This is a genomic window from Agrobacterium sp. LY4, assembly GCF_001526585.1.
Taxonomy (GTDB): domain Bacteria; phylum Pseudomonadota; class Alphaproteobacteria; order Rhizobiales; family Rhizobiaceae; genus Agrobacterium; species Agrobacterium leguminum.
In genome coordinates this window covers 173,015-229,664 of sequence record NZ_ASYA01000052.1, presented here as the reverse complement: position 1 = coordinate 229,664, position 56,650 = coordinate 173,015, and the positions used below count along the sequence as shown (strand labels likewise).

52 protein-coding genes, 1 tRNA gene and 2 pseudogenes (2 of these 55 cut by a window edge) are annotated in these 56,650 nt (G+C 60.4%); 25 read left to right on the top strand and 30 right to left on the bottom strand.

Annotated elements, in window-relative coordinates:
- From L904_RS24535 to L904_RS24525, 3 genes and pseudogenes are all read right to left on the bottom strand, one after another.
- A pseudogene (locus tag L904_RS24535) lies at window positions 1–430 on the bottom strand (metallophosphoesterase family protein) (it extends 361 nt beyond the left edge of the window).
- Between the two features lie 195 nt (window positions 431–625).
- Window positions 626–1,231: a transglutaminase-like cysteine peptidase gene (locus tag L904_RS24530; RefSeq protein WP_031234180.1), complete on the bottom strand. Its 606-nt coding sequence runs from the start codon at window positions 1,229–1,231 to the stop codon at window positions 626–628.
- A gap of 146 nt (window positions 1,232–1,377) precedes the next feature.
- Window positions 1,378–1,677, bottom strand: a complete 300-nt coding sequence (locus L904_RS24525; RefSeq protein ID WP_035264363.1) for a hypothetical protein — start codon at window positions 1,675–1,677, stop codon at window positions 1,378–1,380.
- Between the two features lie 348 nt (window positions 1,678–2,025).
- Between L904_RS24525 and L904_RS24520 the strand changes: the two genes are divergently transcribed.
- The gene (locus L904_RS24520; protein WP_003585610.1) at window positions 2,026–2,583 is read left to right on the top strand and encodes an HNH endonuclease; all 558 of its coding nucleotides are present in this window, start codon (window positions 2,026–2,028) and stop codon (window positions 2,581–2,583) included.
- A 30-nt stretch (window positions 2,584–2,613) separates the two neighbouring features.
- Here the strand turns inward: L904_RS24520 and L904_RS24515 are convergent, their stop codons facing one another.
- Entirely contained in the window at window positions 2,614–3,129 is a 516-nt protein-coding gene (locus L904_RS24515; protein ID WP_035264342.1) for a disulfide bond formation protein B, read from the bottom strand.
- A 266-nt stretch (window positions 3,130–3,395) separates the two neighbouring features.
- Window positions 3,396–3,480: transfer RNA gene (locus L904_RS24510), tRNA-Leu, on the bottom strand.
- 295 nt (window positions 3,481–3,775) lie between these two features.
- Here L904_RS24510 and uppQ point away from each other — a divergent pair.
- Window positions 3,776–4,411 (top strand): polysaccharide biosynthesis GNAT family N-acetyltransferase UppQ, encoded by a 636-nt coding sequence (gene uppQ / locus L904_RS24505; protein WP_020812124.1) that lies wholly within the window; start codon window positions 3,776–3,778, stop codon window positions 4,409–4,411.
- 54 nt (window positions 4,412–4,465) lie between these two features.
- Here the strand turns inward: uppQ and L904_RS24500 are convergent, their stop codons facing one another.
- From L904_RS24500 to secA, 5 genes are all read right to left on the bottom strand, one after another.
- On the bottom strand, window positions 4,466–5,737 hold the full coding sequence (locus L904_RS24500) for a GNAT family N-acetyltransferase (protein ID WP_031234272.1): 1,272 nt from the start codon (window positions 5,735–5,737) through the stop codon (window positions 4,466–4,468).
- Between the two features lie 8 nt (window positions 5,738–5,745).
- Window positions 5,746–7,161 carry a Wzx-type polysaccharide biosynthesis protein UppV gene (gene uppV / locus L904_RS24495; RefSeq protein WP_059762683.1) on the bottom strand — a complete coding sequence of 472 codons (1,416 nt, stop codon included), beginning with the start codon at window positions 7,159–7,161 and terminating at the stop codon, window positions 5,746–5,748.
- A 57-nt stretch (window positions 7,162–7,218) separates the two neighbouring features.
- Entirely contained in the window at window positions 7,219–8,421 is a 1,203-nt protein-coding gene (mdoC, locus tag L904_RS24490) for a glucans biosynthesis protein MdoC (protein ID WP_080707368.1), read from the bottom strand.
- An 81-nt stretch (window positions 8,422–8,502) separates the two neighbouring features.
- A complete protein-coding gene (locus tag L904_RS24485; RefSeq protein ID WP_035264346.1) occupies window positions 8,503–9,396 on the bottom strand; it encodes a DMT family transporter in 894 nt (297 codons plus the stop codon).
- A 135-nt stretch (window positions 9,397–9,531) separates the two neighbouring features.
- Window positions 9,532–12,249, bottom strand: a complete 2,718-nt coding sequence (gene secA / locus L904_RS24480; RefSeq protein WP_035264348.1) for a preprotein translocase subunit SecA — start codon at window positions 12,247–12,249, stop codon at window positions 9,532–9,534.
- Window positions 12,250–12,491: 242 nt separating this feature from the next.
- Here secA and L904_RS24475 point away from each other — a divergent pair, with 242 nt between their 5' ends.
- From L904_RS24475 to L904_RS24450, 6 genes are all read left to right on the top strand, one after another.
- Window positions 12,492–13,355: a peptidylprolyl isomerase gene (locus L904_RS24475; protein ID WP_035237262.1), complete on the top strand. Its 864-nt coding sequence runs from the start codon at window positions 12,492–12,494 to the stop codon at window positions 13,353–13,355.
- An 85-nt stretch (window positions 13,356–13,440) separates the two neighbouring features.
- Entirely contained in the window at window positions 13,441–14,682 is a 1,242-nt protein-coding gene (argJ, locus tag L904_RS24470; protein ID WP_031233673.1) for a bifunctional glutamate N-acetyltransferase/amino-acid acetyltransferase ArgJ, read from the top strand.
- Window positions 14,683–14,700: 18 nt separating this feature from the next.
- Window positions 14,701–15,477 carry a GNAT family N-acetyltransferase gene (locus L904_RS24465; protein ID WP_020809604.1) on the top strand — a complete coding sequence of 259 codons (777 nt, stop codon included), beginning with the start codon at window positions 14,701–14,703 and terminating at the stop codon, window positions 15,475–15,477.
- Complete coding sequence (gene mutT / locus L904_RS24460) at window positions 15,474–15,887, top strand: 8-oxo-dGTP diphosphatase MutT (RefSeq protein ID WP_003522547.1); 414 nt, start codon at window positions 15,474–15,476, stop codon at window positions 15,885–15,887. Before L904_RS24465 ends, mutT begins: the two co-directional genes overlap by 4 nt.
- A gap of 172 nt (window positions 15,888–16,059) precedes the next feature.
- Entirely contained in the window at window positions 16,060–16,374 is a 315-nt protein-coding gene (locus L904_RS24455; RefSeq protein ID WP_003522548.1) for a hypothetical protein, read from the top strand.
- Window positions 16,375–16,444: 70 nt separating this feature from the next.
- Window positions 16,445–16,657, top strand: a complete 213-nt coding sequence (locus tag L904_RS24450; RefSeq protein ID WP_020809605.1) for a Flp family type IVb pilin — start codon at window positions 16,445–16,447, stop codon at window positions 16,655–16,657.
- Between the two features lie 18 nt (window positions 16,658–16,675).
- Here L904_RS24450 and L904_RS24445 read toward each other — a convergent pair whose 3' ends face one another.
- Window positions 16,676–17,557: a methyltransferase domain-containing protein gene (locus L904_RS24445; RefSeq protein WP_020809606.1), complete on the bottom strand. Its 882-nt coding sequence runs from the start codon at window positions 17,555–17,557 to the stop codon at window positions 16,676–16,678.
- Window positions 17,558–17,700: 143 nt separating this feature from the next.
- Between L904_RS24445 and L904_RS24440 the strand changes: the two genes are divergently transcribed.
- Genes L904_RS24440 through L904_RS24425 form a run of 4 tightly spaced genes read left to right on the top strand, consistent with a single transcriptional unit; the run spans window position 17,701 to window position 20,125 of the window.
- Complete coding sequence (locus tag L904_RS24440) at window positions 17,701–18,492, top strand: ComF family protein (protein ID WP_020809607.1); 792 nt, start codon at window positions 17,701–17,703, stop codon at window positions 18,490–18,492.
- Window positions 18,493–18,552: 60 nt separating this feature from the next.
- Window positions 18,553–18,807, top strand: coding sequence for a glutaredoxin 3 (gene grxC, locus L904_RS24435; protein WP_003522552.1), 255 nt, complete (start codon window positions 18,553–18,555; stop codon window positions 18,805–18,807).
- A 32-nt stretch (window positions 18,808–18,839) separates the two neighbouring features.
- Window positions 18,840–19,700, top strand: a complete 861-nt coding sequence (locus tag L904_RS24430; protein ID WP_003522553.1) for a carbon-nitrogen hydrolase family protein — start codon at window positions 18,840–18,842, stop codon at window positions 19,698–19,700.
- Window positions 19,697–20,125, top strand: a complete 429-nt coding sequence (locus L904_RS24425) for a DUF1178 family protein (RefSeq protein WP_003522554.1) — start codon at window positions 19,697–19,699, stop codon at window positions 20,123–20,125. Before L904_RS24430 ends, L904_RS24425 begins: the two co-directional genes overlap by 4 nt.
- 37 nt (window positions 20,126–20,162) lie before the next feature.
- Here L904_RS24425 and ubiG read toward each other — a convergent pair whose 3' ends face one another.
- Entirely contained in the window at window positions 20,163–20,915 is a 753-nt protein-coding gene (gene ubiG / locus L904_RS24420; RefSeq protein WP_003522555.1) for a bifunctional 2-polyprenyl-6-hydroxyphenol methylase/3-demethylubiquinol 3-O-methyltransferase UbiG, read from the bottom strand.
- Window positions 20,916–21,172: 257 nt separating this feature from the next.
- Here ubiG and L904_RS24415 point away from each other — a divergent pair, with 257 nt between their 5' ends.
- The gene (locus tag L904_RS24415; RefSeq protein WP_031233675.1) at window positions 21,173–21,937 is read left to right on the top strand and encodes an SH3 domain-containing protein; all 765 of its coding nucleotides are present in this window, start codon (window positions 21,173–21,175) and stop codon (window positions 21,935–21,937) included.
- Window positions 21,938–22,003: 66 nt separating this feature from the next.
- Here L904_RS24415 and L904_RS24410 read toward each other — a convergent pair whose 3' ends face one another.
- A complete protein-coding gene (locus L904_RS24410) occupies window positions 22,004–22,261 on the bottom strand; it encodes a DUF2934 domain-containing protein (protein WP_020809610.1) in 258 nt (85 codons plus the stop codon).
- 284 nt (window positions 22,262–22,545) lie between these two features.
- Between L904_RS24410 and L904_RS24405 the strand changes: the two genes are divergently transcribed.
- From L904_RS24405 to L904_RS24385, 5 genes are all read left to right on the top strand, one after another.
- A complete protein-coding gene (locus L904_RS24405) occupies window positions 22,546–23,616 on the top strand; it encodes an enoyl-CoA hydratase/isomerase family protein (protein ID WP_020809611.1) in 1,071 nt (356 codons plus the stop codon).
- Window positions 23,617–23,785: 169 nt separating this feature from the next.
- Window positions 23,786–24,772 carry a thiosulfate ABC transporter substrate-binding protein CysP gene (gene cysP / locus L904_RS24400; RefSeq protein WP_035264351.1) on the top strand — a complete coding sequence of 329 codons (987 nt, stop codon included), beginning with the start codon at window positions 23,786–23,788 and terminating at the stop codon, window positions 24,770–24,772.
- 73 nt (window positions 24,773–24,845) lie between these two features.
- Window positions 24,846–25,667: a sulfate ABC transporter permease subunit CysT gene (cysT, locus tag L904_RS24395; RefSeq protein ID WP_003522560.1), complete on the top strand. Its 822-nt coding sequence runs from the start codon at window positions 24,846–24,848 to the stop codon at window positions 25,665–25,667.
- 3 nt (window positions 25,668–25,670) lie between these two features.
- Window positions 25,671–26,558, top strand: coding sequence for a sulfate ABC transporter permease subunit CysW (cysW, locus tag L904_RS24390; protein WP_020809614.1), 888 nt, complete (start codon window positions 25,671–25,673; stop codon window positions 26,556–26,558).
- Between the two features lie 5 nt (window positions 26,559–26,563).
- Window positions 26,564–27,589, top strand: a complete 1,026-nt coding sequence (locus L904_RS24385; RefSeq protein ID WP_035264354.1) for a sulfate/molybdate ABC transporter ATP-binding protein — start codon at window positions 26,564–26,566, stop codon at window positions 27,587–27,589.
- Between the two features lie 7 nt (window positions 27,590–27,596).
- Here L904_RS24385 and L904_RS24380 read toward each other — a convergent pair whose 3' ends face one another.
- A complete protein-coding gene (locus tag L904_RS24380) occupies window positions 27,597–28,694 on the bottom strand; it encodes a DNA alkylation repair protein (protein WP_035264357.1) in 1,098 nt (365 codons plus the stop codon).
- Window positions 28,695–28,935: 241 nt separating this feature from the next.
- A complete protein-coding gene (locus tag L904_RS24375) occupies window positions 28,936–30,372 on the bottom strand; it encodes an NAD-dependent succinate-semialdehyde dehydrogenase (protein ID WP_035262510.1) in 1,437 nt (478 codons plus the stop codon).
- A gap of 617 nt (window positions 30,373–30,989) precedes the next feature.
- On the opposite strand from L904_RS24375, the gene L904_RS24365 reads away from it, so the two are divergent.
- The 4 genes and pseudogenes from L904_RS24365 (at window position 30,990) to L904_RS24350 (ending at window position 35,381) form a co-directional block, all read left to right on the top strand.
- Window positions 30,990–31,496, top strand: a complete 507-nt coding sequence (locus tag L904_RS24365) for a molybdopterin-dependent oxidoreductase (RefSeq protein ID WP_003522565.1) — start codon at window positions 30,990–30,992, stop codon at window positions 31,494–31,496.
- A gap of 9 nt (window positions 31,497–31,505) precedes the next feature.
- Window positions 31,506–33,439: pseudogene (locus L904_RS24360) on the top strand (putative bifunctional diguanylate cyclase/phosphodiesterase).
- Window positions 33,440–33,601: 162 nt separating this feature from the next.
- Window positions 33,602–34,297: an FkbM family methyltransferase gene (locus L904_RS24355; RefSeq protein ID WP_035262521.1), complete on the top strand. Its 696-nt coding sequence runs from the start codon at window positions 33,602–33,604 to the stop codon at window positions 34,295–34,297.
- A 247-nt stretch (window positions 34,298–34,544) separates the two neighbouring features.
- Entirely contained in the window at window positions 34,545–35,381 is an 837-nt protein-coding gene (locus tag L904_RS24350; protein ID WP_035262524.1) for an alpha/beta fold hydrolase, read from the top strand.
- Between the two features lie 55 nt (window positions 35,382–35,436).
- On the opposite strand, the gene L904_RS24345 is transcribed toward L904_RS24350, so the two are convergent.
- The 7 genes from L904_RS24345 to L904_RS24315 all read right to left on the bottom strand — a co-directional run bounded on the left by L904_RS24345 (window position 35,437) and on the right by L904_RS24315 (window position 42,812).
- The gene (locus L904_RS24345) at window positions 35,437–36,819 is read right to left on the bottom strand and encodes an FGGY-family carbohydrate kinase (RefSeq protein WP_035262526.1); all 1,383 of its coding nucleotides are present in this window, start codon (window positions 36,817–36,819) and stop codon (window positions 35,437–35,439) included.
- A complete protein-coding gene (gene rhaM, locus L904_RS24340) occupies window positions 36,816–37,139 on the bottom strand; it encodes an L-rhamnose mutarotase (protein ID WP_035262528.1) in 324 nt (107 codons plus the stop codon). The genes L904_RS24345 and rhaM overlap by 4 nt, the downstream gene beginning before the upstream one ends.
- Before the next feature lie 3 nt (window positions 37,140–37,142).
- A complete protein-coding gene (locus L904_RS24335) occupies window positions 37,143–38,153 on the bottom strand; it encodes an ABC transporter permease (RefSeq protein ID WP_035262531.1) in 1,011 nt (336 codons plus the stop codon).
- The gene (locus L904_RS24330) at window positions 38,150–39,151 is read right to left on the bottom strand and encodes an ABC transporter permease (RefSeq protein ID WP_035262544.1); all 1,002 of its coding nucleotides are present in this window, start codon (window positions 39,149–39,151) and stop codon (window positions 38,150–38,152) included. Before L904_RS24330 ends, L904_RS24335 begins: the two co-directional genes overlap by 4 nt.
- 13 nt (window positions 39,152–39,164) lie before the next feature.
- Window positions 39,165–40,700 (bottom strand): sugar ABC transporter ATP-binding protein, encoded by a 1,536-nt coding sequence (locus L904_RS24325; RefSeq protein WP_051671882.1) that lies wholly within the window; start codon window positions 40,698–40,700, stop codon window positions 39,165–39,167.
- A gap of 223 nt (window positions 40,701–40,923) precedes the next feature.
- Window positions 40,924–41,934 carry a rhamnose ABC transporter substrate-binding protein gene (gene rhaS / locus L904_RS24320; protein WP_035262533.1) on the bottom strand — a complete coding sequence of 337 codons (1,011 nt, stop codon included), beginning with the start codon at window positions 41,932–41,934 and terminating at the stop codon, window positions 40,924–40,926.
- Window positions 41,935–41,981: 47 nt separating this feature from the next.
- Window positions 41,982–42,812, bottom strand: a complete 831-nt coding sequence (locus L904_RS24315) for a DeoR/GlpR family DNA-binding transcription regulator (protein WP_035262536.1) — start codon at window positions 42,810–42,812, stop codon at window positions 41,982–41,984.
- Window positions 42,813–43,012: 200 nt separating this feature from the next.
- Between L904_RS24315 and L904_RS24310 the strand changes: the two genes are divergently transcribed.
- Together L904_RS24310 and rhaI are read left to right on the top strand one after the other, a co-directional pair.
- On the top strand, window positions 43,013–45,109 hold the full coding sequence (locus L904_RS24310) for a bifunctional rhamnulose-1-phosphate aldolase/short-chain dehydrogenase (RefSeq protein ID WP_035262538.1): 2,097 nt from the start codon (window positions 43,013–43,015) through the stop codon (window positions 45,107–45,109).
- A gap of 151 nt (window positions 45,110–45,260) precedes the next feature.
- On the top strand, window positions 45,261–46,553 hold the full coding sequence (gene rhaI, locus L904_RS24305; protein WP_035262549.1) for an L-rhamnose catabolism isomerase: 1,293 nt from the start codon (window positions 45,261–45,263) through the stop codon (window positions 46,551–46,553).
- A 188-nt stretch (window positions 46,554–46,741) separates the two neighbouring features.
- On the opposite strand, the gene panB is transcribed toward rhaI, so the two are convergent.
- The 8 genes from panB to L904_RS24265 form a co-directional block, all read right to left on the bottom strand.
- The gene (panB, locus tag L904_RS24300) at window positions 46,742–47,581 is read right to left on the bottom strand and encodes a 3-methyl-2-oxobutanoate hydroxymethyltransferase (protein ID WP_035262541.1); all 840 of its coding nucleotides are present in this window, start codon (window positions 47,579–47,581) and stop codon (window positions 46,742–46,744) included.
- A complete protein-coding gene (gene panC, locus L904_RS24295) occupies window positions 47,578–48,456 on the bottom strand; it encodes a pantoate--beta-alanine ligase (RefSeq protein ID WP_059762685.1) in 879 nt (292 codons plus the stop codon). Before panC ends, panB begins: the two co-directional genes overlap by 4 nt.
- A 150-nt stretch (window positions 48,457–48,606) precedes the next feature.
- Window positions 48,607–49,377 (bottom strand): enoyl-CoA hydratase-related protein, encoded by a 771-nt coding sequence (locus L904_RS24290; protein ID WP_035259772.1) that lies wholly within the window; start codon window positions 49,375–49,377, stop codon window positions 48,607–48,609.
- Window positions 49,367–50,293, bottom strand: a complete 927-nt coding sequence (locus tag L904_RS24285; protein ID WP_035259775.1) for a hydroxymethylglutaryl-CoA lyase — start codon at window positions 50,291–50,293, stop codon at window positions 49,367–49,369. The genes L904_RS24290 and L904_RS24285 overlap by 11 nt, the downstream gene beginning before the upstream one ends.
- Before the next feature lies 1 nt (window position 50,294).
- Window positions 50,295–52,286 carry an acetyl/propionyl/methylcrotonyl-CoA carboxylase subunit alpha gene (locus L904_RS24280; protein WP_059762687.1) on the bottom strand — a complete coding sequence of 664 codons (1,992 nt, stop codon included), beginning with the start codon at window positions 52,284–52,286 and terminating at the stop codon, window positions 50,295–50,297.
- Window positions 52,287–52,293: 7 nt separating this feature from the next.
- Window positions 52,294–53,895: a carboxyl transferase domain-containing protein gene (locus L904_RS24275; RefSeq protein ID WP_035259638.1), complete on the bottom strand. Its 1,602-nt coding sequence runs from the start codon at window positions 53,893–53,895 to the stop codon at window positions 52,294–52,296.
- 9 nt (window positions 53,896–53,904) lie between these two features.
- On the bottom strand, window positions 53,905–55,077 hold the full coding sequence (locus L904_RS24270) for an isovaleryl-CoA dehydrogenase (protein ID WP_059762688.1): 1,173 nt from the start codon (window positions 55,075–55,077) through the stop codon (window positions 53,905–53,907).
- An 80-nt stretch (window positions 55,078–55,157) separates the two neighbouring features.
- Window positions 55,158–55,631: an Lrp/AsnC family transcriptional regulator gene (locus tag L904_RS24265; RefSeq protein WP_035221263.1), complete on the bottom strand. Its 474-nt coding sequence runs from the start codon at window positions 55,629–55,631 to the stop codon at window positions 55,158–55,160.
- Between the two features lie 231 nt (window positions 55,632–55,862).
- On the opposite strand from L904_RS24265, the gene L904_RS24260 reads away from it, so the two are divergent.
- Window positions 55,863–56,650, top strand: the 5' portion of a protein-coding gene (locus L904_RS24260) for an acetyl-CoA C-acyltransferase (RefSeq protein WP_035260902.1). It continues 328 nt past the right edge of the window; 788 of the gene's 1,116 nt are visible here — the first part of the coding sequence; it begins with the start codon at window positions 55,863–55,865; its stop codon lies off the right edge, out of view.

Sequence of the window (56,650 nt, the reverse complement as noted above, 5' to 3'; positions counted from 1 at the left end):
TGCAGGAAATAGTCGATATCGACGCCGTAGGATAAAAGCGTCTGGCGGCCACCGAAGTCCAGCCAGTGCATATTCTGCTGCGGATTTTCGAGAAAGTCATGGAAGAGCTGCTCATGGTTGCCGCAAAGCGCAATACGGCGCAGCGGCGCGGGCGGCGGCTGCAGCAAATGTTCGAGAACGCCACGGGAATCGCGCCCGCGATCGACATAGTCGCCGAGGAGAACGACCAGCGCGGGAGAAGGGTCGGGCCCCAGATCGGCAAGGATTTTCCGCTCCGCCTGCAACAGCAGGTCGAGGCTGCCATGCACGTCGCCAATGGCATAGATCGGGAAGGAAGCCGGCTTGTCGCCAGGTCAATTCTGCGCCGCCTCCGGTCGTCGCGAGAGGCTGGTTGTTTACGACCGTGAATCCAGTTGAGCACCTTGGGCATAGCTGGCGATACTGTCTCTCCCGCACAAGGTCAAGAGCGTTGAAGGCGGCTGTCGCATCGCCCGCCAAAGCTGCGTTGACGCGCCGATTCTGTGGGGAAAGAATACCCGCTTTGAGGGTCGAAAGATACGTTGCCTTAAACCGGCAACCGAAATGCCTGCCCTCCAAAAGGGCGGCTTCAGCCTGAAACCGTGTTCTAGAGTTTCAGCCAGACACGCGGGTCCTCGTGTGACTGAATCTTGATCCATTTCAGATCCACCGCTTTCCACGGCTTGACGACATTGGTGCGGTTATCCAGCACCAGATCGCCCTGGCTGGTGCTGACGACCAGAACGGCATGTCCTATGCCATCCGCCGTGCGGGCTGTGGCGATGCGCAGGGCGCCCGAAGGCCAGCCGGCGCGCAGGAGGCGTTGCCGCTTGGTCACCGCAAAATCTTCGCAGTCGCCGCTTGCCGGGTTCAGTTTCCAGTCGTCTTCGCCGTCCTGTTCGCCGACATAGCTTATCGAGGTGTTGATCTCGGCGTTGATGCGCTGGAGTTCCGTGCGCTTCTGCTTGCTCAGTTCCACCGTATCGCGGTCGCCAATCCGGAGGCACTGGTCAGCGGCGCTTTCACAGAATTTCGCAAAGGCAATGGGTGCGATGGTGGGACGGCTCGTGGTCATGAACTGGCCGGGCCGCGAGGCACCGGGCTTCTGGGCAAGGCCACCGAGCTGGACGGCCGATGCCGTTGTCGCAACGCTTGCCGCCACGCCGGCAGCGACGGCAAAAATCTTTGCCAGACGGATTGTTCTCTTCGCCATGTCCTTGCCCCTGCACAATTGTCTTGTCTTGTGCCTGGCAACATAGCGACCCATTCTTGCGGGCCGTTTAAGTCGATAGATTGCATTTTAATGAAATCTAATTTTGTTGCAGCGCGCTGAAAACAGCCGGAAAACCGGGCTCGCGCTCACCTGCAGCGAGTTCGCCCCTCGGTGTCGACAATACAGGTCTGCTGCGGGACAGCCCGCCTGAGTTCACGCCGGGTCTCGGGGGAGGCGCGGTTTGCCGGCGGCCGGTCGTAATTCCGGTAAACCTCGAAATTCCGCCCGCCAATCGTTCCCTGCGCCCCGCCGCGGCCATCCGGCGTCACTTCGAAATTCTGATATTGCTGGGCATGGGCGCCCACGGAGAGGCAGATGAGGGCGGTCAGGACGCCGACCACCAGGCCGCCCCGCAATGCTGCCGCTTGCTGCCTGCCCAACCTCATGACCGTTCCTCCATTGACGGAAATGATGAATGCCGCCGCCGCACATTTGCCATGCCCGGCGCGCATTGATTTTCCAGTCGTCCGTCGGGGGTAATCATATCACCGATAGTGCATCCGGTGTGAGAAGGATTTGTGCCTGGCAAAGGCCCGAATCGCCTCCTGCCGCATCGGCCAGCGGTGTCACAACGCCAGGAGGTGTCACCGTGCCGTTCGATCGTCAGGAATGCGAAAAAGGCCACTTTACGGCTCAAAAATTAAGCTCTTCGCCGCTGCATTTATAGGCTTCACAATCCTGTAACAACGGACCTAATATACAAGTGCAGATGCCGAATCGCTCAGGAGAAGCCCTTGACGATTGCAGTTTCACCACAGGCCCTGCCGGCGCTCGTTCTGAACGCAGACTACAGGCCACTGAGTTATTATCCCTTGTCGTTATGGTCCTGGCAGGACGCGATCAAGGCCGTCTTTCTAGACCGTGTGAACATCATTGCAGAATATGATCACGCGGTGTCGTCCCCCAGCTTTTCCATGCGGCTGCCGAGTGTCGTCAGCCTCAAGACCTATGTGCAGCCCACCCGCAACCCCGCCTTCACCCGCTTCAACGTTTTCCTTCGGGACAAGTTCGAATGCCAGTATTGCGGCACGCGGGACGAATTGACCTTCGACCATGTGATTCCCCGCGCGCATGGCGGTGAAACCACCTGGCACAATGTCGTTGCGGCGTGCTCTCCCTGCAACCTTAAAAAAGGCAGCAAGCTTCCCAAGCAGGCAGGCATGTTCCCGGCTCAGAAGCCCTTCCAGCCGACGGTTCAGGATTTGCACAATAACGGGCGGCTGTTCCCGCCCAATTATCTGCACGAAAGCTGGATGGACTATCTTTACTGGGATACCGAACTGCAGCCCTGATCTTTCGAGGACTGCAACGCGGTTTTCCGCTTACCGGCTTTTACGGCTCGCGCCAAAAAAGGCGACTGCCGCAAGTGCAACGCTTGCGATGACATTCCAGCCCGCGAAGGAAAGGCCGAGCACCCGCAAAGCGGCGTCGTTGCAGGAAGGCGCCTTGATAGCGTTCAGATTGCCCAGCAGATCGCCGGCATTGGTGGTGATGGAAGGCGCCCCGGTGGCGCAGGTGATCGGCCCTTCCCAGAAACCCCATTCCACACCGGCATGATAAACGCCGAGCCCGGCGCCGATCAGCATCGCCACGCCGATAAGGGCAAGAAGCAGCCGGGTGATCTGAACCGGCAATTTGAAGATGCTGGTCGCAATGGCCAATATGCCCAGCGGAATGGCGTAATAGTAGGGATCGCGCTGCAGCAGGCACAGCGCGCAGGGCGTATAACCGCCAATATGCTGGAAACCGAGGGCGGAGCCGACGGTGAAGATCATTCCCGCCGTAACGCCGAGAGCGGCGAGCGTGCGGCTATTGTCGGCGGTGGTCGCATTGGCCATGTTGTTTTCCTCAAACTTCGCGAAGAAGCAGATATCCCGGACGGGCTTTCAAAAAGGCGGGCGTGATGGCGAAATTAAGTCGCCAGTCCTCACGGGGTGTAACGGGATTCGTCTAATCGAGTCCGCCGCATCTGGCAAATGAAAGCCCGGTAATACTCGGGAGCGCGCAAGCAAAGTTTCGTGAGCTTGTCGGCGGCTTGAAGCCATTGGAGAATTCACTGGCCCGTGCGGGGCAAAGCCTAGAGAAATCAATGCGCTTTTGGAAATGGTACCCCAAGCCGGGATCGAACCAGCACTCCTTTCGGAACCGCATTTTGAGTGCGGCGCGTCTACCAATTCCGCCATTGGGGCAACGGTGGTAATGCCACGGCGTCTATCATGGTCAAGGCCATACGTGCAACCCCAAAGCTGACTTATCCTTTTGAATTGCGCGTGTTTGCGCGCGCGGTTTGCCGTCTTTGCCGGGCCGCCGATCAAAATGTTGCGGAGGGTGGCTGTGCCGGATCGCGACACCTGCAGTTGCGGCATTAGGGTAATATTAGGGACCTCTAATAAATTAGAATATACGCAATTACTAATTGAATTATGATGTCAGCGTGGAGTTTCCACGCGGGGCGGGAATGGCCAAACTCATAGGGAGGAAATTATGAGGGCTTTTTCTCGCAATTTATTACTGTCCGCCTGCCTGATCCTGCCGATCAACGCCCATGCGCTGGATATCGGGATCGGTGGCGAGAATGGGGTTAACGCCAGTGTTGGCGACAATGGCAGCGGTGGGCTCGGGGTCGATGCCTCCGTTGGCGGCAGCAGTGGCGTTAACGCCAGTGCGGATGTCGGCGGCAGGAGCGGCGGCGGGCTGGGTGCGGATGTCAACGCATCGGTCGGCGGCAGCAATGGGGTCAATGCGGATGTCAATGCATCCGTCGGCGGTTCCAGCGGCGTCAATGCCGGTGTGAACGCTTCCGTTGGCGGCTCGGATGGCATCAATGCCAATGTCGGGGCCAATGTGGGCGGCTCGAGCGGTGTCGGTCTCGGCGTCGGCGTCGGTATCGGCGGCTCCGGTTCGACCGGCACACCCGGAAATCCCGGCGGCAGCACCACCGGTCCCGGCGGCTCGGGCACGGTGTCTCCCGGCGCGATGCGCAATGCCCTGCAAGCCTACAACGATATGTCGCGGACCGAGCAGATCAAGCTCGCCCGCCGTTGTGTCGATATTCTGGGCGGCGGATACGATGCGGCGCTGACGCAATTGTGCAAGATGATCCGGACGGCTTCGCGCTGAAGCAGGCTTTGCCCGTGTCAGAAACTTCGAAGGGCGCCACCGGCTCCCTTCGGATCAATTGCCCTTGCGTCCGAAAGACAGGATCTTCTGCCGCAGGCTGCGGGCGAGGTTGCGGGTGTTGCGGTACATGTCCACCTGCGTGGAAACCTGCCGCACGTCCCGGTCGCTGTTCTGGGCAAGCCCGACGACCAGCGTGCCCATTTCCTGACGCTCCTGCCAGAAACGGCTCATGATCGGATGATCGGGCACGGCGCAGCTGTCGCTGCGCAGAATATTGGCGTCATCCAGATGCCAGTCGGTCAATTTCTGCACCAGCAGCTTGCCGGGAGAAAATTGCGCATAGCTCTCGTCGAAAGCGGTCTTCCACGTATAGGCCTCGCCCGCCGTGATGAAGACGACCATGGAGGCGATGGCGCTGCCATTGAGATCGATGGTGTGGATACGCACCGCATCCGCTTCGGCCAGATTGGTGATCGCCTCGCGGGCGAAGGCGGCGCGATAACGGTCGTTGACCAGCGCGGTGCGCTTGCGGCCTTTCCAGCCGCTCGCCTCCAGCGCCAGAAACTCCTCCATGCGGTAACGCACGTCCGCTGGCTGCCGGGTAACGGTATAGGAGAGGGGCCCAAGTTTTTCGAGCTGACGCCACTGCCTGTTCATTTCGCGCAAATGGTGCGGCGCAAGGGCGTTTCGCAGATACGCCTTGCCATCGAGAAGGCTTTCCAGCATCGGCCGGTAATAATTGCCCGTCGTCGTCACCGGCAGGTTGCGGCTGAGCGCGATGGCTTTGAACATGCGGGCAAACGGCCCTTCCAGCCGGACATCCGGCAGAACCAGAACATTCGGCAGACGCATGTTGCTGTCGGAAAGCGCGTCGAAAAGATTGTCGAGGGTTTCGGCAGCGCCTTCGGTGTCGACCAGCGGCGTGCCGAGCGGCCCGAATGGATTGGCCCAGACGCGAATGATGGAGGGACCGATGGAAAAGCCCGGCTTTTCCACGGTGAAGGGCATCAGGAAGCGCATGCGGCTTCTGGCGCCATTCTCATCGCGAATGAGAGCGAAGCGCACGGACTTGTCCTCGATGCGCGGCATGGCGGGCGCGAGAAGCCTTCCGGTGAAGAAGACATTCGCCTCCATGACGCGGTTGGACAGAAAGTCGAGTTCTTCCTGCATCTCATAACCGAGCTGACCCGGATAGATGCAGAATTCCCTGCCATCGCGGCCCACGCGTCGGCTGCTGTCGGCCACGGGGCGGTCACGCTCCGCAGACGCCATCAGTGCCGCGATGCGCGGGTCCTGAAAATCCGGATTCTTTGGATCGCTGGACATGCTTATCGTTACACCGCCTTCCCAGTGTTTTGACCCGCCCGGGGATCGTTGAAGGCAAAAAGGACGATCCCGAGTGTGCGGCGAATGGCAATATGCAATAGCACAGCTTCTATGCACATGGCTATCGCCACCGCTGCCGCGGCCCCTGCCAGACCATAGACCGGAATGAGCGCCATGTTGAGTGCAATGTTGCAACCGAAGATAATAATATAAAGGACGACGCACAATTTTTGTTTGCCGGCCATGTTCAGCAATGTTTCCCCCGGGCCGATCAGCGCCTTGGCGAGGAAACCGGCAAAAAGGAAGAACATCAGCTCATAACCCTGAACGAAGCCGGGACCGAACAGCGACAGCAGGAACGGGCCGGCCAGAAGCACCACGCTGCCGACGGCGAGCGACGGCCAGAAGGCCCAGCGCGCGGCCTGGCTGGCGAAACCGGCGAGCCCCTGCCGGTCATTGGCCGACATGAGGGCGGCCAGGCGCGGGGCGGCGGCTGCCTGCACCGAGAAAAACACGAATTGCATCAGCACGATGGTCTTTGCCGCGGCAAAATAGATGCCGACCTGATCCGGCGGCAGATAGAGCCCGACGATCACCACATCGGAATTGGTCATCAGAAAACCGATGCCGTCGATCAGGAACATCGGGAAGGCGAACCTTATCCAGTGGCGGAAATGCACCCTGCGGGCCGTGCTGCGGAAATGCCGGTTGAGCCGACGGTTCATGAAGGCGAAATGGAAAAGCGTGGTGACATAGGTGGCAAGAAGGGCCGTCAGCATGGCCGTCGTTGCGGTTTTTTCCGCGCCGAGACCGATTGCCACCAGCATGAACAGCAGGATCAGCACCGGGCGAACGATATAGGTGGGGCTGAGTGCGGAGACCGCCCAGCCATTGGCGCGCGCGGTGCCGTTCAGCACATCGCCCAGCGCCACCATCGGCAGGGTGAAAAGCGCCAGCGACACGGGAATGAGATAATAGGAGGCGATGCGTTCGCCGAAGAAATACAGGAAAACAAAACCGAAAATCGCAAGCGCGCTGGCGGAAAGCATGGCGAAGACACGCGCCGTCGAGGTCAGCCCCATGATCTTGTCATGGGCATCTTCCAGACGATAGCCGGGTAAAAAGCGGATGACGGTCGTGTGAAAACCGAGACAGGAAAGATTGCCGAACAGGATCACCAGAACCCAGACAAAGGCGAACAGACCATATTCGAATTCGCCCATCAGGCGGGCAAGAATGATCTGGGAAATGAAGGCGATACCGGCGCTGACAATACGCACCGCAAACGCAACCAGCGCCATGCGCTGCGCGCGGGAGACCTCATCCCCGCCGGAAAGAACAACGGCGACTTTCGCTACCAGCGGCGAAAGCTTCGCGCGCAGGCCTGCGGGTAAGGCTTTTTCCGCCGTGTTGAGGATAGCCATGATCCACACGCCATCATTTCCAGTTGAATAGGCAGGCCGATCATACGCGCTTCATCCTTAACGAAGGGTTTGGGACGCGCCGGCCTGTGTGCCAATATCGTCCGCCACGCGTGGCTTGCGAATGCCGTTGAACAGGAAAAGGGCGAGCGGGCTGAGGCGTATCGCCTGATGCAGCATATAGGCCGCCGCCGTGGTGGCCACGACGATGATGGTAAACTCCAGGACGGGCGGCAGCGCAATGAGGATGAACAGCGTTCCGAAGGCGTAGATCAGCGGATGGTGAAACAGGTAGATGGTGAAGGACGCATCCGTCATGCGTCTGGCAAGCCGGTTCGGCCTGTCGAAATAGCGGCAGGCGAGGTCGATCAACAGACGGCTTGCCGTCACCGCCGCAATTGCCGACACCAGCACCAGCAGGGCCGAATTCGAAAAGGGATATTGCAGGCGCAGGGTCACCGCCGTGGCGATGGTGCCCGCCGCGATGACGCCGGTGAGAAGGCCTGTCTGGCGAAAGCGGTGAAAGAGGGCGCGGTCACGGTGCAGCAGCGCGCCGATGAGGAAGAATGGCAGGTAACGCGCATAGGGATCGGAAGCGCGTTCATAGAGAAGAAAGAGGCCGCTTCCGCTCTTTGCCGCAAGCTGGCCGGATCCGTAGATCATCAATTCCCACACAACAGGTACGAGGCAGAGCATTGCGAAAAACAGGGTGGTATGCCGCTGCCGCAGGGTGGTGAACCAATCTTTCACATAGGCCAATGGCGGACGTTCCGCGAGAAACAGCAGGACGATAAGCAGGATCGAATAGAAGATAAGGGCCGGCAGGAACCATAGATGCATGATCCACTGTTCGCTCGGACGCAGCAGGCCGGGCAGGCTCTCAAGCAGTCGGTCGGCCGGAATATCGCCTTTGGCGACGCCGGCCAGTTGCAGTAGGAAAAGCTGCAACGGCCCGAGCAGAAGAATGGCGACGATGAAGGGGACGCCGAGGCGCAGGAAACGCTGCCTCAGCCAGCGCATCTTGCCCTTCTTGCCGATGACCATGGTGGAGAAATAGCCGGCCACCAGAAAGAATGCCGGCATGCGGAAGGTGACGAGTGCGGCACCCAGCGCGCTCAGAAACGGGCTGGTGTCGAAATCCTTGATGTCCCATGGCAGGGCATGGCTGTAGAGGAGGGAGGCATGATAGGGAATGCCAAGCAGCATGAGGAGTGCCCTTAACGGGTCCCAGTAATGCTCGTAGTCAGATTTGCCCGGTTGCATTTTTCCCTCGCGCCGCAAGCGCGATCCCGTGTGATCAGCAATGACCAGCACGACTATTGGTGGAAAACGCTAATAAACCCTTCACGCCCCGGAGGGTGTGGGCGGAGCCTTTTTTCTGGGCATGAGATCGAGGACCAGCGCACAGCCCAGAATGATGATGCCGGCGCCGAAAAGCTGGGGAAGCGAAAGCGGCTCATCCAGCACCAGCGCGCCGACGAGGACCGCAACGACGGTCACGGCGAATTCCACGCTGATCGCCCTGGTTGCGCCGATCGAGGAGACAAGCTTGAAATAGGTGATGTAAGTGAGGCCGCTCATGACCACCGCCTGCACCAGAAGATAACCGTAATCGATGAGATCAGGCGTTCTCGGCAATGGGACCGCGAAGAGAAGCGGCAGGGTCATCAGGCCGCCTGTCAGGAATGAGCCTATGGTGATTTCCCAGGAACCCACGCCCTTCAGGTGGCGGCTGGCAAAATTACTGCCATAGGCCGCGCAGATGCACGCAGCGACGGCGGCGGCGCAGCCGATGATGAAACCGGTTGTAACGGGAACGGCGGGAAAGCCGACAAGCAGGACGATGCCGGCAAGACCGATGACGAGACCGGCAATGCCCTGACGCGTCAGACGCTCGATACCCCAGACCTGCGCGATGAGCATGGAAAAGAGCGGGATGGTGGCCACCAATATGGCGGCCATGGCGGTGCCGACCAGCGGCGTCGCATAGGAGAGGCCGATCAACTGTCCCGCGACCGTTGTTGCGCCGACGACTGCAAAGGCGCGCCAGCTCGCGGAAAATGCAAGCTTTCGGCGCACCGCAATCGCGATCAGAAACAGGGTAATGGCGGTGACCAGCGAGCGGAGCGTGACCGCACCGATCCAGCCGAAGGCCTCCACGACATGCAAAAGCAGCAGGAAGGACATTCCCCACGCGAGTGCGAGAAAAACATAAGCGGCAAAGTCGCGAGGGGACATGAAAGCGTTTTCCGGAAGACGATCCGGCTCCCATATTGGAAATTGCCGATATCCGTCAACAGCGATCGAGGGGTGTAACGAAAATCGCCCGCAACCGAAGGTGCGGGCGATTTCGTTTGTCTGTCAGGAACTGCCTCAGGCCTGTTCGTAAACGCCGTGGCAGTGCTTGTATTTCTTGCCGGAGCCGCAGGGGCACATTTCGTTGCGGCCGATACGACCCCAAGTGGCGGGGTTTTCCGGATCGCGATCCTCGGCCGGCACGAAGGCGGCGGGCGCGGCCTGCTGGCCCTGCGCCATTTCGTCTTCGCCCGTATTGGGGTCGAGATGATGCGCCGTCATTTCCGGCAGTTCCGGCTGCTGCGGTTCCTGCTGCACCAGTTCCACGCGCATCAGCTGGGCGGTAACGGCCTCGCGCAGATTGGCGAGCAGCGCCTGGAACAGTTCGAAAGCTTCCGCCTTGTATTCCTGCAGCGGGTCGCGCTGGGCATAACCGCGGAAACCGACGACCGAGCGGAGATGGTCGAGGTTGACGATATGTTCGCGCCACAGATGGTCGATCGTCTGGAGAATGACCGAGCGTTCCACATAGGTCATGATCTCGGGGCCGAAACGTTCCGCGCGCTCGGCGGCGTATTTGTCGGCGGCCTCGGTAACACGCTGGAGAATATCGTCCTCGGCGATGCCTTCCTCCTTAGCCCATTCCTCCACCGGCAGGTCGAGGTTGAGGAACTGGGCGATGCCGGCCTTCAGGCCTGCAATATCCCACTGTTCGGCATAGGCATTTTCCGGAATATGCTTGGTGACGAGCGTTTCGATCACTTCATGGCGCATATCGGCTGCGGTTTCACCGATATTGTCGGATTCCATCAGCTCGAGACGCTGCTCGAAGATCACCTTGCGCTGGTCGTTCAGCACGTCGTCATATTTCAGAAGGTTCTTGCGGGTCTCGAAGTTGCGGGCTTCGACCTTCTTCTGGGCGCGTTCCAGCGCCTTGTTGATCCACGGATGGACGATTGCCTCGCCTTCCTTCAGGCCGAGCTTCTGCAGCATCGAGTCCATGCGCTCGGAACCGAAGATGCGCATCAGGTCATCCTGAAGCGAGAGGTAGAATTTCGAACGGCCCGGGTCGCCCTGACGGCCGGAACGGCCACGCAGCTGGTTGTCGATGCGTCGGCTTTCGTGGCGCTCGGTGGCGATGACGTAAAGACCGCCGGCGGCAAGCGCCTTTTCCTTCAGCACCTTGATCTCGGCGCGGATTGCCTCTTCCTTCGCATCAAGCTCGGGACCCGGCTCCATGCCTTCGAGCTCGCGCTCAAGCCGCATGTCGACGTTGCCGCCGAGCTGGATGTCGGTACCGCGGCCGGCCATGTTGGTGGCGATGGTCACGGCGCCGGGAACGCCGGCCTGCGAAACGATATAGGCTTCCTGCTCGTGATAACGGGCGTTCAGGACCTGGAAATCGGAGAAGCCGGACTGACGCAGGAGATGCGCCAGAAGCTCGGATTTTTCGATGGAGGTCGTACCCACCAGAACCGGCTGGCCGCGTTCATGCGCCGCCTTGATCTCGGTGATGATCGCCTGGAACTTCTCCTCGCCGGTGCGGTAAACCTCGTCGTCCTCGTCGATACGCTGGATCGGCAGGTTGGTCGGCACTTCGATGACGTCGAGGCCGTAGATGTTGCCGAATTCTTCCGCTTCCGTCGCTGCCGTACCGGTCATGCCGGCCAGCTTTTCGTACATGCGGAAATAATTCTGGAAGGTGACGGAGGAAAGCGTCTGGTTTTCCGGCTGGATCTGCACCTTTTCCTTGGCTTCGAGAGCCTGATGCTGACCTTCGGAATAACGGCGGCCCGGCATCATGCGGCCGGTGAACTCGTCGATGATGACGATTTCGTCGTTACGGACGATATAGTCCTTGTCGCGGGTGAAGAGCTTGTGGGCCTTCAGCGCATTGTTGATGTGATGGACGATGGCGACGTTTTCGACGTCGTAAAGCGATTCGCCCTTCAGGAGGCCCGCCTGACGCAGCAGGTTCTCGAGCTTCTCGGTGCCGTCTTCGGAGAAGTTGGCCGAGCGCTGCTTTTCATCGATTTCGTAATCTTCCGGCGTCAGCAGCGGAATGAAGGCGTCGATGGTGTTGTAAAGGTCGGAACGGTCGTCCAGCGGGCCGGAAATGATGAGCGGCGTGCGCGCCTCGTCGACCAGGATCGAGTCGACTTCGTCGACGATCGCGTAGTTGTGGCCGCGCTGAACCATCTGGGCGCGGTCATATTTCATGTTGTCGCGCAGATAATCGAACCCGAGTTCGTTATTCGTGGCGTAGGTGATGTCGCAGGCATAGGCCTCGCGGCGCTGGTCGTCGTCCAGCCCGTGGACGATCACGCCGGTCGTCAGGCCGAGGAAGCCATAGAGCCTGCTCATCGTGGCCGCGTCGCGCTTGGCGAGATAGTCGTTGACGGTGACGACATGCACGCCCTTGCCGGCAAGGGCGTTGAGGTAGACCGCAAGGGTCGCCACCAGCGTCTTGCCTTCACCGGTCTTCATTTCGGCGATGGCGCCGCCATGCAGAATCATGCCGCCGGTCAGCTGCACGTCGAAGGGGCGCATATGCAGAACGCGGCGCGACGCTTCGCGGGCGACGGCGAAAGCCGGGATCAGCAGGTCGTCCAGCGTCTTGCCATCGGCAAGCTGCTGGCGGAACTCGGCGGTCTTGGCCGCCAGCGCTTCGTTGGAGAGCGCCTTGGTGGCTTCTTCCAGCGCATTGATGGCTGCGATCTTGCTTTTATAGGAGCGGACGCGGCGGTCATTTGCCGAACCGAACAACTTGCGGGCTATTCCGCCGAGACTGACCATCTTACTGGCCCTTTCTGAAATTCCGTTTTGCCGGGCGCTTTTCTCCGTCACGCCGATTTCAGCATAAATGACGGACTTCGCCCTTCAACGTATCTGGACGCGAGGTTGCGTGACAGATAAGAGGGGGGGCAAATGATGTCAACGGTTCTGCCCGTTACAGAATGGCCACAATCCGGTGTTTGGAAGTTTTTTCAGAGCCGGAAACCATGTCTGGAGCCGGCATTGTCCCCGAAAGGTTCAAAATGTTGCGCTATAATAAAATTGCGGCTGCGGTGATTGTGGCCACGCTCGGCCTCCAGCTTCCGGCTTTCGCACAGGAAGACAAGGTTGTCGCCAAGGTCGGCGATCTGGAAATCCACCAGTCCGAACTCGACCTCGCCATGAGCAACCTCGACCCGCAGCTCGCGCAGCTTCCCGATGAGCAGAAGAAGGTTGCAGCCCTTTCCGGCGCGATCGACGTCAAGCTTCTGGTGAAGAACGCCAGCGCCGAAGGTCTGGAAAAGACTGAAGATTTCAAGAAGCGCATGGAATTCATCCAGGACCGTGAGCTGCACAACGCCTATTTCCGCAAGCACGTGGTCGATGCCGTTACCGCTGACGAAGTAAAGGCCCGCTACGACAAGGAAGTCGCAGCCCTGCCGCAGGAAGAGGAAATCAAGGCCGCGCACATTCTCGTCGCCAGCGAGGATGAAGCCAAGGACATCATCAAGCAGCTTGATTCGGGCAAGGATTTCGCAGCGCTCGCAAAGGAAAAGTCCACCGATTCCAACAAGGATGACGGCGGCGATCTCGGCTGGTTCGGCAAGGGCCGCATGGTGCCGGAATTCGAAGAAGCCGCTTTCGGTCTCGAAAAGGGCGCCTACACCAAGGCTCCGGTGAAGACCCAGTTCGGCTTCCACGTCATCAAGCTGGAAGACAAGCGCATCGCACCGCCGCCGGCTTTCGAGCAGGTCGAGCCGCAGGTTCGTCAGCTTGTCATGCGTGACAAGTACGTTGCCCTCATCGAGAAGGCAAAGGCCGACCAGAAGATCGAAATCATGGATGAGACGCTGAAGAAGGGCTACGACGAAGCCACGAAGGAACAGCAGGCTCAGCCGCAGCAGTAAAAATTCAGGTTATGGGGCGGCTATGGGCCGCCCCGTTTCATCTCAGGCATTCCAGACCCCTTTTCCAGAATTTCAGGCGCTTCCCATGTCCGTTGCCGTTTCCCCGCTCGCTCCGAAATCCTATCCTGACATGCCTGCGCTCCGCGGTGTTCGCATGGCGACGGCCGCCGCCGGCATCAAGTACAAGAACCGCACCGACGTTCTGCTGATGGTGTTCGACAAGCCGGCAAGCGTTGCCGGCGTTTTCACCAAATCGAAATGCCCTTCTGCCCCGGTCGATTTCTGCCGCGCCAATCTCGGCGGCGGCGTGGCGCGCGCCGTGGTGGTCAATTCCGGCAATGCCAATGCCTTTACCGGCGTCAAGGGTAAGGCCGCGACCGAATTGACGGCGAAATCCGCCGCTGCCGCCGTTGGCTGTTCTGAAGGCGAGGTCTTCCTGGCATCGACAGGCGTGATCGGCGAGCCGCTGGATGCCTCGAAATTTGCCGGCGTTCTCGGCGACATGAATGTCAGGGCGGAAGCCGATTTCTGGCAGGAAGCCGCCAAGGCGATCATGACGACCGACACCTATCCCAAGGTTTCGACCCGCACCGCCGAGATCGGCGGCGTGATCGTGACGATCAACGGCATTTCCAAGGGTGCTGGCATGATTGCGCCCGACATGGCGACGATGCTCTCTTTCGTGGTGACGGATGCGGATATCGAGCCCGCCGCCCTGCAGTCGCTGCTGTCTGCCGGTGTTGGCCCGACATTCAATTCCGTGACGGTCGATAGCGACACTTCCACCTCCGATACGTTGATGCTGTTTGCGACAGGTGCTGCCGCTGAAGACGGTCAGGTGAAGGTAACGAGCGCCGATGACGAGCGCCTTGCCGGCTTCCGCACCGCGCTGAACGATCTCCTGAAGGACCTTGCCCTGCAGGTGGTTCGTGACGGCGAAGGCGCGCGCAAGATGGTGGAAGTCACCGTAACGGGCGCGGAAAACGATGCCGCCGCCAAGAAGATTGCCCTCTCCATCGCCAATTCGCCGCTGGTGAAGACCGCGGTTGCCGGCGAAGACGCCAATTGGGGCCGCGTCGTCATGGCCGTCGGCAAGTCCGGCGAAATGGCCGACCGCGACCGCCTCGCCATCTGGTTCGGCGGCGTGCGCGTGGCCGTCAACGGCGAGCGCGACCCGGATTATTCGGAGGCGGAAACCAGCGCGGTGATGCGTCTCGAAGACATTCCGGTGAAGGTGGATATCGGTCTCGGTCAGGGCACTGCGACCGTCTGGACCTGTGACCTGACGAAAGAATATGTTGCGATCAACGGCGACTATCGGAGCTGACCGTTGGAGCCGAAGAGAATGCAGGACAATAAAGCCGTCAATCTGCCGCTGGTTCGCCGTCTGGAAGCCGTCAGCTTCCGGGCATGGCCTGCCTCGTCGGTGATTTATGACGGTAGCTGGCAAATCCGCCTGACGGGTTCGCACCCCTCCAAGCGCATCAACTGCGTGGTGCCGCTGGACCCGTCCGATTACGGAAACAGCGCGGTGCGGCTGGAAAAGGCGCGCAAGCGTTTCGAAGATTTCGGCCGACCGCTGGTGGTGCGCGAAACGACGCTGATGCCGCCGCAGCTCAGGGATTTTCTGGCGAATGACGGCTGGTCCGTGTTCGAAGAGGTGATGGTCATGACGGCCGATCTCTCCGGCATGGAGCTGCCCGAAACGCTGGTCAGCCTGCCGAGCCACGATATCGGCCGTTTTGTCGAGGCGAGCATCAAGGTCAGCGATAGTGACCCGGCGCTCCGTCCGGCGATTGCGGAAATCGTCAGCTCCATCAAGCCGGCGCTCGGCCTCTTCATCAATGAGGAAGTGGAAGGCAATCCGCTCGCGACCGTGATCTGCGTGCAGGATAACGACCTTGCCGGCATCATCTCCCTCGATGTCGAAAAGTCGCAGCGTAAAAAGGGCCTCGGTACGCAGGTTTTGTCGTCGGCACTGCGCTGGGCGAGAATAAGCGGCGCAAAAACCGCCTGGCTGCAGGTGGTTTCCACCAATGCGCCTGCCATCGCCCTTTATCAAAAATTCGGCTTCTCCGAGGCTTATCGTTATCGCTACTGGCGCAAGGGAACCGGCGAATGAGCGAGGCTGGCAAAAAAATCCTGCTGGTCGCCGCCTGCGCCCTTCTCGATCAGGATGGCCGCATTCTTCTGGCGCAGCGCCCCGAAGGCAAGTCGCTTGCGGGCCTGTGGGAATTTCCGGGCGGCAAGGTGGAGCATGGCGAGACGCCGGAGGAAACCCTTGTCCGCGAACTGGACGAGGAGCTGGGCATCAAAACCAAGGTCGCCTGCCTCGCACCGCTGACATTTGCCAGCCACACCTATGAGACCTTTCACCTCCTGATGCCGCTTTACGTGTGCCGCCGTTATGAGGGCATTGCGCATGGCCGGGAAGGGCAGGCGATCAAATGGGTGAAGCCGCAGGCCCTGCGCGATTACCCCATGCCGCCGGCCGATGAGCCGCTCATCCCCTTCCTGCAGGATCTGCTATAAAATCGGGAAGTCCCCCGAGTTCCTCGCGTATTATCCCGTCACAGCTTCGTGAAAATGCCCCGTTTGCAGCGCTTTGCCGTGCCAAAACGGGGCTGTGTTAAGAGATCGTTCAGCACCCTCTGGCAGATTGTTAAGCTAAAGAAGCGGTAAACTGCGCGAGACGAGGTTGGTCATGAACGAGGATTTCTGGAAGACGGTGGAAGGTCGTCACTTGTATTCCGACAAATCCCGTCGCACCGGCGTGCTCAATGTGGCGCTGCTTTTCGGCACGGCGGTTATCGCGCTCTCGCTCATCGTCACTCCCATGCTTGCCGGAAAATCCTCGACGCGGGTGGCGCAGTTTCCCGACAATTACGACATGATCAGCACGGGCTCCATCAAGAAGACCGATGTGGGCAAGACCTATTCCATCCGTCGCAGCATCACCCAGCCGATGCCGGAAATGCCCTGCGTGGTCACGGGTTATAGCAACGAGAGCGGTTGCTGATCGTTTACCATCAAAGGTAACGGATTCCTCACATCGCCGACCTAGGATAGAGTTGATTTCAACAGGGCAGATGCCGGTTGTCGCAACGCACCGGATGGCGGATGGGGAATATCCTGTGCTGCATTTTTTTATCAATTTTTGCAAACGCGAAGACGGTGCGACAGCGATTGAATACGGCTTGATCGCCGGGCTGATTTCCGCCGCCCTCATCGCTGGCGCAGGCAGCATCAGCAGCAATATCAATGCCGTGTTTCAGTTCATCGTAGACACTTTGGCGAGTTGAAGCCTTTCGGCTGATCGCTCAGGACAGCTTCACCTCGGTTGTCTTTAAGGCATCGGCAAGCCGCACCTTGGCGGAGCCGGGTTTCAGCGGTTTCTGCTGGCTTTCATGCGGCGCCCAGCCTGATACATAGATGATGGAAAATGTCGCCCTTATCCGTCCGTCAGGATCGGAATATCGCTCGGCGTAAAGCTCCGCCGCGCGCAGGAAAAAGGCGCGGTTGAGCGGCTTTCTGCTGCGGCTTGCCAACGGATTGGCCATGCCCATGGCGCGCAGGTCGCGCATCAGCGGGAAAATCGAATCGTAACGCACGGTGTAGCTTTCCGCATCGGTCACGGGGAGCGCAAAGCCGGCGCGCTGCAAGAGCGCGCCGACATCGCGCACATCGGCGAAGGGAATGACGCGCGGGCTGGCGCCTCCGGTCAGCTCCGCCTCGGCGGTCAGCAGCACGTCGCGCAGTTCCTGCAGGGTGCCGCTGCCGGGAATGGCGCCGAGAAACAGGCCGTCCGGTTTCAATGCCCGGCGGATCTGGATCAGCGCGCCGGGCGTATCGTTGGTCAGATGCAGGGCAAGCGGTGAAACGATGAGGTTGGCGGAGGCCTCCTCGAGCGGCAGATGCTCCATGGAAGCGGCTTCGGGAATATTCGCATCCGTCGCAAAACAGCTCTCGGTTTCGATACGGCGAATGGTATCCACCTTGCCGGTTTCCGCCAGCCGCCGCGCGGTGACGCCGGTTCCGCCGTGAAGTTCGATTGCGGTCTCGAACTGGCGCTCGACGATGGCAAGCCTGTCGGCCAGCTCTTCGGCTGCCATATCGAGAAGAAACAGGGCCTTGTCGTCGCGCCGGTTCCACGCCCGGCGACGGTTTTGTTCGATCAGGGCCTGGTCAAAGAGAATATCCATCGTCTTGCCTGCTCGGCCTCAAACGCCTTCGGGATCGGCGGGCCGTATCGTTGGTCTCATGCCGCTTGGGGCATCGTTTTCCCGGTGTCGGGAGGGAACTATCGCTCTCGCAAAGGCACCCGTTCGGCGGTAAAGTCAACCTCATGGGTGCTGGTGAAAGTCTGTTTTCGGGGTTGCTGTCGAAGTCTGCGGCCGTGCCGGCGGCGGCGGGAGACATGTGGCGTGCGGTCTTTCGTATGGTCTACCCGCCAACCTGCGCGGGCTGCACCCGCATGACCGGCGGCGAGGGCGCCTTATGTGCGGATTGCTGGCGGGATGTGGCCTTTATCGATCGCCCTTTTTGCGAGGTTCTGGGCATTCCCTTCGCGCGGGATCACGGAGACGGTTTCGTGAGCGCGCAGGCGATTGCCGAACCGCCGCCTTTTGACCGGCTGCGCGCCGTCGCAAGCCATGAGGGAACCGCCCGCAAGCTGGTGCACCGGCTGAAATATCAGGATCGGACCGATCTCGCCCGCCTGATGGCGCTGTGGATGCTGAGGGCAAGCGACGGAACGGTGGATGCCTGCGATTGCATCGTGCCCGTTCCATTGCATCGCAACCGTTTCCTGCGCCGCCGCTTCAATCAATCCGCCGAGCTGGCGCGGCATCTGGCCAGGGCCTCCGGCAAGCCCTTGCTTGCAGGCACGCTGCTGCGCGTGAAGCCGACAGAGCGGCAGGTGGGGCTTTCCGCGCTTGCCCGGCGGGACAATGTGCGCGGCGCTTTCGCGCTCGCACCCGGCCGGGAAACAGATGTCCATGGCAGGCGGGTGGTGCTGGTGGACGACGTCTATACCACCGGCGCGACGGTGGGTGCGGCAAGCCGCGCCCTGCGCAGGGCCGGTGCCGCGGATGTGACGGTTTTGACCTTTGCAATGGCCATTTCCGGGCCTATATGAAACCTGAATGACATGACTTTATCGTGCGTTTTACCGCACGTTTGCGAGGGCTTTGAAAACATGGCACCGGTGACGATCTATACGCGGGATTTTTGTGGTTATTGCGCGCGCGCCAAGGCGCTGCTGGACAGCAAGGGCGTGGATTATGCCGAGTATAACGCCACGACGACGCCGGAATACCGGCAGGAAATGATCGAGAAGTCCGGCGGAACGACGTTCCCGCAAATCTTCATCAACGGCCAGCATGTGGGCGGCTGCGACGATCTGCACGCGCTTGAGCGCGCCGGTAAACTGGATGCGCTACTGGCCGCCTGATCGGCCGCGATCTTGCGGGTATGGAGGATGTGATGAGTTTCAAGGCTGCCGCCATTCAGATGCGCTCTGGCGTCGATCCGGCAAGAAACGCCGCCGATATGGAACGGCTGGTGCGTGCGGCTGCGGCCGAGGGCGCCGTTTATGTGCAGACCCCGGAAATGACGGGCGCAATCCAGAAGGACAGGCAGGCGCTGCGTGCGCAACTGCGGGATGACGACGGCGATATCATCGTTGCGACGGCCGCCCGTCTTGCCCGCGAACTCGGCATTCATGTCCATGTCGGCTCCACGGCCATTGCCCGCCCGGATGGCAAGATCGCCAATCGCGGTTTTCTCTTCGCGCCGGATGGTTCGCGCATCTGCAGCTATGACAAGATCCATATGTTCGATGTCGATCTCGACAATGGTGAAAGCTGGCGTGAAAGCGCTGCCTATCAACCCGGCGAAGTGGCGCGTATCGCCGAACTTCCACTGGGGAAATTCGGCTTCGCAATCTGCTATGACGTCCGTTTTCCGCAGCTTTTCCGCGCGGAGGCGCTGGCAGGTGCGGAGGTTCTGACCGTTCCGGCGGCTTTCACCCGGCAGACGGGGGAGGCCCATTGGGAAATCCTGCTGCGCGCCCGCGCCATCGAAAATGGCGCTTTCGTCATCGCCGCCGCGCAGGCCGGCGTGCATGAGGACGGGCGGGAGACCTTCGGCCATTCCATCATCATCGACCCATGGGGCAAGGTTCTGGCCGTTGCCGGCGGCGCTGGCGAAGAGATCATCTTCGCCGAGATCGATACCTCGCTGGTGGCTGCCGCGCGCGGAAAAATTCCCAATCTCCGCAATGCCCGCGAGTTTGGTCTGGACACGGTTATTCCCCTGAAACCTGCCGGAGGTGAAGCGGCGTGATCCGTTATGCGCTGGCCTGTGAAAAGGGCCATGAGTTCGAAGGCTGGTTTGCCGGTAGCGACGATTTCGACGATCAGTTGCAGCGCGGTTTCCTGTCCTGCCCGGTCTGCAATTCCGTGCAGGTCTCGAAGCTGTTGATGGCGCCTTCGGTTTCCACCGCCCGCAAGAAAGACGAACGCCAGACGCTGGCCATGGATACAGCCCGAAAAGAGGCGCTTGCGAAAATCCGCGAGGCCGTTGCTAATATCCGCGCCAATGCGGAAGATGTCGGCGATAAATTTCCGGAAGAAGCCCGCAAGATCCACTATGGCGAAGCGGATGAACGCGGCATCATCGGCAATGCCTCGGCGCAGGACGCCAAGGCCCTGCTGGACGAGGGTATCGAGATCGCGCCGCTGCCGGTGCTGCCCGACGACGTCAACTGAACTCTTTTAGACGACATCGCGCAAATAGCGCCGTGCGTTACCCTTGCGCCGGCCGCTTCGCCAGCATCATGTAGTTGACATCCATATCCGGCGAAAGATTCCAGCGATCCTGCAGCACGTTGTAGAAGACGCCGGTGCGGTGGATGATATCCATGCCGCTCGCCACCAGCGGCCGCTCGAGCTCTTCCGGGCGAACGAGCTTTTCATACTGGTGCGTGCCGCGCGGCAGCCAGCGCAGCACGTTTTCGGCGGCAAAGATCGCCAGTGCCCGGGCTTTGAGCGTGCGGTTGATGGTGGCGGCGAACATCAGGCCGCCGGGGCGCACCATTTTCGCGCAGGTGGTGACGAAGAGATCGACATTGGCCACATGCTCGACCACCTCCATGTTGAGGATGACGTCGAAGGTTTCGCCGGCTTCCTGCAACTGCTCGGCAGTCACGGCGCGGTAATCGACGCTGACCCCGCTTTCGCGGGCATGGGTGGAGGCGATGCCGATATTCTTTTCCGAGGGGTCGGCGCCCACCACATCCGCGCCCATGCGTGCAACGGGTTCGGAGAGAAGGCCGCCGCCGCAGCCGATATCCAATATGCGCAGCCCTTCCAGCGGGCGGTGCGCCTTCGGGTCGCGGCCGAAATTCTCGCAGATACGGTTGCGGATATATTCGAGCCGTACCGGATTGAACTTGTGCAGCGGGCGGAACTTGCCGGTCGGGCTCCACCACTCCGCAGCCATCGCGGAGAAGCGATCCACTTCGCTCTGGTCGACGGTCGTCTGTGCGGTTTCGCTCATGGTTCTGCTCCATATTGCTGTTGCATTGAAGTCGGATGATTGCCCCCCGAAGTCAAGACCGGCGGTCCATTCCGGCGGCGATTTATCGGGCGCTGATTGCCGCAGGTGGAACTGATTGGATGCCTCATTTGTTTCATGCTGCGTTCATGCAGAACCGCGTATTTTCCGGTCGTGGCAGTATGCGGAACGCATACTCGTCCATCGAACATGGTGGATGCTGACAAGGGCAAAGCGGGCCTTTGCTTGAGGAGAAAGAAGTGAAGAAAAAACTGTTTGGCGCAATTGCGCTGGTGGCCATGCTCGCCGCACCGGCACTTGCCGAAGCTGCGACGCGGGGTTTCGCCACCGCGAATGTGAATATGCGCTCCGGCCCGAGCACGGCCTATCCGGCCGTCGTGGTTATCCCGAACGGCGCGCCGCTCACGGTGCACGGCTGCCTTTCCGATACGCCGTGGTGCGATGTTTCCTTCGTGGGCGGCCGCGGCTGGGTGGCCGGGCGTTATATCGCAACGACCTACCGGCAGAACCGGGTCTATGTCGAACCGCGTTATTACCGCGATCTCGGCGTGCCGGTGATCACCTTCGAAGTCGGCCGTTATTGGGACCGCTATTATCGCGACCGCGACTTTTACCGCGAGCGCGACCGCTGGCGCCGTCCGCCGCCGTCCGGCGGTTACTGGAACGCCGCGCCTCCGCCGCCCCGCGCCGACTGGGATCGCCCGCGTCCGCGTGACGAGTGGCGTGACCCCCGCCAGGGTGGTGGCCCGAATGACGGGCGCTGGGAACGTCGTTACGGCGACTGGAACCAGGGTGACAGAAATCAGGACAGGCCGCGTCGCGACGACGACCGCCGCCGCTTCGAAGATGAAAACCGCGACCGCAATCGCGATGGCCAGCAGAACCAGGATGAAGGCCAGCGTCGCCCAGAGCGTCGCCAATGGGATGACCCGCGCCGTGCGCCTGCTTCGGAAAATTTCCGCGATGGCTGCCGGATCGGCGATCCGGGTTGTGACCCGCGCTAAACAGACAAAGCCCGGCACGATTGTCGGGCTTTTTCATTTATGGCTTCAACTTGGCTTTACGAGCCGTTATTTCGCGGCGGCAGCCTTGCGGGCACGGGCCTTGGGTTTTGCCGGGGCTTCCGCATCCGGTGCGGCTTCTGCAGCAGCGGCCTTGGGAGCGGCCTTCTTGCGCGTTGCGGGTTTCGTCGCTTCCGATGTCTTCAGCAGCGAAAATTCATGCTTGGCCTGTTCCCAATGGTGCGCGTCGCGCCCATGGGGGTGACCTTCCTTTTCCCAGAGTGTATATGCCCGTTTACTGATCCATTCGTGTTCCGAAACCTGCATGCTCGTCTCCCGTTGCTGTTTACAGCGCCTATGAGAAGGCGACATTCCGCTTTGGTCCGGCACACGCTCGACAGGAATCAATGCCGGCATTTCCAGAACCCATTACATGCCATGATTTTCCGGGCGTCAAGCAAACATGCTGCATTGCGAAAACGGATTTCTGGCATTTTCTGCCCGTTAAAGCGGTTTGAGCGAAAGACGTTCCCGCAGAACAAGATCAACGTTGCGTGATCGCGCCAGGGCCGCCAAGATGGCCGGATGAATGGGCAGCGGAGGAGGCGGTCTTGGAACAGAGAACAGAAGCGGATGCGCAGGTCATCGTCGAAAAACGGGGAGGTGCAGGCATCATTCGCCTCAACCGCCCGAAGGCCATCAACAGCCTGACCTTGCCGATGGTGCGCGACCTGTTTCAGGCGCTTCAGTGTTTCGAAGAGGATGCCGGTGTTTCCTGTGTGGTACTTACAGGGGAAGGCGACAGGGGGCTTTGCGCCGGGGGCGATGTTCGTATCATTCACGATCTCGGCAAGGCGGGCGACCCGCAGGTGCTTGATTTCTGGCGGGAAGAATTTCCGCTCAACTATCGCATTGCCCACTTCGGCAAGCCCTACATCGCGCTGATGGATGGCATCGTCATGGGCGGCGGTGTCGGCATTTCAGCCCATGGCAGCCACCGCATCGTCACGGAACGCACAAAACTCGCCATGCCGGAAACCGGCATCGGTTATTTCCCGGATGTCGGCGGCTCCTGGCTTTTGCCACGGGCGCCGGGCGAATGCGGCGCCTGGCTGGGGTTGACGGGCAATGCCGTTACCGCTGCCGATGCCATCTATGCCGGTTTTGCCGACTATCTTGTTCCTTCGGACCGTCTCGACGGGTTGGTCCAAGACCTGTCGCAAGCGGTGGATACGGACAGCATCGAGACGGCGATCGCGGCGCACGCCGTCGAGGCCGGTGAAGGCGTTTTATCCATAAATCGGGATATCATCGACGCGACATTCCGTTTCGACACGGTCGAGGAGATTTTCGCCGCGCTTTCGGCGCGCCAGGATGCGTTTTCGCGCGAGACCCTCGAGGTCCTGCAAAAACGCTCCCCCACCAGTCTGAAACTGACCCTGAAGCTGCTGCGTCTCGGCCGGGAAAGCGCGAGCCTCATCGAATGCCTGGAGCGGGAATTTGCCGCCGGCACGGAAATATTGCGCCAGCATGATTTTTACGAAGGCGTGCGTGCTGCGCTGGTCGACAAGGACCGCAATCCCCGCTGGCAACCGGCACGGCTGGGGGAGGTGAGGGAGGAGGACATTGCGCCTTATTTTGCAGCGCATTCCGGCAATCTGTTTCCCGATCATCGTCTTTAGGTCGGCGCAAAAGAAATCCGGCTTCTTGCCGTATATGAAATCATCGCCTTTGGAGTCGATATTCTTTGGGTGAAATTTCCAATCCGCGCGCCCGGAAAGCATGGCTGTTTCTCGCGGGCGTTGTCGCCGCCCGCTATGTTGAGCACCATTCGAATTGCCGGGGGTATTCATGAAACGTCTTCTCATTATCGGTACTGCCATTGCCGCTCTTTTTGCAGGTGCGGCGCAGGCGCAGTCTCCGACCACCATTCTCAACGCATCCTACGATGTCGCCCGCGAAGTTTTCGCGGCCGAGAACGAGGCGTTCATCAAGCTGCATCCGGGCGTCACGGTCGACCAGTCGCATGCCGGCACTTCCAAGCAGGCGCGCGCCATCGTCGAGGGTCTGGAAGCCGACGTCGTCACCTTCAATCAGGTCACCGATGTCGATTTTCTGGTGAAGCAGGGCTTCGTTTCCGCCGACTGGAAGAAGGATTTTGCGAACGACGCATCGCCCTTTTATTCCTTCCCGTCCTTCCTCGTGCGCGCCGGCAATCCCAAGGGCATCAAGGACTGGGACGATCTTGCCCGCGACGATGTGAAGATCGTCTTCCCCAATCCGAAGACCTCGGGTAACGCCCGTTACACCTATCTCGCCGCCACGGCTTACGCCAAGGAGAAGTTCAACGGCGACGACGCGAAGGTTCAGGCATTCGTCAAGAAAATCTTCGACAATACGCCGGTGTTCGACACGGGAGGCCGTGCCGCCACCACCACCTTCGTTGAGCGTGAAATCGGCGACGTGCTGATCACCTTCGAAGCAGAGACGCGCGGCATCGCCAAGCAATATGGCGCAGACAAGGTGGAAGGCGTCGTGCCCTCCGTCAGCCTGCTGGCCGAATTCCCGGTGGCCGTGGTGGACAAGGTGGTCGACAAGCGTGGCTCGCGCGATCTGGCGAAGAGCTATCTCGACTTCCTCTATACCGAGGAAGGCCAGCGCATCGCCGCCGAATTCGGCCACCGCGTCCACAATGAAAAGGTCGTCGGCGAATTCAAGGACAAGTTCCCGGCCATTCGCCTCGTCAACGTCGATGATGTCTTCGGCGGCTGGGACAAAATCCAGAAAGAGCATTTTGCATCCGGCGCGACGCTTGATACGCTTTACGGCAGCCGTTAATCACAGCGATACGCAACAGGTAAAGACCCGGCGGGAAACCGCCGGGTCGCTTTTTGATGAATGGGGGCGGGGTTTGAAGCGGAATGTTCTGCCGGGGCTGAAATTGTCCCTTGGCGTTACCCTGACTTACGTTGCCATAATCGTGCTTCTGCCGCTCTCGGCATTGGTGTTCAAGGCGGCAAGCCTCGGCCCTGCCGAATATTGGTCGATCATCTCCTCGCCGCGCGCCGTGGCCAGTTATCGTGTTACCGTGCTCTGCGCTCTGGCCGCCACGCTGTTCAACGTCATCTTCGGGCTGGCGCTCGCCTGGGTGCTGACGCGTTACCGTTTTCCCGGCTGGCGCATCGTCGATGCCATCGTCGATCTGCCTTTTGCGCTTCCCACCGCCGTTGCCGGCATTGCGTTGACGACGCTGTTTGCGGGCAATGGCTGGTTCGGCTCGGTGCTTTCGCAATTCGGCATCAAGGTGGCTTACACGCCGCTCGGCATCATGGTGGCGATGGCCTTTACCAGCCTGCCCTTCATCGTGCGTACCGTGCAGCCGGTGCTGGAAGACCTCGATCCGGCGCTTGAGGAAGCGGCGCAGTCGCTCGGCGGTTCCGATCTCGAAATTTTCCGCAAGATCATCCTGCCGCTGTTGACGCCGGCGTTGCTCGCCGGTCTGTCGCTGTCCTTCGCCCGCAGCCTCGGCGAATTCGGGGCGATCATCTTCATCGCCGGTAACCAGCCGTTTTCGACGGAAATCACGGCGCTTCTGATTTTCATCCGGCTGGAGGAATATGATTATCAGGCGGCCGCCGCCATCGCCTCCGTGCTGCTCATCACCGCCTTCGTGATGCTGGCGGTAACCAATTATCTGCAGGCGCGCGCGCTTCGTTATACGGTGAGGGGCTGAGAGATGAGCGCCGTTTCTTCACATCGCAAACCGCCACGCGTCGGCGACGCGCCTTTCGTTCGCCGCAGCCTGATTTCTTTCGTGCTGGTCATCGGCGCCCTGTTGGTCCTGGCGCCGCTTATCATCATCGGCGTCGAGGCCTTTTCGCAGGGCTGGAAGGCCTATACGGCCACCATCACCCATCCCGATACCCGCCACGCCATCATGCTGACGGTGCTGACGGCGCTGATCGCCGTGCCGGTCAATACGGCCTTCGGTGTTGCGGCCGCATGGGCGATCACCAAGTTCGATTTCCCCGGTCGACGATTCCTGCTGGTGCTGATCGAGATACCCTTTTCCATCTCGCCGATCGTCGCCGGTGTCGCCTATCTCTTTGTTTACGGCCTGCAGGGGCTTTTCGGCCCGTTCCTCGATGCGCATGACATCAAGATACTTTTTGCGCTGCCCGGCATCGTCATTGCCTCGATGTTCGTCACCGCACCTTTCGTGGCGCGGGAACTTATCCCGCTGATGCAGGCGCAGGGCCGCGATCTGGAAGAGGCGGCGACCTCGCTTGGCGCATCCGGCTGGCGCACTTTCTTTTCGGTCACCTTGCCGAATATTAAATGGGCGCTGCTTTACGGCGTCGTGCTGTGCAACGCCCGCGTGATGGGTGAATTCGGCGCGGTATCGGTCGTATCGGGCAATATTCGCGGCCAGACCAATACGCTGCCGCTGCATATCGAGCTGCTTTACCACGACTACCAGACGGCCGGCGCTTTTGCCTCGGCCTCGATCCTCGCCACCCTCGCCGTCGTCACCATCATCGCCAAGGTGGCGCTGGAACGGCGCGGTGCCGGGCGCGGGGCCAAGAAGACCAACGGCGATGCCGCCATCGCCACGGAGACCTGATTCCCATGAAAATCCGCCTCGAAAATGTGGTGAAGACCTTCGATACCTTCCGCGCCGTGCGCGATGTTTCGCTGGATATCGAAAGCGGCGAGCTTCTGGCGCTGCTCGGTCCCTCAGGCTCCGGCAAGACCACGATTTTGCGCATGGTTGCCGGTCTCGAATATAGCGATGGCGGCCGTATCTTTTTCGGCGACGAGGACGCCACCAATATTCCGGTGCGGGACCGCGGCGTCGGTTTCGTGTTCCAGCATTACGCGCTGTTTCCGCATATGACCCTGCATCAAAACATCGCTTTCGGCATGAAGGTTTCGAAGGTGAAGCGGGACAAGGTGGCAATCGATGCCCGCGTCGAAGAGCTTCTGCGGCTGGTGAAGCTCGATGGCCTGGGCGACCGTTTCCCGGCGCAGATTTCCGGCGGCCAGCGGCAGCGCGTGGCGCTGGCGCGTGCGCTTTCGGTCGACCCGAAGGTGCTTCTGCTCGATGAGCCCTTCGGGGCGCTGGACGCCAATGTGCGCCGCGACCTGCGCCGCTGGCTGCGCGAGATTCACGATTCGCTCGGCATCACCACGATTTTCGTGACGCATGACCAGGAAGAGGCGCTCGATCTTGCCGACCGTGTGGTCATTCTCAATCAGGGCGAGATCGTGCAGCAGGGTACGCCGAAGGAGGTCTGCCGCCAGCCGAACAGCGCCTTCGTCATGCGCTTTCTGGGCGATGCCAACCGGGTGTCCGGCGTGGCGCGCGGCGGCAAGGTCTATGTCGGCGATAACGAGCTGCCTTTCTCCTATGCTCAAGGCGATGGCGCGGTGGACATCTATGCCCGCCCCGGCGATCTGGAGTGGGAAGATCTGCATGAGGGCATTCCGGCCTCTGTGGCGCGGGTTCTCGACCGGGCGGGCGAGCGCCGGGTGATCGCCAGCACCGATGGCGGCGACCTCCTGGAATTCGACGTGCCGCCGGAAAACGATGTCGCCGCCGGAGACCGCGGTTCCGTCATCATCCGCCGGGCGAAGATTTTCCCGGCGGCGTGAGGCGCTATCAGCCCAGAAGCTCGAAGGCGCTTTCTGCCACAAGCTTGCCGTTGATCATCAGGTCGACCCTATGGATGCCCGGATAGTGCTTGCGGGTCGTGAAATCGCGTATGGCGCGGCTGATCGACAGCGCGCATGTCTCGCCGGGCTGAAGTTCGATCTCTTTCCACTTGAAGACTTTCGCGGAGGCGTCGCCGCTCTTCTTCACGTAGTGCACGGCGTAGTCGATCACCAGTTTCTGAGGCCGTTTCGCCGTCGAGGTGAAGGAGGCTGAAATCCGCACCGGATTGCCGAGTGCGACTTTGTCCGGCGTAACCTGAAATGCCGCAAGGGAAATTTCCGCTTCCTCATGCGCGCCGAGATGGGCAAGTGCGGCGGCATCGCCCTTCTTGATCAATGTGCGCAGGGCCTGCCGTGTGATCCAGCGTGTATGCGGATTGTCCTTCGGCCATCTATCGATCAGCCCCAGCACGAAAGCGGGATTGTCCTTGGTGATGTCGTTCAGATGATTGGCGACGGATTTGCGCACATAAAGCGCCTCGTCGGCTTTCATCGTGTCGAGGATTGCTGTCACGGGCGAGGGATCGTCGATGAGAGGTTTGAGCTGGAACGACCATGGCAGGCGGGGCCGGCAGCCTTCGCTCGCCAGACGCCGCACATGTTCGTTCTCGTGCCGCGACCACGTTTCCATCACGGCGAGGGTGGCGCCTAAGTCCTTTTGCAAAAAATGACGGATGGCGAATTCCGAGGAGCCGAAGCGGGTGAAATAATGCAGCGCTTCCATGGAAAGGTCGAAATCATCGAGGCCGTAGAGCGCCACATATTCCGGCAGCGAAATGGAGGCGAAACCGTTGCCGATGCCCGGCGCTGCGGCGGTCAGGATTTCGATGTTGCGGGCATAGTCGCCGGGAAGTGTCGCATGCAGGCTCGTCGCCACCTGCCGCATGCGCTGCATGATGCCCAGCGCTTCAAGGTTTTCGGTGGCGAGCGCCATGAAGGCGGAAACGTCAAATGGCGGATGAACGGCCTTGGTCTCATCGGCGATATGCCGCAGTTTCTCGCGGTTGAAGATTTCCTTCAGTGCCGGTGCCGCCGCGTCGCTCATATCGTTCCCCAAAGTTCACTTTTTGTTCTTTTAGGGCAGAAGGAGGCTATACGCAAGAAGGCTGAGCAACGATCGGAGGTGAGAATGGATCGAGCGAGTGCGACTTTCGCCTTCTCCCCGAGGGGGAGAAGGTCGCGGCAGCGGGATGAGGGGGCGAGCGTAGCGATATGCGGAGAGCTCGCCCCCTCATCTGCCCTTCGGGCATCTTCTCCCCGGCGGGGAGAAGAAGTTTCTGTGCAACTCAGCTCATCTGGCTGACGAATTTGGTCTCCAGATAGGCCTGAACCGCTTCCGAGCCGCCTTCCGTGCCATAACCGGAATCCTTGATGCCGCCGAAGGGGACTTCCGGAAGCGCAAGGCCGTTGTGGTTGATGGTCAGCATGCCGGCCTCGACCTGCTGACCGAGCGCGTGCGCGGTCTTGACCGAGCCGGTGAAGGCGTAGGATGCAAGCCCGAAGGGCAGGCGGTTCGCCTCGGTGATGGCGTCATCGAAGCTCGAGAAGCGGTTGATGATGGCGACCGGGCCGAAGGGCTCGTCATTCATGATTTTGGCGGTGGTCGGCACATTGGCGAGAACCGTCGGCTCGAAGAAATTGCCCTTGTTGCCGATGCGGCGGCCGCCGGTCTTCAATTCTGCACCATGGGAAACGGCGTCGTTAATGAGGCCTTCCAGCGCCGGAATGCGGCGCTCATTGGCGAGCGGCCCCATGATGACGCCGTCTTCCAGCCCGTTGCCGACCTTGATGGCCTTCGTCGCTTCCACGAAACCTTCAAGGAAACGGTCGGCCACGCCGTCCTGCACGAGGAAGCGGGTGGGGGCGACACAGACCTGGCCGGCATTGCGGAACTTGGCAAGCGAGGTGACTTCGATTGCCTTGTCGATATCGGCGTCGTTAAAGATCATCACCGGCGCATGGCCGCCGAGCTCCATGGTGGCGCGCTTCATGTGCTTGCCGGCAAGTGCGGCCAGATGTTTGCCGATGGGGGTGGAACCGGTGAAGGAGATCTTGCGGATGACCGGATGCGGGATCAGATATTCCGAAATCTCGGATGGAACGCCGTAAACGAGGCCGATGACGCCCGCCGGCACGCCCGCATCCACGAAGGCGCGGATCAGTTCGGCCGGCGATGCGGGTGTTTCCTCCGGCGCCTTGACGATGATGGAGCAGCCAGTGGCAAGCGCTGCGGAAAGCTTGCGGACGATCTGGTTGATCGGAAAATTCCACGGCGTAAACGCCGCGACGGGACCGACCGGCAGCTTGATGGCAAGCTGCGAAACGCCGGTTGCGCGCGCCGGGATGACCTGGCCATAGGTGCGGCGCGCTTCTTCCGCGAACCAGTCGATGGTGTCGGCGGCGCCCATGACCTCGGTGCCCGATTGCGCCAGCGGCTTGCCCTGTTCGCGGGTCATGATGTAGGCGATCTTGTCTTTGCGCTCGCGCAGAATATCGGCCGCCCTGCGCATGATCTTCGAGCGCTCGAAGGGCGAGGTGTCGCGCCACACCCTGAAACCGCGCTCGGCGGCGGCAAGCGCCAGATCGAGGTCTTCCTTCTCGGCATGCGCAATCGCGCCGATGATCTCGTCGGTTGCCGGATCGGACACGGCGATCGTCTTGCCGGAAACGGCGTCTCGCCATTCGCCATCAATGAGAAGTTTGATGTCGGGATAGGTGTGCATAGGGGCTACCTTCATGATGCGGCCGATACGGCGAAATGCCGTCCGGCCCGGAGACGTGAACAGAATTTTCCTGGCCGGACGATATCCGGCATCGCGGCTTTCGCTGCGCGGAACATGTGTCTGGATATTTCCGACGGGGGCTTCTGGAATTGTCGGAAACGGAAACGACAGCCTTTATATTAAGGCCCGGGCGATATGTTTCAACCGTGCGCTCCGGCAATCGCCATGATTTTTCCGTGACGCAGAATTTGCCATTCGTCATTTCAATCTGGCACGCGGACGGGGCGTCGCTTATCCGGCTGCCTCAGGCGAATCAGATGAAGCTGCGCGACGACGGAAAGGCTATCGCCACAATTCGGCCTTTGTCGCACCTGACGAATTATCGGGAGGGGTCTCCGGAGCTTGTCGCTTGTGTCATAATGGGACGCGTGGCCTGAAAAAATACAATAAGACGGAAAACTTATCCAAAGGGTTTACTCAAAACCTAGAGAAAATACGGATAAAATCTCACTGAGGATATAACATCCATTCCTGATATATATTGCTAGTGTCGGTTCCCTTGACCTTTACAGGTTGGCGAAAACCCTCGACCTGAACGTTATCGATGGAGAAAAAGTATGAGTTTCGCCCGGGTACTTCTCAGTGCGTTCTTGTCGCTCGCGTGGCTTTCCTGTGCCGAAGCCGGCGAAATTGCCAAACCGCAAGGAAAACCGATATTAACCATATCCGGAAACATCGCCAATACGAATGGCGAGGGTGCCGCGGTATTTGATCGTGACATGCTGGAAGCGCTCGGCATGGTGACGGTGGAGACGACGACGCCCTGGCATGATGGCCGCGTCCGTTTCGATGGTGTTTCGCTGGCAAAATTGATGGATGTCGTCGGCGCAAAGGGCACCAGCGTCACGGCAGTCGCTCTCAACGATTATGTCAGCACGATACCGATTGAAGATTTTAAGAAATTTAACGTTATTCTGGCGATCAAGCTGGATGGCAATTACATGACAGTTCGCGAAAAAGGCCCGTTGTTCGTCATCTATCCCTATGACAGCGATCCGGAACTGCAGAAGCAGACCTATTATTCGCGGTCCGCATGGCAAGTTGCCAAACTGATAGTGGAATAAAGGTGCCGTTTGCGAAAACTTGTGGCGGTGATCATCTGTTGCTTCGTCCTGGCAACGGGCTATATCGCTTTCGTCATTGCCGAGCGGCAGACCGCTCTGCAGAAATTCGCCCGCTACAATGATTCCTGGGCCGTCAGCCAGACCGTAGCCGAATATCTGCGCCTCCAGAACAAGCTGGCCGTGTTCGCGCTCAATCCCGGCAAGATCGACCGGGATGAGCTGCAACTGCGCCTGGACATCATGCTGAGCCGGCTTGAGCTTTTGAAGCAGGGCAATCTCGGGGCCTTCATCAATGAAAAACAGCAGTGGCGGGATCTCGTAACCCGCCTCGATGCTGTTCTGGCCCGTCTGGAGCAGCAGGTGAACAACCTCAATCCGGCCGAGGTTCCGGATCTGCTGGCGACGATGAGCGCGCTTGATGCGCCGATGACGACGCTTGCCTCGTCTTCCGTCGCTTATGACGTCAATCTGATCGATACGGCCCATGAGGATGTGCGCAAGCTGCATATCGTCTATACCGCGCTGGCGGGCGGCCTCATCCTGTGCGGTATTGCGCTTGTCATATTGCTGCTTCGCCAGAACGATCTCCTGAACCGTGCGCAGAAAAGCATGCGCGGCCTGACGGACGATCTGCGTGCCGCGACGCTGGAATTGCAGGCGAAGAACGTCCGGCTCGAACACGACGCCTATCATGACGCGCTGACGGGACTGCCGAACCGCGCGCTGTTCCGGCAGGAACTGATCGAAAGGTTGCGCCGATCCTTCGGCGGGACGGGAACGACGGCTATTCTCCTGCTCGATCTCGACGGATTCAAGGACGTCAACGACACGCTCGGCCACGATGCCGGCGATGCGCTGCTTCAGGCCGTGGCGCAGCGTCTCTCGGGCATCGGCGGCGATTATGACATGGTCTGCCGTCTGGGCGGTGACGAATTTGCCGTCGTCTCCGATGATCTGAACGAGGATGCCGCCCGCCGCCTCGCCACCAAGCTCATCGACCAGATCAGCCGCACCTACCAGCTGGGCGAGCAGGAGGTCAAAATCGGCACCTGCATCGGCATCGCCATATCGCACGGCGCCGTCGACGCGGATGAATTGTTCAAGCGCGCGGATCTGGCGCTTTACGAGGCGAAAGCCATCGGCCCCGGCCGGGCGAGCGTTTTCAAGGTCCGCATGCAGAAGCAGCTGACCGAGAAGAAATCCTTCGAGGCCGACCTGCAGACCGCATTGCAGAACGACGAGATGGAAGTCTATTACCAGCCGCAGGTGGCGACGCAGACACGCAAGCTTTGCGGCTTCGAGGCGCTGCTGCGCTGGAAACATCCGGTGCGGGGCGATGTGCCGCCCAGCGTGTTCATTCCCGTCGCGGAAAGAACCGGTCTCATCCATTCGCTCGGAAAATGGGTGATGGAGACCGCCTGCCGCGAGGCGATGGGCTGGGACGAGGACATGAAGGTGGCGGTCAATCTGTCGCCGGTTCAGTTCCACAGCACCAGTCTCATCCAGAACGTCATGGGCGCGCTTGAGAAAAGCGGGCTGGAACCCAGCCGGCTCGAGCTTGAAATCACCGAATCTATCCTGCTCAACAAGAGCGACCAGACGATCAACACGCTGCGCGCCTGAAGGCCGTCGGCATTCAGATCGCCATGGATGATTTCGGGACAGGTTATTCGTCGCTCGCCAATTTGCGCGGCGTGCCTTTCGACAAGATCAAGATCGACCGCTCGTTCCTGCGCGATATCACCAGCGACCGCGACGCGCTGGCGATCGTGGAATTCGTGGTCGGCGTCGGCCGCAGTCTGCGGATGACGACGATTGCGGAAGGTATCGAGACGGAAGAGCAATATGAATGCGTCAGGCGTCTCGGCTGCGATCAGGTTCAGGGATATCTGATCAGCAGACCGTTGCCGGCCAAGGAGCTTGTGGCCTGGAGTTCCGTCTGACACGCGCCTGTTTTTGGCGGCGGTCGTATCTTGAATTTTTACCACGTCATAGCGTTGCTTGCGAAAACCGATACCGGTTGCCGCAACGATGCTGTAGAGCATTCCCGGTCGATATGGGATCATTGCGACAAAGCGGCCGGGTTTTGCGAAAAGGCTTGAGACATGGAAATACTGGACGTTCATGGAGTTGCCCTTCCCCTCTCTTCCGATGAGGTGTCGCCGGCCATCTGGCAGGCGCTGACCGACGGCAGCTATGAGGCGAAAGAGGCCCGCAGCGTCCTGAAAGCCATCAAGCCCGGCGATCGGGTGCTGGAGCTGGGCTCCGGTATCGGGATCATCACCTCGATCATCGCCGGCATCGAGGATGTTTCCGTCTGGGCCTTCGAGGCCAACCCCTCCACCGCGGCGCTGGCAGAGCGGGTAATCAAGGCCAATTGCCGCGGCAATGTCGTGTTTTCGCAGGGACTTCTCACCGCCGATGAGCCGAGCTCCTATCCTTTTTACGTGCGCAGGGATCTCTGGATGTCGTCCATGGACGAAAATCAGGGCCCTTATGAAAAACGCATCGAAATTTCCTCCGCCAATATCGATGAATTTATCGCCAGCCGGGGCATCACCGCGCTCGTGATGGATATCGAGGGTGCGGAACGCGATCTGCTCGGCAGGGCCGATCTGACCGGCGTGGAGCGGATATTCGTGGAACTGCATGACCATCTTTACGGTCTCGCCGGGGTTCGCGATATCATGCAGGCGCTGACCGCCAAGGGATATGCCTATGATCCGCGCGGTTCACGCGGGCCCTGTGTCCTGTTCTCGAAGGACGAGAGCCCGAGAGAATACGATCCCGAGGTGGACTGAGGCCGCGTCGAATTCACGGAACCCTCCGCCGGTCATCCCCGTTCTCACACTTGTATGAGGGCGCGGAGCGGGTCGGCACGTGTGCCGCAATGGTATGCGGGTCGAGAAGATAATTTCATAAACAGCAATTCATTCCCAATTATTGTTGCAATTGTTGCAACCGTTATCCTGCGTCATCATCCCTCCATCAAACCGGCGCACAACAGGCTGCGCCGGAGATGCCAACGCAACCGAAGGAGTAACGATCATGGGCTTTGTTAAGACGACAGACGGAACCGAAATCTTCTACAAGGACTGGGGCCCGAAGGATGCCCAGCCGATCATGTTCCACCATGGCTGGCCGCTCTCGTCCGATGACTGGGATGCGCAGATGCTGTTCTTCGTTTCCAAGGGTTTTCGCGTCGTCGCCCATGACCGCCGTGGTCATGGCCGTTCCGCCCAGGTTGCCGACGGTCATGACATGGATCACTACGCCGCCGACGCCTTTGCTGTCGTTGAGGCCCTCGATCTAAAGAACGCCGTCCATATCGGCCATTCCACCGGTGGCGGCGAAGTCGCCCGTTATGTCGCAAAACATGGCGAACCCGCCGGCCGTGTCGCCAAGGCGGTTCTCGTTTCCGCCGTGCCGCCGCTGATGCTCAAGACCGCGGCCAATCCGGAAGGTCTGCCGATGGAGGTTTTTGACGGCTTCCGCTCGTCGCTCGCTGCAAACCGCGCGCAATTCTTCCGCGATGTACCGGCCGGTCCCTTCTACGGCTTCAACCGCGATGGCGCGACCGTTCATGAAGGCGTTATCCAGAACTGGTGGCGGCAGGGCATGATGGGCGGCGCAAAGGCCCATTACGATGGCATCAAGGCCTTCTCGGAAACCGACCAGACCGAAGACCTGAAGAATATCAGCGTTCCGACGCTGGTGCTGCATGGTGAAGACGACCAGATCGTGCCGATTGCCGACTCTGCGCTGAAATCGGTGAAGCTTTTGAAAAATGGCACGCTGAAGACCTATCCCGGCTTCTCGCACGGTATGCTCACCGTCAATGCCGATGTGCTGAACGCCGATCTTCTGGCCTTCATCAAGGGCTGATCCTTCTGCAAAATCATAATGCGGCCGACCATTCGGCCGCATTTTGCGTTTCGCATCAGGCCAGACGGGCTCGCCAGGCATTGCGGTAAGAAGCAAGACCGGGAATGTCGTGCGGCGTGAAATGGCGCTCGCGACCGGCAAGCGGCTTGATGCCGGTGAGCAGGGCCGCACCGGCGCTGGTGCCCGTGGACCCTTCGACCGCCGTTACTTCGGTCTCTGCAAAGCCGGCCAGCGCCTTCAGATAAAGGGTGTTGCTGGCGAAGGGGCCTTCCACAAGGATCGGACCTTTCCGCCCGATGAGCAAGAGGCTGCATTCCGTCATCAGGGCAAGATAAAGCGCCGCCGCTGCGTGCCGTTCCGCGGCCGTGGCATTTTCATCGCCAATCCAGCGCGCCGCCTTGTCCGGAAATGGGCCGGAGCCGCTGACGACGCTCGGCAGCAGCATCATGCCCCTGGCAACCACACCGCCGAGGGCCGCGTCTATCGCTTCGTCTTCCGCCGCCCCGAATTGCTGCGCCAGCATTTCATATTCCCTGCCGCCCATGAAACGGGAGGAGGGAACGGGACGGCCGAAAGCATCGACATTCAGGAGTGTGTCACGGGTGGGATCGAGCGAACCCGCCGCGCCGCCGATGGCGAAATTCACCACCCAGGTGCCGGTGGAGACGACCGAAAAATCACCGTCCCGGCGCAGAAGATGCGGCAGGAGCGATGCGTTGGAATCGTGGATGCCACAATAGACCGGCATATGCGGTGAAAGACCGGTTTCCAGCGCCAGCGACGGGCGAATTGTTCCCAACACATCGAAAGCGGAGCGAACCGGCGCCATCAATTGTTCGATGTCGAGACGCGCGACGAGTGAGGAGAAACTTCTCCGGCGTGGGTTCCAGAGATCCGTATGGCAGCCGAGCGAGGTCGTTTCCGTGGCCTGAATGCCCGTCAGTCGCCCCGCCCAATATTGCGCATAGGTGACGATGCTGCGAACTCTGGAGAAGTCGTCCGGAAAGGCCGTTTTCTGGAAATGGATTTGCGCGCCAAGGTTCAGCCCGACGGGAAGCTGCGGTGAGCCGGTCTCGGCAAAATCGGGCCTGATGCCGCGATAGGCTGCCTCAATGGCTGTGGGATAGCCGTGTTCATAATCGAGCACCGGCATGGCGAGATCGCCGTTTCCATTGAGAAGTGCTGCCGAAGCGCCATGGGTGGTGATGGTAATCGCATCGAAACCGGGCTTTTGGCCGAAACGCTGAAGCGCGGAGAGAATGAAGCGCCAGAGCATTTCCACATCGTAATGCGGGTAAATTCCATCGCGAAGGACGGGGTTCGCCTGTTTCTCAGCGGCAATCTCTTCGCCGCTGCCGGTGTCGATGACGACGACCTTGGCATTGGTCTTGCCGATATCGATGACCGCGACGCGGCCCGGTTTGATGCTCTCGCTCATGGCAGATGGAACACCGTCACAAGATCTTTTGCGACTGGCGAATTATCGGGATTGCTCTCCATGATATCGGCCATATGCGCCCACCACTTCTTCATCACTGGATGGTCGGGCAGTGCCGCCATGCCGTGGTTCTTCGGGCGCGTCAGCAGCCCGAACAGGATGTTGGTTTCCGGGTCGAGATGAATGGAGTAATCGCTCACACCCGCCTCGCGCAGTAGCGCCACCAGTTCCGGCCATATTTCGTCATGGCGCTTTTTATATTCGGCCTCTTTTCCGGCAAAGAGTTTCATCTTGAAGGCGTGTTTTTCAAGTTCCGGCATGGCTTAACTTCTCATGGCCCGAAGGCGACGGACGACGATGGGGATGGCGATGGTGACGATGAGCAGCAGACCGACGAAGATCGACATGACGATACCAGGCACATTCAGAAGACCGAGCCCGAAGGTGACGAGGCCCATGACGAAAGCGGCGATGACAACGCCTGCGATGGTGCCGGAGCCGCCGAGGATGGAGACACCGCCCAGCACTACCATTGTCACCACCTCAAGCTCCCACCCTTGAGCGATGGACGGGCGCGTGGAGCCCAACCGCGACGTGAGGCAGACGGCAGCGATGCCGCTCATCAGGCCAGTGAGCAGGAACAGGATGAACTTCACCCGCTCCACCGGAATGCCCGAGAAACGGGCGGCGAAGGGGTTATTGCCGATCACATAGACCTGCCGGCCGAAATTGGTGGCGTGCAGCAGAACGGCGAAGAGGACGGCCATGGCGATGAACAGCACGAATTCGAAAGAAATCACCCAGAAAACGTAACCCTGACCGAAATAGGCAAAATCGGCGGGATATTTGCCATAGGCCTGATCGCCCAGCACCATGTAGGAAATGCCGCGAAACAGGCTCATCGTGCCGATGGTGACGACGATGGAGGGCAGCTTCAGCCCTGCGACCAGAAAACCGTTGAAGGCCCCGCACAAAAGCCCGGTGCCGATGCCGATGGCGACGAGGCCGGGCGTGCCGACCCCCATCTGCACTGCAGCGCCCATGGCGGTGGAGGCGAGCGCGATGATGGCGGCGACGGAAAGATCGATTTCACCGGCGATGATCAGCAGCGCCATGGCGAAGGCGATGATCGCCTTTTCCGTGAAATTGAAGGTCGCATCCGACAGGTTCCACGCATTGAGGAAATAGGGCGAGGCCAGCGAATTGGCGATGAAGATGAGGATCGCAACGCCGAGCAGCAGCACTTCCCAGCTGGCCATGATGCGGCGCAGCGGCGTGCCGAGCTTGTCTGGAATGATGCGCGGGTTCTGTGCTGGTTGAGGCGTCGTGCTCATGCTGCGGCCTCCCTGGCCTGATCGCTTGCTGCGCGGTCACGCAGGATGATACGGCCTTTTCGAGCTTCGGCACGGGCGTTGAAGACGACGGCGAGCACGATGACCACGCCGGAAATCGCCATCTGCGCGAAGGGCGAGATGCCGATGACGGGCAGGGCGTTCTTGATGACGCCGAGGAACAGCGCGCCGAGCACCGCACCCGCCACCGAGCCGATGCCGCCGGCAATCGAGATGCCGCCGATCACATTCGCCGCCACGCTGTCCAACTCGAAACCAGCGGCGATATCGACATAGGCAACCGCATAACGCGATACCCAGAGATAGCTGGCGAGACCGGCAAGTGCGCCTGACAGCACGAAGGCGAAGAAGCGCGTGCGGCCGACATCGATGCCTGCATAGACGGCGGCACTCGGATTACCGCCCGACGCATAGGCCGAGCGGCCGAAGGAGGTGCGGCTGAGAACCAGCCAAGCGCCGGCGATGATGAGGATGGCGACCCATGAAAGAACCGGCATGCCGAGGATCATGGTGCGCGGCACGTTGAGGAAGGTCGGCGAAAGCTGATGCGCATTCACCCAGCCGCCGCCGGACAGAACGAAAGCCATGCCGCGATAGATGGTGAGCGTGCCGAGTGTGACGACGATCGGCGGAATGCCGAGCCACCAGACCAGTACGCCATTGAGCGAGCCGAGAAATGCGCCGATGCCGACCGCCATGACGATGAGAAGCGGCAGGGGAATGCCCGGAAAGGCGGCATTGGTCATCGCCACCGCCATGCCGGTGAAGGCGAGATTGGCGGCAACCGAAAGATCGATGGATTTGGTGAGAATGACCGCCATCTGGCCGAGCGCCAGAATGATGAGGATGGAGGTATCGTTGAAGATATTGACGAGATTGCCGGGTCGGCTGAAACCGGGCGCGCGCAGCGCAAAACCGGCGATCATGATGAGGATGATGCCCGCCAGCAGCCATTCGCGATTTTTAAGTAGACGTTGCATGTGGTTGCCCCTCTCAGGCATTGCCGGTGGCGGCGCGCACCAGCTTTTCCGGAGAAAAATCGGCGCGTTCGAACTGGCCCGCCATCAGGCCTTCGCGCATGACGATGGCGCGGTCGGACATGCCGAGAATTTCGGGAAGTTCGGATGAAATCATGATGATGGAGAGCCCCTCGGCGGCAAGCTCGCTGATGAAACCATGCACGGCGGCCTTGGAGCCGATATCGATGCCCTTGGTGGGTTCATCGAGAATGATGACCTTCGGCTGGGTGGCGAGCCACTTGCCGATCACCACCTTCTGCTGGTTGCCGCCTGAAAGCGTGCCGACCGGCACCGAAAGGGCGGCCGCGCGCAGATCGAGCCGCGAGGCATATTTGCGCGCCAGCGCGAATTCATTGGCGGCGGCCAGAAACCCCTTGCGCGAGGTGCGCGTGAGCGATGGCAGCGACATGTTCTGGTAGATCGGCATATCCAGCGCCAGCCCGTGGCGGCCGCGCTCTTCCGGCACATAAACGATACCGGCACGGATCGCGTCTTCCGGTGAGCGGATGGAAAGCGGCTGGCCTTCCAGCGATACCTGCCCTGAAGCCGGGCGGGTGATGCCGAACAGCGACTGGCAGAGTTCGGAGCGCCCCGCGCCGATCAGCCCGTAAAGGCCGAGAATCTCGCCCTTGCGCAGTTCGAGCGAAATATCGCGGAATTCCGTCTGATGCGAATAATCACGCACCGAAAGAACCGTCGGACCAAGGGTGACGGCCTGCTTGGGAAAGGCGTTCGTCACGTCGCGGCCAACCATCAGCCGCACGATTTCGTCCTGCGGCGTGGCCGCAAGATTGCCCGCTCCAACCATCCTGCCGTCGCGGAACACGGCATAGTTCTCGGCGATCTCATAGACCTCGTCGAACTTGTGGCTGATGAAGAGGATCGCCTTGCCCTGCCGCTTGAGGTTTTCGACGATGCGAAAGAGATCATCGATTTCCTTGCGAGAAAGGGCGGCCGTCGGTTCGTCCATGATGACGATGCGCGCCTCGACCGACAGCGCGCGGGCGATGGCGACGAGATGGCGCTGGGCGATGGACAAGTCCTTCAGGCGGATCGTCGGATCGATGGTGCTTTCGAGTTGTTCCAGCAGGGTTCTGGCGCGCGTGTTGATGGTCTTCCAGTCGATCAGGCCGAAACGACCCTTCGGCGCATGGCCGAGGAAGATGTTTTCGCCGACGGAGAGCTCGTCGAACAGCACGGTTTCCTGATGAATGGCGGTCACGCCGGCGTCGATGGCGTCCTGTGCGCTGTGAAAATGGACGGGCTGACCATCGAGAAGGATTTCGCCTTCGTTGGGGCGATAGATGCCCGTGAGGATTTTGACGAGCGTGGATTTACCAGCACCGTTCTCGCCGATCAGCGCGGTGACCTTGCCGGGGTAAAGCGCGATATCGACGCCATCCAGCGCTTTGACGCCGGGGAATATCTGGCTGATGCCGCGCATTTCCAGAATGGGCGTTGAATTTGAAGCCTCGACGACATCTAAAATTTTCGTTTCGATACGCATCATCCGTCTTACCGGTCAGTTTGATTGAAGCGGTGAAGGGCACCCCCCTCTGCCCTGCCGGGCATCTCCCCCTCAAGGGGGGAGATCGATATGCGGCACCGTTGAGGCCATCACTAAAGTTGAGAGTGAGCGAGTGTTATAATCTGGCTGATCTCCCCCCTTGAGGGGGAGATGCCCGGCAGGGCAGAGGGGGGTGCCCTCCGCACACTGCCGTCACTTCTCTAGATCAGAAAATTTTCGAGAACTGATCGATATTCTTCGCGTCATAGATGAACGGATCAGCCATCGCCGCTTCGCTGTTTTCGCCAACCTTGATCTTACCCATACGACCGGCTTCGATTTCCGAACCCGGCTTGCCATCGGTTTCGCCCTTCACCAGGCGATAGGCGATCTGGGTGGCGGAGTAACCGAGGTCGATCGGGTTCCAGATGGCGAATTCCTTGGTGGCGCCCGACTTGATGGCGCCGGCCATTTCAGACGGCAGGCCAAGGCCGGTCACATAGACCTGACCGATCTTGCCCGCATCCTTCACCGCCTGCGAGGCGGCGAGAACGCCAACTGTCGTCGGCGCGACGATGACCTTCACATTCGGCTGCGAGGAGAGCAGGCCCTGCGCTTCGCGGTAGCTCTTGTCGGCCAGATCGTCGCCGTAGACCGTGGTGACGAGGTTGAGGCCTGGGAAATCCTTCAGCTGCTTTTTCATCTCGTCGATCCAGATATTCTGGTTCGTGGAGGTGGTGGTAGCCGAAAGAATGGCGAAATCGCCCTTGCCGCCTTCCAGATGCGATGCGGCGAGCTGCAGGCACATCTTGCCTATCAGCGCGTTGGAGGAGGGGTTGAGCTGGAGTATGCGACCTTCCGGCGCAACACCGGAATCCCAGGAGATGACCTTGATGCCGCGCTGGGCTGCCTTTTTCAGCGCCGGAACCACGGCATCCGGGTCATTGGCGGAAATGGCGATGGCATCGACGCCCTGCGCGATCAGCGAATTGATGACTTCGATCTGGCCTTCCGCCGTGGTGCTGGTCGGGCCGGTATAGATGATCTCGACGCCGCCGAGGTCCTTTGCGGCCTCCTGCGCGCCCTTGTTGGCGGCTTCGAAAAAGCCGTTGCCGAGCGATTTGACCACCAGTGCGATCTTCACATCGGCGGCCTGGGCAACGCTGCCCAGCCCTGCGACGGAGAGCGCCGCGCCAAGCGCCAGAGCGCTCGTCAATGTTCTGCGTGTAAGTTTCATGTCCCTTTTCCTCCCGTTTTGAACCTTTTTCCTCCCTCCGGTGCTCCTCAGGCGACCGAAGAAGAATCCTCTTCATCCGGTGGGGCGGCTGTCTTGCCATCCCTCACCGCGCCGACGACCAGTAGTTCGACGCCGGCATCTTCCACCATCCTCGCCGCCTCGTCGGAAATCCCGTCATCGGTAATGATGGTCGAGACATTTTCGAGCGGGCATAAAATGAGGCTGGATCGCTTTCTGAATTTCGAAGAATCGACCATCACGATCAGCTCTTCCGCCTGCCGCATCAGCTTCTGCTCGCTCTGGATAACCAGCGCGTCGGATTCCATGATGCCGAGCGCGCCCACGCCCTGCGCACCGAGAAAAATCCGCCGCGCATAAAAATTGCGGATCGCATCATTCTCAAAAGGCGACAGGATAAGGCTCTGGTCGCGATAGATTGCGCCGCCCGGCACGCTGACATTGCATTTGGAATGTTTGACCAGGTGCTCGGCGATGGCGAAAGAATTGGTCATGACTTGCAGGCGGCGCGCCGCCATGTAGTGCACCATCTGGAATGTCGTCGTGCCGCCATTCAGGATGATCGCATCGCCATCGTGGCACAGATCGACCGCCTTGCGCGCAATTGCGCGTTTCTTGTCGATGTTGACCGATTCGGACACCCGGAACGGCCGGGCGGCCAGATTGCCGAGCTGCGGCGGATGCACCGCTTCGGCCCCGCCGCGCACGCGGCGCAATTTGCCCTGAACATGCAGCGAGGCGATATCCCGGCGGATCGTCGCTTCCGACGCATCCGTCAGTTCGGCAATATCCTGCACCGTCACGACAGCTTTTTCCTGTGTGGCGCTCAAGATGATGCGATGGCGTTCGCGTTCGTGCATGGGGTCCTCCTGATCGTGATTATTCGCAATCTCTTTACGTTGTCAATCAAGAACGATCAAATTAATCAATATCGCGCTGCAACATGAAAATTTATGATCGTTTTTGATTGACATTATGCTTTTGGATGCGCGATATCTGCCATCAAAGGAGGCGGGCCGGTATCGGCTCCGCGAATGCACACAGATATTGGGAGGAAGACATGACGGGAAAATCCCGCCTTCTCGAAAGCCGTTGGGATGATGCCTATGCCAAAACGCTCGATGAGCCGGGCAAGCTGCTTTATCGCTCCAATCTGCTCGGTGCCGACAAGCGCATCACCAATTATGGCGGTGGCAACACATCCGCAAAGGTGCTTGAGACCGATCCGCTGACGGGCGAGAAGGTCCGCGTCATGTGGGTGAAGGGCTCCGGCGGCGATGTCGGCACCATCAAGCTCGATGGTTTTGCGACGCTTTATCTCGACAAGCTGGAAGCGCTGAAGGGCATTTACAAGGGCGTTGCGGATGAAGACCGCATGGTCGGTTTCCTGCCGCATTGTACCTTCAACCTCAATCCGCGCGCGGCTTCCATCGATACGCCGCTGCACGGTTTCGTGCCTTACGATCATGTCGACCATATGCATCCCGATGCAATCATCGCCATTGCCGCTTCGAAGAATTCGAAAGAGCTGGCGCAGCAGATATTCGGTGACGATATCGGCTGGCTGCCCTGGCGTCGCCCCGGTTTCCAACTCGGTCTCGATCTCGAAGCTTTCGTCAAGGCCAACCCGAAGGCCAAGGGCGTCGTGCTGGAAAGCCACGGCCTGTTCACCTGGGATAACGACGCCAAGGCGTGTTACGAGCTGACGCTCGCCATCATCAACAAGGCGATCGAATGGTTTGCGGCCAAGACCGAAGGCAAGACGATTTTTGGCGGCGCGGTGGCGAAGAGCCTGCCGGTTGCCGAACGCCGCGCCATCGCCGCCCGACTGATGCCGGAAATCCGTGGCCGCATCGGCCGCGAGGAACGCAAGCTCGGCCATTTCGACGATCAGGACGCGGTTCTCGAATTCGTCAACTCGAAAGACCTGAAGCCGCTCGGACATCTCGGCACATCCTGCCCGGATCACTTCCTGCGCACCAAAATCCGCCCGCTGATCCTCGATCTCGATACGGCCAATCCCGATGTGGATGCGCTGACGGCCGGTCTCGACAAGGCGCTTGAAGCTTACCGTGCCGATTATACCCGCTACTACGAGGCCTGCCGCCACGACAATTCGCCGAAGATGCGCGATCCGAATCCGGTGATTTTCCTGATCCCCGGCGTCGGTATGTTGTCCTTCGCCAAGGACAAGGCCACGGCCCGCATCGCAGGTGAATTTTACGTCAACGCCATCAACGTCATGCGCGGTGCTTCCACCGTGTCCGAATATCAGGGCCTGCCGGAGCAGGAAGCCTTCGATATCGAATATTGGCTGCTGGAAGAAGCAAAGCTTCAGCGCATGCCGAAGCCGAAGAGCCTTGCCGGCCGCGTGGCATTCGTCACTGGCGGTGCTGGCGGCATTGGCCGGGCGACGGCGGAACGGCTAGCGGGCGAGGGCGCCTGCGTTGTGCTGGCGGATATTGACGAGGCGGCGCTGGAAGCCGCCAAGGGCGATTTCGTCAAGCGTTACAGCACTGACGCGGTGCGCAGCGTGAAGCTGGATGTGACGAAAGAGGATGCCGTCATTGCGGCCTTTGCGGAAGCGAGCGTGGAATTCGGCGGCGTGGATATCCTCGTTTCCAATGCCGGTATCGCTTCCTCCGCGCCGGTGGAAGACACGACGCTTGCCATGTGGAGCAAGAATATCGACATTCTCGCCACCGGCTATTTCCTTGTCTCGCGGGAAGCGTTCCGGTTGCTGCGGCGTCAGAATCTTGGAGGCAACGTGGTTTTCGTCGCCTCGAAAAACGGTCTCGCTTCCTCGCCCAATGCGTCCGCCTATTGCACGGCCAAGGCGGCGGAAATTCATCTGGCCCGTTGCCTCGCGCTCGAAGGGGCGGAAGCGGGCATTCGTGTCAATACCGTCAATCCCGATGCCGTGCTGCGCGGTTCGAAAATCTGGAGCGGCGAGTGGCGTGAGCAGCGCGCGGCCTCTTCCAAGATCGAGGTGACCGATCTCGAGGAACATTACCGCAAGCGTTCGATGCTGAAGCTCAATGTCTTCCCGGAAGATATCGCCGAGGCGATCTACTTCCTGGCGTCCGACGCCTCCGCCAAGTCGACCGGCAACATCATCAATGTCGATGCCGGTAATGCGCAGAGTTTTACACGGTAGGGTGTCGGTGGATACCGACATATAAAAAGACAGGATGCTTTGAGAAGTGGCGAAAGTCCCACCTCCGTCATTCCGGCCTTGAGCCGGAATGACGGAGGTGGTGGCGTCGCGGGCCGAAGCACCTGTTGTGTTCATTGCCCGGGAGGAAAAGATGACTGAGACGAAAATCGCCGCCGATGTGATCGCGGCCGAAAACGACAAACGCGCCGCGGCGCTGAAGGACGACTATCAGGCGCTGGGCAACCAGCTTGCGCGCCGCAATATCGATATCGAGGCCGTCACGGCCAAGGTCGCGGAATTTTTCGTCGCGGTGCCCTCCTGGGGCGTTGGCACCGGCGGCACCCGCTTTGCCCGGTTTCCCGGCACGGGTGAGCCGCGCGGCATTTTCGACAAGCTGGACGATTGCGCCGTCATCAACCAGCTGACACGCGCCACCCCTAATGTCTCCCTGCATATTCCGTGGGACAAGGAAGACCCGAAGCGATTGAAAGCCCATGCCGATGCGCTGGGTCTCGGCTTCGACGCCATGAATTCCAACACGTTTTCGGATGCGCCCGGCCAGAGCCATTCCTACAAATACGGTTCGCTCAGCCACACGGACGCCGCCACGCGCCGGCAGGCCGTCGAGCACAACATCGAATGTATCGAGATCGGCAATGCCATCGGCTCAAAAGCGCTGACGGTGTGGGTGGGTGATGGCTCGAACTTTCCCGGCCAGAGCAATTTCACCAGAAGTTTCGAGCGCTATCTCGCCGCCATGGCCGATATCTACAAGGCGTTGCCGGATGACTGGCGCATCTTTTCCGAACACAAGATGTACGAGCCGGCCTTCTATTCGACCGTCGTGCAGGACTGGGGCACCAATTACCTCATCGCCAATACGCTCGGCGAAAAGGCCTTCTGCCTCGTCGATCTCGGCCACCATGCGCCGAACACCAATATCGAGATGATCGTCGCCCGGCTCATCCAGTTCGGCAAGCTCGGCGGTTTCCACTTCAATGACAGCAAATATGGCGATGACGATCTGGATGCCGGTTCAATCGAGCCATACCGCCTGTTCCTCGTTTTCAACGAGCTGGTGGATGCCGAGTATCGCGGCGTGAAGGGTTTCCATCCCGCCCATATGATCGACCAGTCGCACAATGTGACGGACCCGATCGAAAGCCTGATCTCCAGCGCCAACGAAATCCGCCGCGCCTATGCGCAGGCGCTGCTGGTGGATCGCGCGGCTCTCGACGGCTTTCAGCAGGACAATGATGCGCTGATGGCTTCCGATATGCTGAAGCGGGCCTATCGCACCGATGTCGAACCGATTCTTGCCCAGGCGCGGCAATTGGCGGGCGGCGCTATCGATCCGGTCGCGACCTATCGTGCGAGCGGCTATCGCAGCCATGTTGCGGCGAAGCGCCCGGCTTCGGTTGGCGGCAGCGGCGGGATTGTGTAGATCCGGTGTCGCTGGAATTAGGAGGGAAGCCGAGGCTGACTACACACTATCTCGACGTCATCCTCGGCCTTGTGCCGAGGATCTGCCAGCGTCGCATAGAATCGATACGCAGCAGATGCTCGGGACAGGCCCGAGTATGACGAAGGTGAAGGTGTTAGTCACGAGCGCCCGCTCGCTGCGCGCCTTCATTACTTCCCCGAAGGCGATTGCCGGCGTACCTGAAATGTATGTTCAGGCCCGGGAAACGCCCCCGAGCGAACTTCATCGGCGTAGGCCGCCGCTGCTTCGGAGACCGTCGGGCCAAGATCGGCGAAACGCTTGACGAATTTCGGCTTGAAATCGGTGAAAAGGCCAAGCATGTCGTCGGAAACGAGCACCTGCCCATCGCAGGCCGGCGATGCGCCGATGCCAACCGTGGGCGCTGCGAGTTTTTCGGTCAGTTCGCGGGCGAGCGGCTCGACCGTGCCTTCCACGACGATGGCGAAGGCGCCCGCCTGATCCACCGCAATCGCATCGCGCCAGATATTCTGCGTTTCCGCATCCGAATGCCCGAGCGAACGGAAGCCGCCGGCGGTGTGCACCAGCTGCGGCATCAGCCCGACATGGCCGAATACCGGAATGCCGCGCGCCACCAGAAAGGCGATGGTCTCCGCCATTTCCTCGCCGCCTTCCAGCTTCACGCCATCGCAGCCGGTTTCCTGCATCAGCCGCACGGCATTGCGGAACGCCTGTTCCTTGGATTCCTGATAGGTTCCGAAGGGAAGATCGACGATGACGCAGGCATGTTCGACGCTGCGCATGACGGCGCGGCCATGGGCGATCATCATATCCAGCGTGACGCCGACGGTCGTATCCATTCCGTAAAGCACCATGCCGAGGGAATCGCCGACCAGGAGCAGATCGCAATGCGGATCGAGAAGGCGGGCAATCGGCGTGGTATAGGCGGTGAGGCAGACGATGCGCGCCCCGCCTTTCATCTGCCGGATGGAGGCCGTCGTCAGCCGCTTGTGTTTTCCATGGGCGCTCATTCGGCCGCCTCCCGTTGATTGATCCTGTCGCGCCCGATGACGCGGTTGTCGAGGAGCCTCGTGCTGCCGAGGCGCACGAACAGCGCCACCAGCACCGGTCCCGCCTGCAATGAAGCAACGGGGGCGAGCGTATCAGGATCACGCACCGCGACGACTTCCGGTGAGGCCAGCGGCTCGGCGGCGATGAATTTTTCTATGGCCGCCTCGAATGCGGCGGGGTCGTCGAAGCCCTCGCCATAAAGCCGTTCCGCTTCGTCCAGCGCGCGCGGCACGATCACGGCGGCGGCGCGTTCCGCTTGGCTCAGATAGACGTTACGCGAGGAGCAGGCCAGCCCATCCGCCTCGCGCACGGTGGCGACGGGAACGACCCTGACCGGCTGGGCAAGGTCCTCGACCATGCGGCGGATCAGCGTTACCTGCTGATAATCCTTCTCGCCGAAATAGGCGGCATCCGGCTGGACGAGGTTAAAAAGCTTGGTCACCACCGTTGCCACACCGGCGAAATGCCCCGGCCGCACCGCGCCTTCCAACTGGCTGCCCAGTTCGGGCACGTCCACGACGGTCTGCATTGGGCGCGGATACATCTCGGAGACTTCCGGTGCGAAAAGAATGTCGATGCCCGCCTCTTCCAGCAATGCGCTGTCGCGGGCGAGATCGCGGGGGTAACGGGCCAGATCCTCATTCGCACCGAATTGCAATGGGTTAACGAAGATCGAAACCACCGTCACATCGTTTTCCGCCTTGGATTGGGCAACAAGCGTCAGATGGCCGATATGGAGAAAGCCCATGGTCGGCACGAAGCCGATGGTTTTGCCCGCACGGCGAAAAGCGGCGGTGGCATCCCGCAATTCGGCGACGGTTTTTACAAGCTGCATGGGTCTCCTCCGGCTTCCCCGATCACCGCCCGGCGAAAGGTGCTGGATAGAACTCGATTTGCCGAACGGGGTCAACGGACGCACCGGGATTATATCGATTAACCCTATGACGGCTTTTAAGAAAACCGGTGCTCGAACAGATGACGGCGATCACTCCAACCAGAGCGGTTTCCTTTTTTCGGCAAAGGCCAATCGCCCCTCCCGCGCCTCGGTGCTGCCGCTGATCGTGGCGATGACGCTTTCGGCAAAGGCGAGCCGCTCGCTGGAGGGCATATCGCGCATTTTCAGCAACGCCGCTTTTCCGGCCGCGATGGCGCCCGGCGCATTCTGCCGCAACCGTGCGAGAACATCCTCGACCACGACATCGAGTTCGGCCGACGGGACGACCCGATTGACGAGGCCAAGGCGCTCCGCATCAGCGGCGTTTATCGCAGCGCCGAGATAGGCCATTTCCTGAAGCTGGCTAAGGGGAATCTTTGCCAGAAGCTTCGCCGCCACCATGGCCGGGAAAAGCCCGACGCGGACTTCCGGCAGGCCGAATTCGGCATTGTCGGCGGCATAGGCGAGATCGCAGGCGGCGACGAGGCCAAGCCCGCCGGCCAGAACCCGGCCGTTGATGCGGGCGATGACGGGCCTGTCGCAGCCCTCGATGGCACGCATCACATCGGCGATAGGGTTGGTTCCATCCCGCGAGAGGAACATGCCGCCGGCGCTTTCCTTCAGATCGGCCCCGGAGCAGAAGCTGCGGTCTCCCGCGGCCGTTATCACCACGGCGCGCAGGGCGTGGTTGCCAGATGCCGCGCGGATGGCCGTCGTCAGGGCGTCCGTCATCGCGGCATTCAAGGCATTGTGCACCTCCGGCCGGTTAAGCGTCAGCCAGAGAACGTCCTTGCGTCTTTCGCTCAGCAACTCATCCGCCATGCGCGTCACCCTCCTGTCTTGCCGCAAGCAGCGCCTTGCCGGCGCGGGCCGCATTCGGTCTGCCGAGATGCCGGCTGATCCAGTCTCCGGTTTTCGCCACCGCCATCAGGTCGATACCGGTTTTAATGCCAAGCCCCTGCAGCAGATAAACGACATCTTCGGTGGCGACATTGCCGCTGGCGCCCGGCGCAAAGGGGCAACCGCCCAGCCCGGCCAACGAACTGTCGAAGACAGAGATACCTTCATCAAGCGAGGCCAGAACATTGGCGACGCCCTGCCCATAGGTATCGTGGAAATGCATGGCGAGTTTTTCACGCGGGATGCGGGCAGACACCCGCTTGATGAGACTACGAATCTGGTCCGCCGTGCCGACGCCGATCGTATCGCCGAGCGAGATTTCGTAACAGCCCAGAGCGATAAGCGCTTCGGCCATCGCCGCCACCTCATCGGGTGCAACCGTACCGTCATAGGGGCAACCGGCTATGCAGGAGACGTAACCGCGCATGAGGATATTCCGGCCAGCCGAGACTGATGCGACATCGCGCAGGCGCTCGAGGCTTTCCGCACGCGAGCAGCCGATATTGTGCTGGCTGAACCCTTCGGATGCGGAGACGAAAACGGCGATTTCCGTCACGCCGGCATCAAGGGCGGCCTCGAAACCTTTCATATTGGGAACGAGCGCCGGATAGGCGGTGCCGGGTCGCCGTTCGAGGCCCTGGAACACCTCTTTCGAACCCGCCATTTGCGGCACTTTTTTGGGTGAGACGAAAGCACCCGCTTCCACCGCCGCCAATCCGGCTGCGGCCAGCCGTTCGATCAGCTCGATCTTGATGGCGGCTGGAACCTCGGCGCTTTCGTTCTGCAAGCCATCACGCGCGCCCACTTCGACGATTTTTACCTTTCGCGGCCAGCTCATCTCAGCCGCCCTCCGGCTCGAAATCCACCAGCACCGCACCGGCCGCGACCATATCGCCCTCAATGCAATTGATGGCCGTGACGGTGCCTTTCGCCGGTGCACGGATCGTGTGCTCCATTTTCATCGCCTCCATCACCACAAGCGCTTCGCCGGCCTCAACCGCAGCACCGTTGCTGCTCAGCAAGGCGCGGATGACGCCGGGCATGGGTGCTTCCAGACCGCCGGTATGGGGAGCGGAATCCGCGATATCGACGGGATCCGGCTGGCTGACACGATAGTGTTCGCCATCCAGAAAAAGCGTGTACCGGCCATCCTCTGCAAAGAAATAGCCCTGCCTTTTCCTGTCTTCCACGGTCGCACGGAATTTACCGTCATCCGAGAGGATGCCATGGGCGCGGATCGCCCGTCCGTCGATCTCCAGCGAAAAACCGTCCGCCTCATGTGTGACGCCGACGCCAAGCGGCTGGTTGTCAAACACGAAATACAGCGTTTCCCTTGCCGGCGCGTTGAGGCGGAAGGCGGCCGTCATGTTCCACGGGCTATGGGGATCGGCCTGTGAACTTGACTTTCCGTTTTTTTGCCGCGCAAGCAGCAGGCCAAGCGCGGCCATGGCTACCTCGTTCCCGTCCGTTGCTGCCGGAGCAAACAGCGCCGCTTCGTTACGGGCGATGAAACCGGTGTCGAGATCGGCGTTCGCAAAGGCCGCCAGTCCCGCAAGCCGCGTCAGAAAGGCGGCATTGCTGGTGACGCCGCAGATCGCCAGATTTTCGAGCGCCAACCGCAGACGTCGTACCGCCGAGGGGCGATCACGGTCCCAGACGATCAGCTTGGCGATCATCGGATCGTAATGCACGGTGATGGCGTCGCCGGCGCGGATGCCACTGTCGATCCTGACGTGAAGGCCCTGATCGGGAAAAACGAGATGGCTGATGGTGCCGATCGACGGCAGGAAATCATGCGCCGGGTCTTCGGCGTAAATCCGCGCCTCGATGGCATGGCCGTTTATGCTGAGTCCGGTCCAGTCTTCCGGTAGGGCCTCTCCGTTGGCGACGCGGATCTGCCATTCGACCAGGTCGAGACCGGTAATATATTCCGTCACCGGATGTTCGACCTGAAGCCTCGTATTCATTTCCATGAAATAGAAGTCGCCGGAAGGGTCGAGCAGGAATTCCACCGTTCCCGCGCCGCGATAATCGATGGCGCGGGCGGCGGCGACCGCCGCTTCATACATGCGCTTTCGAAGCGCATCGGGCAGGCCGGGGGCAGGGGCTTCCTCTATGACCTTCTGGTGCCGGCGCTGGATCGAGCAATCGCGCTCGAAAAGCGAAACACAATTGCCGTGGCCATCGGCAAAGACCTGCACTTCCACATGGCGCGGCCGCTCGAGATATTTTTCGATCAGCATGCGGTCATTGCCGAAAGCGGCCAGCGCTTCGCGTTTTGCGCCCGCAAGCTCCGCCGCGAAGTCGCGCTTTTGCCGGACGATACGCATACCCTTGCCGCCACCGCCGGCCGAGGCCTTGAGCAGAACGGGATAACCTATGGCGTCCGCTTCGTTGCCCAGCCGTTCCTGCGCCTGATCCTTACCGTGATAGCCGGGAACGACCGGAACACCGGCCTCTGCCATCAGCGCCTTTGCCTCGCTTTTTCCACCCATGGCGCGGATTGCCGCTGCCCGCGGGCCAATGAATACGAGATCGGCGGCGGCGCAGGCTTCGGCGAAGCCGGCATTTTCCGAAAGGAAACCGTAACCCGGATGAATGGCCTGCGCGCCGCAGGCTTTTGCGGCGGCGATGATTTTTTCGCCGTCGAGATAGGAGGCTCGCGCGGGTGCTGCGCCAATGGCGATGGCCTCGTCGGCAAGCGCCACATGCATGGCGTCACGGTCGGCGTCCGAATAGACTGCGACGGTGCGGATACCCATCTTGGCGGCGGTGCGGATGATGCGGCAGGCGATTTCGCCTCTGTTGGCGATCAGTATTTTCGAGAACATGGTCGCCTCACATCCTGAATATGCCGAAACGGGTGAGTTCTATAGGTGCATTGAGCGCGGCGGAAAGACCGAGACCGAGCACGAGGCGTGTATCCTTCGGGTCTATGATGCCATCGTCCCAAAGTCTGGCGCTTGCATAATAGGGATGACCCTCCCGCTCGTATTTTTCCCGGATCGGCTGTTTGAACGCCTCTTCCCCTTCCTTCGACCAGTGGCGGCCATCGGCCTCGATGCCGTCGCGGCGGATTTGCGCCAGAACCGATGCCGCCTGTTCGCCGCCCATCACGGAAATGCGGGCATTCGGCCACATCCACAAAAAGCGCGGTGAATAGGCCCGCCCGCACATGCCGTAATTGCCGGCCCCGAACGAGCCGCCGATGATGACGGTGAATTTCGGCACCCTTGCCGATGCGACGGCGGTGACGAGCTTGGCGCCATCCTTGGCGATACCGCCCGCCTCATAGGCCTTGCCGACCATGAAGCCGGTGATGTTTTGCAGGAAAACGAGGGGAATACCGCGCTGGCAGCAGAGTTCGATGAAATGTGTGCCTTTGAGCGCTGATTCCGAGAAAAGAATGCCGTTATTGGCGACGATGCCGACAGGATAGCCATGGATATGGGCGAAACCGCAGACCAAAGTCGTGCCGTAAAGCGCCTTGAACTCATCGAATTCGGAACCGTCCACCAGACGCGCGATGATCTCCCGCACTTCGAAGGGTTTTCGCGTATCGGCGGGTACGATGCCATAAAGTTCATCTGCCGGATAAAGCGGCTCCGCCGGCTCGCGAATATCCAGTTTCACCTGTTTGCGGCGGTTCAGCGTGGAAACGATCCGCCGGGTCAGCGCCAGCGCGTGGCGGTCGTCGTGGGCGTAATGATCGGTGACGCCCGATTGCCGCGAATGCACATCCGCGCCGCCCAGCTTTTCCGCACTCACCACCTCGCCGGTCGCGGCCTTCACCAGCGGCGGGCCGCCGAGAAAGATCGTGCCCTGATTTTTGACGATCACCGACTGGTCGCTCATTGCGGGCACATAAGCCCCGCCCGCCGTGCAACTGCCCATCACCACGGCGATTTGGGCGATGCCTTCCGCCGACATATTGGCCTGATTATAGAAGATGCGGCCGAAATGATCTCGGTCGGGAAACACCTCGTCCTGATTGGGCAGATTCGCGCCGCCGGAATCCACCAGATAGATGCAGGGCAGCCGGTTCTCCGTGGCGATCTCCTGTGCGCGCAGATGTTTCTTCACCGTCAGCGGATAGTAAGTGCCGCCTTTCACCGTCGCATCATTGGCGACGATCACACATTCCCGGCCCGAGACCCGGCCGATGCCGGTGACGATGCCAGCGGCGGGAACGGGTTCGTCATAGACCTCGTAAGCTGCAAATTGCGAAAATTCGAGGAATGGACTGCCGGGATCGAGAAGCGCTTCGATCCGGTCACGCGCCAGCAATTTGCCGCGGGAAAGATGCCGTTCACGGGCCTTGTCGCCGCCGCCTCTGGAGATTTTTTCGACGTGCTGCCGCAGGTCATCCACCAGACCCGACATGAATTCCACATTGGCGGCAAAGGTTGGATCGCGGTTCAGACTGGATGTTAGCTTCATCGCGTGTCCTCACCCGTTGCCCTTGACCAGTTCGCGGCCGATCAGCATCCGGCGGATTTCGCTGGTGCCCGCGCCGATTTCATAAAGCTTGGCGTCGCGCAGCAGCCGTCCGGCCGGGCTTTCATTGACATAGCCGGAGCCGCCGAGAAGCTGGATGGCATCCAGCGCCACCTGTGTCGCCCGTTCGGCGGCGAAGAGTATCGCGCCCGCCGCATCTTGCCTCGTGATGCGGCCGTTGTCACAGGCGCGGGCAACGGCATAGACATAGGCGCGCGATGCATTCATGGCCGAATAGATATCGGCGAGTTTGCCCTGCACCAGCTGGAATTCGCCGATCGGCTTGCCGAATTGCTTGCGCTCGCGGGCATAGGGCAGCACCAGATCGATAGCCGCCTGCATGATGCCGACCGGGCCTGCGGCCAGCACGGCGCGCTCGTAATCCAGCCCGCTCATCAGCACCGTCACGCCGTCATTCAAACGGCCGAGAATGTTCTCTTCCGGCACCTCGCAATCCTCGAAAACCAGTTCCGACGTGGGCGAGCCGCGCATGCCGAGCTTGTCGAGTTTCTGGGCCGGGCGAAACCCCTTGAAGCCTTTTTCGATCAGGAAGGCGGTGATGCCGCGCGGGCCGGCGGACATATCCGTCTTGGCGTAGACCACCAGCGTATCGGCCTCATGGCCATTGGTGATCCACATTTTCGCGCCGTTCAGCACATAGCGGTCGCCTCTGCGTTCCGCCTTCAGCCGCATCGACACGACATCCGAACCGGCTTCCGTCTCGCTCATGGCGAGCGAACCGACATGTTCACCGGAGACGAGTTTCGGCAGATATCTGTGCTTCTGCTCTTGCGTTCCCCAGCGGTGAATCTGGTTGATGCAGAGGTTCGAATGGGCGCCGTAGGAAAGGCCGATGGAAGCGGAAGCCCGGCTTATCTCTTCCATCGCGACGCAATGGGCGAGATAGCCCATGTCGGCACCGCCGAATTCTTCCGAAACGGTAATGCCGTGCAGGCCGAGCTGGCCCATTTCCGGCCAGAGCTTGCGTGGAAAACGGTCGTCGCGGTCGATCTCCGCCGCCAAAGGGGCGATTTTATCGTCTGCGAATGCGCTTGCGCTGTCGCGCAATGCTGCGATTTCCGGGCCGAGATCGGCATCGAAAATGGCGGCGAGGTTCAAACTCATCGCGTCTCCTCCTCCGGACGGCTTTTGCCGCCGTCCCTTTTGTCAGCAGCCGGCACCTCCTCCGCGCCGGCAACCCTCGATTACGGCGCGTCACCCCCGGTGAAGGCGGCGGAACGGCGCACGAATGTCTTGATGGCGAAATTGGACTGGATGCGCGACACGCCGGGAACCGTGGTCAGGAAATCCAGAAGTTCCTGATAATGCGGCAGATCCCGCACCATGGCGTGGATCAGATAATCCGAACTGCCGCTGGTCTGGTAACCGCCGACCACTTCGGGAATGGACGCGACATGGTGCTCGAAGGTCGTCAGCGCTTCCTTGATCTGCCGCTCCAGCGTGACGGAAATGAAGACGCCCATATTGCCGAGCAGCCGGTTCTCATCGAACACGGCGGTATAACCACGAATGATGCCTTCCTCTTCCAGCTTGCGCACGCGCCGCAGCGTCGGCGTGAAAGAAAGGCCTATCCGCGCCGCGAGATCGCGCCAGCTCACCCGCCCGTCATCGCCAAGCACATGCAGAATCTTCCGGTCGAAACTGTCGAGCTCAATCATGGATCATTTGCTCTATAATATGACTATTTATTGGATCAAAGATATCGCTAATCAAAAAACTGTCAATCAAAATAGCTTTGAAATGAATTCGAGTTGGTGATAGCGTTCATGTCAGTCGAGGTCTGGAGGAGATCTCGATGATGGTTGTTTTCTCAAGCGGGAGAATGGCCAAGGGAGGTGAATTTGGCTGTGCATGACCCTGTCGTGATCGTCGGGGCCGCCCGTACTGCTATGGGTGGGTTCCAGGGCGAATTCAAATCGGTGGCCGCGCCCGATCTCGGTGCGGCGGCGATCCGCGCGGCCGTCGAACGGGCTGCGGTTCCGCCTTCTGATATTGACGATGTGCTGATGGGCTGCGTGCTTACGGCCGGGCAGGGGCAGGCTCCGGCCAGACAGGCGGCCATTGCCGCCGGAATCCCTAACTCGGTTGGCGCGACGACCATCAACAAGATGTGCGGCTCTGGCATGAAAGCGATCATGCTGGGGCATGACCAGATTGCGGCGGGAAGCTCTTCCATCGTGCTTGCAGGGGGCATGGAAAGCATGAGCAATGCGCCCTATCTCCTGGACCGCGCCCGCAACGGCTATCGTCTCGGCCACGGCAAGCTCACCGACCACATGTTTCTGGATGGCCTGGAGGACGCCTATGACAAGGGCCGGCTGATGGGGACTTTCGCGGAAGATTGCGCCGAAGCTTACCAGTTCACCCGCGCCATGCAGGATGACTATGCGCTTACCTCGCTGGAGCGCGCCCGGCGTGCTATCGCTGAAGGGGCTTTCGAAGCGGAAATAGCGCCCGTCGCGGATATCTCGGTGGACGAGCAGCCGGGCAAGGCGAAGCCGGAAAAAATCTCGCAACTGAAGCCCGCCTTCCGCGATGGCGGAACGGTGACGGCTGCCAATTCCAGTTCGATTTCCGATGGTGCGGCCGCTCTCGTTCTCATGCGTCGCTCCGAAGCGGAAAGGCGGGGCCTTTCACCGCTGGCGACCGTTATCGGTCAAGCCTCCCATGCGGATGC

Excerpts from the sequence above, each read along its gene's own strand:
- L904_RS24530 (WP_031234180.1), bottom strand. The coding sequence starts at position 1,231 with ATGGCGAAGAGAACAATCCGTCTGGCAAAGATTTTTGCCGTCGCTGCC.
- L904_RS24525 (WP_035264363.1), bottom strand. The coding sequence starts at position 1,677 with ATGAGGTTGGGCAGGCAGCAAGCGGCAGCATTGCGGGGCGGCCTGGTG.
- L904_RS24515 (WP_035264342.1), bottom strand. The coding sequence starts at position 3,129 with ATGGCCAATGCGACCACCGCCGACAATAGCCGCACGCTCGCCGCTCTC.
- uppQ (WP_020812124.1), top strand. The coding sequence starts at position 3,776 with ATGAGGGCTTTTTCTCGCAATTTATTACTGTCCGCCTGCCTGATCCTG.
- L904_RS24500 (WP_031234272.1), bottom strand. The coding sequence starts at position 5,737 with ATGTCCAGCGATCCAAAGAATCCGGATTTTCAGGACCCGCGCATCGCG.
- uppV (WP_059762683.1), bottom strand. The coding sequence starts at position 7,161 with ATGGCTATCCTCAACACGGCGGAAAAAGCCTTACCCGCAGGCCTGCGC.
- mdoC (WP_080707368.1), bottom strand. The coding sequence starts at position 8,421 with ATGCAACCGGGCAAATCTGACTACGAGCATTACTGGGACCCGTTAAGG.
- L904_RS24485 (WP_035264346.1), bottom strand. The coding sequence starts at position 9,396 with ATGTCCCCTCGCGACTTTGCCGCTTATGTTTTTCTCGCACTCGCGTGG.
- secA (WP_035264348.1), bottom strand. The coding sequence starts at position 12,249 with ATGGTCAGTCTCGGCGGAATAGCCCGCAAGTTGTTCGGTTCGGCAAAT.
- L904_RS24475 (WP_035237262.1), top strand. The coding sequence starts at position 12,492 with ATGTTGCGCTATAATAAAATTGCGGCTGCGGTGATTGTGGCCACGCTC.
- argJ (WP_031233673.1), top strand. The coding sequence starts at position 13,441 with ATGTCCGTTGCCGTTTCCCCGCTCGCTCCGAAATCCTATCCTGACATG.
- L904_RS24465 (WP_020809604.1), top strand. The coding sequence starts at position 14,701 with ATGCAGGACAATAAAGCCGTCAATCTGCCGCTGGTTCGCCGTCTGGAA.
- mutT (WP_003522547.1), top strand. The coding sequence starts at position 15,474 with ATGAGCGAGGCTGGCAAAAAAATCCTGCTGGTCGCCGCCTGCGCCCTT.
- L904_RS24455 (WP_003522548.1), top strand. The coding sequence starts at position 16,060 with ATGAACGAGGATTTCTGGAAGACGGTGGAAGGTCGTCACTTGTATTCC.
- L904_RS24450 (WP_020809605.1), top strand. The coding sequence starts at position 16,445 with ATGCCGGTTGTCGCAACGCACCGGATGGCGGATGGGGAATATCCTGTG.
- L904_RS24445 (WP_020809606.1), bottom strand. The coding sequence starts at position 17,557 with ATGGATATTCTCTTTGACCAGGCCCTGATCGAACAAAACCGTCGCCGG.
- L904_RS24440 (WP_020809607.1), top strand. The coding sequence starts at position 17,701 with ATGGGTGCTGGTGAAAGTCTGTTTTCGGGGTTGCTGTCGAAGTCTGCG.
- grxC (WP_003522552.1), top strand. The coding sequence starts at position 18,553 with ATGGCACCGGTGACGATCTATACGCGGGATTTTTGTGGTTATTGCGCG.
- L904_RS24430 (WP_003522553.1), top strand. The coding sequence starts at position 18,840 with ATGAGTTTCAAGGCTGCCGCCATTCAGATGCGCTCTGGCGTCGATCCG.
- ubiG (WP_003522555.1), bottom strand. The coding sequence starts at position 20,915 with ATGAGCGAAACCGCACAGACGACCGTCGACCAGAGCGAAGTGGATCGC.
- L904_RS24410 (WP_020809610.1), bottom strand. The coding sequence starts at position 22,261 with ATGCAGGTTTCGGAACACGAATGGATCAGTAAACGGGCATATACACTC.
- cysP (WP_035264351.1), top strand. The coding sequence starts at position 23,786 with ATGAAACGTCTTCTCATTATCGGTACTGCCATTGCCGCTCTTTTTGCA.
- cysW (WP_020809614.1), top strand. The coding sequence starts at position 25,671 with ATGAGCGCCGTTTCTTCACATCGCAAACCGCCACGCGTCGGCGACGCG.
- L904_RS24385 (WP_035264354.1), top strand. The coding sequence starts at position 26,564 with ATGAAAATCCGCCTCGAAAATGTGGTGAAGACCTTCGATACCTTCCGC.
- L904_RS24380 (WP_035264357.1), bottom strand. The coding sequence starts at position 28,694 with ATGAGCGACGCGGCGGCACCGGCACTGAAGGAAATCTTCAACCGCGAG.
- L904_RS24375 (WP_035262510.1), bottom strand. The coding sequence starts at position 30,372 with ATGCACACCTATCCCGACATCAAACTTCTCATTGATGGCGAATGGCGA.
- L904_RS24365 (WP_003522565.1), top strand. The coding sequence starts at position 30,990 with ATGAGTTTCGCCCGGGTACTTCTCAGTGCGTTCTTGTCGCTCGCGTGG.
- L904_RS24355 (WP_035262521.1), top strand. The coding sequence starts at position 33,602 with ATGGAAATACTGGACGTTCATGGAGTTGCCCTTCCCCTCTCTTCCGAT.
- L904_RS24350 (WP_035262524.1), top strand. The coding sequence starts at position 34,545 with ATGGGCTTTGTTAAGACGACAGACGGAACCGAAATCTTCTACAAGGAC.
- L904_RS24345 (WP_035262526.1), bottom strand. The coding sequence starts at position 36,819 with ATGAGCGAGAGCATCAAACCGGGCCGCGTCGCGGTCATCGATATCGGC.
- rhaM (WP_035262528.1), bottom strand. The coding sequence starts at position 37,139 with ATGCCGGAACTTGAAAAACACGCCTTCAAGATGAAACTCTTTGCCGGA.
- L904_RS24335 (WP_035262531.1), bottom strand. The coding sequence starts at position 38,153 with ATGAGCACGACGCCTCAACCAGCACAGAACCCGCGCATCATTCCAGAC.
- L904_RS24330 (WP_035262544.1), bottom strand. The coding sequence starts at position 39,151 with ATGCAACGTCTACTTAAAAATCGCGAATGGCTGCTGGCGGGCATCATC.
- L904_RS24325 (WP_051671882.1), bottom strand. The coding sequence starts at position 40,700 with ATGATGCGTATCGAAACGAAAATTTTAGATGTCGTCGAGGCTTCAAAT.
- rhaS (WP_035262533.1), bottom strand. The coding sequence starts at position 41,934 with ATGAAACTTACACGCAGAACATTGACGAGCGCTCTGGCGCTTGGCGCG.
- L904_RS24315 (WP_035262536.1), bottom strand. The coding sequence starts at position 42,812 with ATGCACGAACGCGAACGCCATCGCATCATCTTGAGCGCCACACAGGAA.
- L904_RS24310 (WP_035262538.1), top strand. The coding sequence starts at position 43,013 with ATGACGGGAAAATCCCGCCTTCTCGAAAGCCGTTGGGATGATGCCTAT.
- rhaI (WP_035262549.1), top strand. The coding sequence starts at position 45,261 with ATGACTGAGACGAAAATCGCCGCCGATGTGATCGCGGCCGAAAACGAC.
- panB (WP_035262541.1), bottom strand. The coding sequence starts at position 47,581 with ATGAGCGCCCATGGAAAACACAAGCGGCTGACGACGGCCTCCATCCGG.
- panC (WP_059762685.1), bottom strand. The coding sequence starts at position 48,456 with ATGCAGCTTGTAAAAACCGTCGCCGAATTGCGGGATGCCACCGCCGCT.
- L904_RS24290 (WP_035259772.1), bottom strand. The coding sequence starts at position 49,377 with ATGGCGGATGAGTTGCTGAGCGAAAGACGCAAGGACGTTCTCTGGCTG.
- L904_RS24285 (WP_035259775.1), bottom strand. The coding sequence starts at position 50,293 with ATGAGCTGGCCGCGAAAGGTAAAAATCGTCGAAGTGGGCGCGCGTGAT.
- L904_RS24280 (WP_059762687.1), bottom strand. The coding sequence starts at position 52,286 with ATGTTCTCGAAAATACTGATCGCCAACAGAGGCGAAATCGCCTGCCGC.
- L904_RS24275 (WP_035259638.1), bottom strand. The coding sequence starts at position 53,895 with ATGAAGCTAACATCCAGTCTGAACCGCGATCCAACCTTTGCCGCCAAT.
- L904_RS24270 (WP_059762688.1), bottom strand. The coding sequence starts at position 55,077 with ATGAGTTTGAACCTCGCCGCCATTTTCGATGCCGATCTCGGCCCGGAA.
- L904_RS24265 (WP_035221263.1), bottom strand. The coding sequence starts at position 55,631 with ATGATTGAGCTCGACAGTTTCGACCGGAAGATTCTGCATGTGCTTGGC.